The organism is Cobetia sp. SIMBA_158, from assembly GCF_046566945.1.
Lineage (GTDB): Bacteria > Pseudomonadota > Gammaproteobacteria > Pseudomonadales > Halomonadaceae > Cobetia > Cobetia amphilecti.
This window is the reverse complement of record NZ_JAWJYL010000018.1, coordinates 1-57671: the sequence shown is the minus strand read 5'-3', so window position 1 is coordinate 57671 and position 57671 is coordinate 1. Positions and strand designations below refer to the sequence as shown.

Genomic DNA, 57671 nt, shown 5'->3' with positions numbered 1-57671 from the left:
AAAGGCCACGATAGCGTGCCGCCAGCGCCTGGGCCTCACGCGAGCCATCCAGGCTGGTGCCGGTCAGGATCTGCTGGCTGACGCCCGCCGCGCGTGCTCGCAGCAAGGTGCCCTCGATGTCGCGCGCGTAGCTCTCATGCGTCAGGTTGACGCCGATGTCGACCAGCGCAGAGGGGCTGGCGAAACGCAGCTCCGGTGCCAGCAGCGTCAGCGCGGCCGCGATATCGGCCTCGCCGAGTTCAAGGTCGTCACACAAGGCGGCAAGCGTCTCGTCGGACAGCCGCTCGCTATCATAGTAGGGCAGGGAGGCAGGATCGGCATGCGGGGGAAGCGCGGACATCGGACACCCTTGGGATCGCGGGGAGGGAGAAGACACGTGACAGCGCAAGGCTGGGCAACAGCCCGTCGGCCTGGCACTCGATAGCGCTGCATGCCAGGCGGGCCTTGGCAGTGCAGGGCACGTGACGTGATTTCAAGCGGTCGGCCATTCTACCCAAGGCGCCGGCGTCTTTCAGCCCTTGCGGCGTCTTCCATCGCCTGCACGCTGCGCCTCGGGTAGAATGGCAGCATTCTCCGGCGCGCGTCGCTGGCGGCGGCCTGTCCGCCTGACTCCCACTTCCTCCGTGGCCTTCCCGGCCGTGGACCCGTCACGAGTTGCTGCTGCACATGGCATTGTTACGACTGGAAAATCTTCAGCTGGCCTATGGCCATCACGTCTTGCTCAACGGGGCGGACCTTGTCGTCGAGCGCGGCGAGCGTCTGGCGCTCGTCGGCCGCAACGGCACCGGCAAGTCGACCCTGCTCAAGCTGATCACCGGCGAATTCCAGGCCGATGCCGGTGAGCTGTGGAAGGCGCCGGGCCTCAAGATCGGCGTGCTCTCGCAGGACCTGCCGGCCGCCGAAGGACGCACCATCTTCGATATCGTCGCTGAAGGCCTGCCGAAGGCGGGCGCGCTGCTGGCGGAGTACCATCACCTGATCAGCGACCCCGAGCCGGACCTCAAGCGTCTCGAGCATGTGCAGGTCGCGCTGGAAAGCGTCGATGGCTGGCAGTTCCAGCAGCGTATCGATACCGTGCTGACCCGCCTGGGCCTGCCGGAAGACACCATGATGGAAGACCTGTCCGGCGGCTGGCGCCGTCGTGTCGCACTGGCGCGTGCGCTGGTGTCCGACCCGGACCTGCTGCTGCTCGATGAGCCGACCAACCATCTGGATCTCGATACCATCGCCTGGCTGGAAGAGCAGGTCGCGGCCTTCTCCGGCGCCGTGCTGTTCATCACCCACGACAGGGCCTTCCTGAAGCGCCTCGCGACCCAGATTCTGGAGCTGGACCGCGGCCGTCTCGGGCGTTATCCGGGCGATTACGCGGCCTACCAGGCTCAGAAGCAGCACGAGATGGATGTCGAGGCCAAGGAGAACTCCGAGTTCGACAAGAAACTGGCCCAGGAAGAGACCTGGATCCGCCAGGGGGTCAAGGCGCGTCGTACCCGCAATGAAGGCCGTGTGCGTGCGCTGGAGAAGATGCGTGCCGAGCGTGGCCAGCGGCGTGAAGTGCAGGGCCGTGCGCGTATCGCCGTCGACTCCGCCGAGCGCAGCGGCAAGCGGGTGGTGGAGCTGGAGAACGTCAGCTATCGCTACGACGAGGCGCAGGAGCAGTGGGTCATCCGTGACTTGAGCGTCGAGATCCAGCGCGGTGACAAGGTCGGCCTGCTGGGACGCAACGGCGCGGGCAAGACCACGCTGCTGCACATCCTGCTCGGTCAGCTGGAAGCCAGCGAAGGCAAGCGCATCGAAGGCACCAAGCTGCAGATCGCCTACTTCGATCAGCTGCGCAAGGGCCTCGACATGGAAGCCACCGTCTACGACAACGTGGCGCGCGGCAGCGACCGTGTCACGGTCGGCGGGCGTGACATGCACGTGATGAGCTACCTGCAGAACTTCCTGTTCACGCCGGACCGCGCGCGTCAGCCGGTACGTTCGCTGTCAGGGGGCGAGTCCAACCGCCTGCTGCTGGCACGTCTGTTCACCATGCCGGCCAACGTGCTGGTGCTCGATGAGCCGACCAACGACCTGGATGTCGAGACGCTGGAGCTGCTCGAGGAGCTGTTGCTCGACTTCGACGGCACCGTGCTGCTGGTTTCCCACGACCGTGCCTTCATGGACAACGTGGTCACCAACATCCTCGCCTTCGAGGGCGACGGGGTCGTCAAGCCGTATGTCGGGGGCTACAGCGACTGGATACGTCAGGGCGGGCATCTGCCGCCGGCGCCGTGGGAAGTCGAGCGTGAGCGTGAGGAAAAGCACCGTCGTGATGCCCAGGCAGAAGACGAGCGCCGCAAGCGTGAGGCCGCCCAGGCGCAGCAGGCCAACAAGAAGGTCAAGCTGCCCTACAAGTTCCAGCGCGAGCTGGACCTGATTCCGGCGACCATCGAGAAGCTGGAAGCGGAGATCGCGACGCTGGAAGCCGAGATCGCGGCGCCGGAGTTCTACACCGGGGATGCCAAGGCGGTGAAGAACACGCTGGAGAAGCTCAGCCACAAGCAGCAGGTGCTGGAAGAGACGATGGAACGCTGGATGGAGCTTGAGGCCATGCAGGAAGGCTGAAGCCGCAAGGGACGGTCGTGAGCACGTACGGTCATGAACTACGGTCATGAGTGACGATGCTTGATGACCGTGCGGTGCAGAAAGTCCGTCAGCTGAACACACAAGAGGGCTGCCCATGGGCAGCCCTCTTGTCGTCCCTCATAGGTCATCGACGTGAGGTGTCGTCTGGCATGAGGTGTCGGCTAGCCGGCCGCCATCATTCCTCGCTGTCATCCGCGCCGACGCGCACCGCCAGTACGTCACACTGGGCACCGTGCAGGACACCCGTGGAGGTGGAGCCCAGCAGCAGCGCAAAGCCATGTCGACCATGCGAGCCGACCACGATCAGGTCCACGTCGTGTTCGGCCGCGAAGCGATGAATCTCGCTGTCCGGCATGCCGACCACCACGTACTGGTCTTCGGCGGCGATATCATGAGGGGAGGCGATCTCGCCAAGCCGTTCACGGGCGTGGGAATCCAGCTGGTCCTGGATGCTGGTCAGGTCCATCGGGATATCACCGCCATAGGCAAAACCCAGCGGTTCCAGCGTATGGATGATGGAAATCTTGGCGCCGTTGCGCTTGGCGATCGGCAGGGCCCGCTCCAGCACCAGATGGGAATCCTTGGTCAGGTCGACAGCGACCAGTACATGCTTGTATTCGTTGCTCATCCTGAGATCCTCCCGCAGAGGTTGGCCATTCGAGTGGCGTCGTGCACCTGCTTCCATGCTAGGCTTGCCGCCCCCTTGAACACAATGACTTACATCAACGTAATGGCAGTGCGTGATACGCAACACTGCGGGGCTGCTTAGCCTATATTGCGCTTTCACGCCATGTCCTGCTTGATGAAACCCTTGAATAGACAACCGTTGGATAGACGATGACGACTGCGCTGATCATCATTTTTGTCGTGCTGGCGATGCTGTCGCCGCTGACCTGGCTACGCCCCAGCAAACGCGAGACGCGCACTTCACTGGTCCGCAAGGCGGTGATCGCCGATGGCATGCGGGTGGATCTCAAGGCGCCGGCGCTTTCTGACGCGCCCAAGGGCATCGTCGGTTACCGCCGCCCCTGGCCGACCGAGCGCGATGTCACGCCCTTCATTCTGGTGCAGGATGAATGGGCCAGTGATGCCCTGCGTGAAGCGGTGCCGGGCTATCGCTGGCGCGAAGAGAGTCGCCTGGCGGATGACCCTGATGTCGCCGCGGCCTTGCTGCGCTTCACGCGCACGCTGCCGGAGGATGCCCTGATGCTGGAGTCGTCGCTCTCCGGTCTGACGCTGTGGTGGGGCGAGAGTCTGGATGTGGAGAGCTGCCACGACTGGCGGCGCGAATTCGAGGCCTTGCATGCGTTGTTGATCGACAAGGCGCCTATCTCGCACAAGCGTCGACCGCTGGTGGGCACCGAGCCGAAGATGCCGGACGCCTGACACGCGCAGCCTGCCTGCAGAAAAAAGCCCCCATCGAGTCACTCGATGGGGGCTTTTTCATGTCTCGCTTGCGCTCATGTCCTGCTGGCGCGGCTGGCCATTTCCGCTCGGCGTGTAGGCTCAGGCGCTCTCCGGCACCTTCTCGGAGATTTCCAGGCCATTGCGTTCCATGACGCGCAGGCATTCACAGAATTGATCGACCTGCGTTTCGCTCAGGCCCTCGAGCATCTCGATACGAGTCTGCTCGGCGATGGCATCGATCTTCTCGATCAGTGGCAGCGCCTTGCGGGTCAGGAAGATGCGCTTGGTGCGGCGGTCTTCCTCACAGGCGCGGCGCTCGACCAGGCCCTGCTCGGTCAGTTGGTCCAGGGTGCGAACCAGCGACGGGGCTTCGATACCGATGGAGCGAGCCAGATCACATTGGGGCTGACCATCGCCCATGCGCCACAGGTGTACCAGCGTCATCCAGCGAGTCTGGGTCAGCCCTAGTGGGGACAGTCGCTGGTCCAGAATGGCGCGCCACAGGCGCGGCAGGCGGGAAAGCTTGAGTCCGATATCTTCATGCATGGATAGGTCGTCCGCTGAGTGCAAATGTGAAGGGGCTTTTGTCATTGGCGCGCGTCCAGCATCACTCAAACCTGAATGAGACTGATTCCTTGTGCGCGCCGCCTTTCACATCAGCATGCTAGGCAGTCTGGATAATTACAAGCCTGCGAACGAATTTTACGTCCAAGGTCGAGTAACTCAGCGTTCCCGCTTGTGGAGCGACTCATGATGACGACTGTCACAAACCCGGAATCAGGTTGGTGATACGCCAGCCGGGGATGCCGGGCGGCTGGCTGATGGTGCTGTCGGCCAGGGTGGCCTGCTGCGGATCATCGCTGACCACGAAGCGCAGACTGCCGATGCGCTGTCCGTTCATCGTCTCGACATCGATGCGCCACTCGCCCTCGCTGCCCTGCGGGAAGGCGGTCTTGTGCGTCCAGGCGCGGTAGCCTTCGCTGCGCCCGCCATTGATGTTCAGGGCGATGCGATCGACGACTTCGCCGTCATGACGCCAGACGTGATAGACCTTCTCCGACAGGCCGCGCGGCGCGCGGATGGCCGTGAAGGCGTAGAGGCCACGGGCGGAGAGCTGCGCAGGCGTCAGCTGCATCTCGCCACGCGGTGCGCGCGCCGCGGTATCGAAGTTCGGCGACAGGCTGCTGGCATTGATCCACAGCGTGGCGGGCGGAATCCAGGCGCGTGCCCCCCATGCGCCTACCCCGAGCATCACGCTGATGCCGATCATCGCCAGACCGCCGACCACCCCACGCGCGATGCGCAGGTTGGCGACGCTGGGCAGCGCGAACAGGCTCATGGCGGCACAGGCGGCCAGCAGGCTCTCACCCGTGGTCAGTTCCAGCAGCAGGGGCAGGGTGACCAGTACCACCACGAACACGCACAGAGCGTGGAAGCCGAAGTACAGCCAGCGATGGCGCTCGGCCAGCCGGTAGTAGAAGGGATCGAGAATCGACAGCAGGGTCGCGCCGCACAGCAGCAGCGTGAAGCCCGCCTGGCCGCTGGCCCAGTCGGTGGTCGCCAGGAAGAACGGCAAGGTGAAACACAGTGTCTCCTGCTGGATCAGCTGAGCCACGAAGGTCGCCAGCTTGCGGGGCAGGGCATTCTGGCCGCGATGGCGGCGCAGACGGCTCCACAGGCCTTCGGCGATCAGGATCAACCAGGCCAGCATCATGCCCAGCGCCAGCATGCCGCCCAGCCATTGCTGACGATTGACGAGGAAGAAACTGCAGATGCCGGCGGCGAAGCCGATGGGCGGCCATAGCCAGTGCCAGCGCTTGGTGCGTTCGACAAGGCCGGTCAGGCGCAGATACAGGGCGGTGAGAGTGCTGCTCATGAAAGCATGATATCGATGAGGCCTTTGAAAGCCTGCTGGCGCGCGAGGAGGTGTCGCGGCCAGCCTGCGGGTTGGGAAAGCGTTCAGGGTAACGCGGCTGCCTTGTGCGGTGTAGCGTCGATCTTTGCCTACATCGGCTGTCGATGGCGTGCGCCAGTCAGCCCGGGCCAGTATACAGACGCCCCGTGACCCCCGACCTTTCGCTAATGTCCGCAGGCTTGATCTTTGCCCGTCACTGGCCCAAGCTGGCTGTATTCAAACGCTTGTATGAAGCGCTGTGATGAGAGATGACTCTCGCGCGGTGCCTCTGCCAGCGGCGAGTCCGGCGAGGCCGGTTGCCAGCGCCCTCATGGCCAACGCCAAATGGCAGTGACCCTCGAGCGCCCGGCAGCCCCTTCACCTCTTTCTCTTGTGGAGATCCGTGGATGATCTATTCAGGCAAAACGCTAACCGTCGAGGCCAATCAGGACGCCATCGCCCTGTTGACCCTCGATCTTGAAGGCGAATCGGTCAACAAGCTGGCCAGCTACGTACTCAAGGAGCTGGGAGAGGCGGTCGAGGCCATCAAGGCGACGGCCGATCTCAAAGGGCTGGTCATCCGCTCCGCCAAGGAAGCGTTCGTGGTCGGTGCCGATATCACCGAGTTCCATCAGATGTTCGAGAAGGATGAAGCCTTCCTCATCGACATGAACATGAACATCCATGGCATCTTCAATGCCATCGAGGACCTGCCATTCCCCACCGTCACTGCCATCAATGGGCTGGCGCTGGGCGGCGGCTGCGAGATCACCCTGACCACCGATTTCCGGGTCATGGCCGACAGCGCCAGGATCGGCCTGCCGGAAACCAAGCTCGGCATCATCCCGGGCTGGGCGGGCTGTGTACGACTGCCGAAGCTGATCGGGGCGGACAACGCCATCGAGTGGATCTGTGGTGGCACCGAGAACCGTGCCGACAAGGCGCTGGCAGTGGGCGCCGTCGATGCCGTCCTGCCGGTGGCCGAGCTGGATGCGGCGGCACTCGACATTCTGGCGCGTGCCAATGCCGGCGAGCTGGACTATCAGGCGCGTCGTCTCGAGAAGACCTCGCCGCTCAAGCTCAATGCCATCGAGCAGATGATGGCCTTCGAGACCGCCAAGGGCTTCGTGGCCGGCAAGGCCGGTCCGCACTATCCGGCGCCGGTGGAGGCCATCAAGGTCATCCAGAAGGGCGCGGGGGAATCGCGTGAGCGCGCCCAGGCCATCGAGGCCAAGACCTTCGCCAAGATGGCGCTGACCGACGTGGCCTTCAATCTGGTCGGCCTGTTCATGAACGATCAGGTGGTCAAGAAGAAGGCCAAGGGCTACGAGAAGCAGGCCAGTGAGATCAAGCAGGCCGCCGTGCTGGGGGCCGGCATCATGGGCGGCGGCATCGCCTATCAGAGCGCCAGCAAGGGCACGCCGATCCTGATGAAGGACATCAACGGCGAGGCCATCGAACTGGGCCTGAAGGAGGCTCGCAAGCTGTTCGGCAAGGGCGTCGAGCGCGGCAAGCTGACCACCGAGAAGATGGCGCAGGGCCTGTCCAACATCCGCCCGACGCTGTCCTACGGTGACTTCGGCAATGTGGACCTGGTCGTCGAGGCGGTGGTCGAGAATCCCAAGGTCAAGGCCTCGGTGCTGGCCGAGCTCGAGGACAACGTCGCCGAGGACGCCATCCTGACCTCCAACACCTCGACCATCTCCATCACGCGGCTGGCCGAGTCGCTCAAGCGTCCCGAGAACTTCTGCGGCATGCACTTCTTCAACCCGGTGCACCGCATGCCGCTGGTCGAGGTCATCCGTGGCGAGAAGTCCAGCGATGCGGCCATCGCCGCGACCGTCGCCTATGCCCGCCAGATGGGCAAGACGCCGATCGTCGTCAACGACTGCCCGGGCTTTCTGGTCAACCGCGTGCTGTTCCCCTACTTCGGTGGCTTCAGCCTGCTGGTCGAGAAGGGCGCCGACTATCAGCGCGTCGACAAGGTGATGGAGAAGTTCGGCTGGCCGATGGGCCCGGCCTACCTGCTGGATGTGGTCGGCATGGATACCGCGGTGCACGCCAATGCCGTGATGGCGGAAGGCTTCCCGGACCGCATGGCGCGAGACGGCAAGACCGCCATCCAGGTGATGTACGACAACCAGCGCCTCGGCCAGAAGAACGATCTGGGCTTCTACCGCTACGAGGAAGACCGCAAGGGCAAGCCGAAGAAGCTGGCGGATGATGAGGCTCAGGCGCTGGTGGCACAGGTCGTCAGCGAGACGCGCGAGTTCTCCGATGAAGACATCATCGCGCGCATGATGGTGCCGCTGTGCATGGAAACCATCCGCTGCCTGGAAGACGACATCGTCGGCAGCCCGGCCGAGGCCGACATGGCCTTGATCTACGGCATCGGTTTCCCGCCGTTCCGTGGTGGCGCGCTGCGCTATGTCGATGCCATGGGCGTGGCCGAGTTCGTCGCGCTGGCCGACAGCCTGGCCGATGAGCTGGGGCCGCTGTATCGCCCGACCGAGGCGCTGCGCGAGCGCGCCAAGCGTGGCGAAGCCTTCTACTCCTGAGCCTTTGATGGCTGAGCGCCCGAGTGGCCGCCAGCACTATCCGACCAGAATTTTCGGCCCTCGCGACAGCGAGGGCCATGAGGGAGCCAGACAATGAATCTGAATCCGAGAGATGTGGTAATCGTCGATGGCGTGCGTACCGCCATGGCCAAGGCCAAGAATGGCGCCTTCCGACACGTGCGTGCCGAGAATCTGTCCGCCGCGGTGATGCAGGCGCTGTTCGATCGCAATCCCGGCCTGGTGCCGGCCGAGGTCGACGACATCATCTGGGGCTGCGTCAACCAGACCCTGGAGCAGTCCATGAACATCGCGCGCAACGCCGCCATCATGACCGGCATTCCGCGCACCGTGCCGGCGCAGACGGTCAACCGCCTGTGTGGTTCCTCGATGAGCGCCCTGCATATCGCCACCGCCAACATCAAGGCCGGCATGGGCGACTTCTATATCATCGGCGGTGTCGAGCACATGGAGCACGTGCCGATGGCACACGGGGTCGACGTCAACCCGGCGGCCAGCAAGCACGCGGCCAAGGCGGCGATGATGATGGGCCTGACCGCGGAACTGCTCGGCAAGATGCATGGCGTGAGTCGTGAGCAGCAGGATGAGTTCGGCGTGCGCTCTCACCAGCGTGCCCAGGCCGCCGCCGATGAAGGCCGCTTCGATGACGAGATCATCGGCGTCGAGGGCCATGATGCCGAGGGGCGTCGCGTGATGGTGACTCGCGATGAGGTCATCCGTGGCGATGCCAGCATGGAATCCATGGGCAACCTCAAGCCGGTATTTGATCCCAAGGGCGGCAGCGTGACGGCGGGCACCTCTTCCGCGCTGTCGGTGGGTGCCTCGGGCATGGCGGTGATGAGTGCCGAGCGCGCCGAAGCGCTGGGCCTCAAGCCCATCGCTCGTGTGCTGTCCACTGGTGTGGCAGGCTGTGACGCCTCCATCATGGGCTACGGGCCGGTGCCGGCCTCCAAGCAGGCGCTCAAGGCGGCAGGCCTGACTATCGAGGACATCCAGACCGTCGAACTGAATGAGGCCTTCGCGGCGCAGTCGATTCCGGTACTCAAGGACCTTGGCCTGCTGGAGCGTGTCGATACGGCGGTCAACCTCAACGGCGGCGCCATCGCGCTGGGCCACCCGCTGGGTTGCTCCGGTTCGCGTATTTGCACCACGTTGCTCAACGTCATGAAGCAGCAGAACACGCGCCTGGGCCTGGCGACCATGTGCATCGGCATGGGCCAGGGCGTCGCGACCGTGTTCGAGCGCCTCGACTGAACGTCAGCGCCTTCGGTCAGCGTCTTCGATAAGCGATCAGGCCTCGCCTGATACCTCAAGCGGCATGTCTTCGGACATGCCGCTTTTTCGTCGGCAGGCTTTTGTCTGGAAACGCGAAGGGCGGCGCAGTATCGTGGCAGTGGGCGATCGAGCGTCACGTCGCCCCGGGCTTGATGATTGAGGTTACGCGAGGGAGTCGCATCGATGGACTGGAATCATGTCGAGCAGGATCTGCCGCGCGCCACGCCGCCCAGACCCTTGCCACACCCCCTGACCTTCCGGTTGCCGGCGGGCAGTATTGATTGTCACCTTCACCTGTTTGGTGACCCGGTGCGTTACCCATTGGCGGCGGACAGAACCTATGACCCGGCCCCCGTGGGGCTCAATGAAGCACTCGAGATGCATCATGCGCTGGGCGCCAGCCACGGCGTGCTGATACAGCCCAGTGTCTATGGCTATGACAATCGTCTGTTGTGCGACAGCCTGCAGAGCTGTCGTGAGCGTGGGCTGGATTACCGTGGCGTGGCGGTTGTCACCCCCGACATCAGTGATGCCGAGCTAGAGCGGCTCTCCGAGCTTGGAGTCTGTGGTGTTCGCCTCAACCTGATCTTCGCCGGCGGGTTGCGCTGGCGTGATGTGGTGCTGCTGGCGGACCGCCTGGCACGCTTCAAGTGGCACCTGGAATGTCTGATCGATGTCTCGACCTTCCGTGACATGGAAGCGCGCCTCGGCAGCTTGCCGGTGCCGGTGGTGATCGACCACATGGGCCATCTGGCGGCCACGCGTGGCCCTGAATGTCCCGGCTTTGCCGCGCTGTGTCGACTGCTCAAGCAGGGGCGCACCTGGGTCAAGCTGTCGGCGCCTTACCGGCTGACCACGCGCGGACGCTTGCCTTACTCCGATGTCACGGCGCTGGTGCGGGCGCTGGTGGCGGCCAATCCGGAGCGCGTCGTGTGGGGCAGTGACTGGCCGCATCCCTATATCGGCGTCGAGATGCCGGAAGAGGACACCCTGGCCGAGCTGATGCAGCGCTGGTTGCCGGAGCGCGAGATGCGCGAGAAGATCTTCCGCGACAATCCGCGCAAGCTTTATGGCTACAAGGCGTTCGTGAAGTCCAAGGCGGATGCGGCGCACTGAGCGAAGAGTTGCCACGCTTGCAGGGCGCAATTGAGTGACGCGGCATCACTTGTATAAGCCGAAAAGCCGCATAAGGTACATAAGCCGAATGACAAGACGCCCCCATCAGCCTGCTGGTGGGGGCGTCTTGATGATTGGCGAGGGGAGCCGGAGAAAGACAAGAGGGGAGCCGAAGAGAAAGACACGAGAGAAGGCGCGCAGCGTCTAGCGGGTCTGGAAGGCCACGCGCGTGCCATGGGCCAGCAGGCTGGCATTGTCGATCGGCGTCGTGGGCAGGCCGATCATCTCATCCTGTACTTCCGCCCAGGTCTGCACGCCGTGGGTCAGCCCCAGCGGCAACAGCAGGCGACTGATCCACTGGGTGCCGGTGAAACGCAGGGACTGGCCGTTGTCATCGACCAGACGACTGATGCCAGCGGCGTGATGCAGGCGAACCACATGAAGCCCTTGATCCAGCGTCTGCACTTCCACTGTCAGGGTATTGCCCTCGGCGAGCCACAGCCGCAGGGTCTCGACGTCGACGGCTTCGCCAAGCGTGCTGGAGGAGGTCTGCATGTGTTCTCCCGGGTGTCTGAATCACACCACCTTGTAGGCGTGAGGCAGTTCGGCCAGTGGGCCGCGTCCGCCGGCGAGCGTCAGGGCGAGATCGACCATCCCGTCCCAGATGGGCAGCGTCATCCCGCCCTTGATCGCCATGTCGAGTCGCTGCGAGAACAGCAGCAGCTTGTGCAGGCGCTTGTGGGGCAGGCGATTGAGCGCCTGTTGATAGAAGGGGCGACGCTTGTCGAAGATCATCGGCTTCTGCGCCTTGCAGGCATGCTCGAAGCTCTGGCCTTGATCGAGGTGCTGGCGCAGCGAGAGCAGGGTGCGCAGCTCGCGGGTCAGTGCCCACAGGATCACCGGCGGCTCGACGCCTTCTCCCCGCAGCCCGAGCACGATGCGGCCACTGCGCTCGACTTCCCCCTTCAGACACGCATCGGCCAGCGTGAAGACATCATAGCGGGCATTGTCCTCGACGCCCTGGACGATGGCATTGCCATCCAGGCGTGCGCCCGGCGGGTGCAGCAGCGCCAGCTTCTGCAGCTCCTGATCCGCGGCCAGCAGATTGCCCTCGATGCGCTCGGCCAGCAGGCGAGCGGCGTCCTGATTCAGCTCGAGGCCGTGACGACGGGCGCGGTCGCGAATCCAGAAGCCGAGGCGGGAATGGTCCACCGGCCACACCGCGATGAAGACGCCGACCTTCTCCAATGCCTTGAACCACGCCGTCTGCTGCACCTTGCGATCGAGACGCGCTGCGGTGATCAGCAGGATGTCGCCATCCTTCTCGATGCGCTCGGCGTAGGCCTTGAGGACCTTGCTGCCTTCCTGGCCGGCACTCTGGGTGCCCATGCGCAGCTCGATCAGCTTGCGCGAGGCGAACAGTGACATGCTGGCGGCAGATTCGGTCAAACGGCCCCACTGAAAGCCGTTCTCGACATGCAGTACCTCGCGCTCCTCGACACCGGCAGCGCGCGCCGCTCGCCGGATGGCGTCGCAGCTTTCCTGGTGAATCAGCGGCTCATCACCGGCCACGATATAGACGGGAGACAGGCGCTTGTTGAGCTGCTCGTCGAGTTTGTCGGGATAGACCTTCATGAATGTCCTTCGATACTGCGCGGGTCTGGTGGGCAAGTGCGCCTAAAGGCTCGGGCGGCCAGTCACGAGCAGGGTGCTAGCCCCGGCGTGATGGTGGCCCTGAACAGGCACGGCCCCATGATGATCGGTTGCCCGATATCGTGGAGCCGTGCCTGGCGAACGTTGCGATTTCCAATCTCTACCAATCTCTACCAATTGCTGCCAGCTTCCTTCCACTTCTCCCGGCTTCGCCTGTCGTCAATCGTCTGTCGTCAATTGTCTGGCCTTTCAGCACTCATGGATCACGACTCATGACTTACGAACGGGGCGCCTCAGTGCGGGAGCGTGGAGCTCAGAGCTTGATCGCGCGCAGGCGCTCCAGCAACTGACGGCTCAGGTCACGATTGACTTCCCTGGCCGCACGCTCGCGCAGGTCATCGGTGTTGAGCAGGTCGTCATCGTTGGTGTAGTAGAGGCTGCTGGCCTGCAGCTCCTGCTGGTTGGCCAGATAGGCCCCATCGGACTTGCGCTGCAGCGAGTAGGTCAGGCGATAGGTCAGTTCACGCTTGATGCTGCCGGCATCGCCGTAGGTGATCTGCTGCACGTTCTCACGGACCTTGCCCAGATTGAGGGTCAGCGGGGCGCTGTCGCTCAACTGGACGTCGGCACGCTCGAGAGCGTCGCGCAGGGCGTCGTGGGTCTTGGTGATCGGTGCCTGGACGTCCAGCTCGGTGATGGCCATCGGCGCATCGTTCACGCCGCGCAGCTGGAAGCCGCAGCCGCTCAGTGTCAGCGCCAGGCCGACGCCGAGGGCGGCCAGCACACGACGGCGGCCGAGGCCGCGGGATGCACGCTCTGATGTGTCTGCTGAAACACTGGAAGACTTCGCTTGCGTCACCGTGACCTCCTGTCATGAACGAGTGTCATGAATATCTTGCGAGAGCGATGCGTGGGGCCTGTCAGCATCACGCAGCGCACAGAATATGGCCGCCAGAGACCGACATCCTTCCAGGTGTCTGTCTCTGACGGGACCGGCGACTCGGGCCGCCGGTATCTTGCTCGGTCTGGTCGGGTCGCTATCAGTTGGCGACGATATTGACCAGCTTGCCCGGCACCACGATCACCTTGCGCACCGTCTTGCCATCGGTGTGCTTGGTGACATTGGCATCTGCCAGCGCCGCGGCCTCGATGGCGTCGCGATCGGCATCGGCGGCGAAGGACAGGCGCGCACGCAGCTTGCCGTTGACCTGCACGACCAGCTCGATGCTGTCCTTCTTCATCGCCTCGGCATCGGCGGCCGGCCAGCTGGCGTCGATCACGGCTTCGTCGTGGCCCAGTGTCGCCCACAGCGAGTGGCTGGCATGCGGGATGATCGGCGACAGCAGCAGCACGCAGGCCTCGACGGCTTCACGGCTGACGGCCAGGCCCTGCTCGGAGGTGTCCTCGAAGCGGCTGATGGCGTTGACCAGCTCCATCACGGCCGCGATGGCGGTGTTGAAGGTGGTGCGGCGGCCGATGTCATCGCTGCACTTGGCGATGGTCTCGTGTGTCTTGCGACGCAGCGCCTTCTGATCATCGTTCAGGGCGGTCACGTCCAGCGCGCCCGGAGTGCCGGCGGCGACATGCTCGTGGACCAGACGCCAGACGCGCTTGACGAAGCGGTGTGCGCCCTCGACACCGGAATCGGACCATTCCAGTGACTGCTCCGGCGGCGCGGCGAACATCATGAACAGGCGCACGGTGTCGGCACCGAAGCGGTCGATCATCGACTGCGGGTCCACGCCGTTGTTCTTGGACTTGGACATCTTCTCGGTACCGCCGATCTCTACCGGCAGGCCATCGGTCTTGAGGATTGCGCTGATCGCACGCCCCTTGTCGTCCGTCTCGACATCGACGTCCAGTGGATTGAACCAGTCACGGCCACCTTTCTCGTTGATGCGGTAGTAGGTATCCGCGATCACCATGCCCTGGGTCAGCAGCTGCTTGAACGGCTCGTCGCTGTCGACCAGGCCGAAGTCACGCATCAGCTTGTGGAAGAAGCGCGAGTAGAGCAGGTGCAGGATGGCGTGCTCGATGCCGCCGATGTAGTAATCGACCGGCAGCCAGTAGTTGGCGCGCTCGTCCAGCATGGCCTCGGCGTTGTCCGCACAGCAGAAGCGCGCGTAGTACCAGGAGGACTCCATGAAGGTGTCGAAGGTATCGGTCTCGCGCTGCCAGCCATCGCCCAGGTCACTGAAGGACGGCATCTTCTTGATCGGCGAGCCACCAGAGGCGTCGAATTCGACTTCCAGCGGCAGAGCGACCGGCAGTTCGTCGTCGGTCAGCGGGATGGATTCACCGTTCGGGCCATTCTTGACCGGAATCGGCGCGCCCCAGTAGCGCTGACGGGAGACGCCCCAGTCGCGCAGACGGAAGTTGGTCTTGACCTCACCACGGCCTTGCTCGACCAGGCGCGCGGCGATGGCATCGAAGGCGCTCTCGAAGTCGAGGCCATCGAAGTCGCCGGAGTTGATCAGCACGCCGTGCTCGGTGAAGGCGGCTTCGCTGACGTCCGGCGCATTGCCGTCGGCATCGGCGATCACGGCTTCGATCGGCAGGTCGTACTTGGTGGCGAATTCGTGGTCACGCTCGTCGTGGGCCGGCACGGCCATCACGGCACCGGTGCCGTATTCCATCAGCACGAAGTTGGCGACGAAGACCGGCACTTCACGGCCGGTCAGCGGGTGGATGGCCTTGAAGCCGGTATCCATGCCGCGTTTTTCCATGGTCGCCATGTCGGCTTCGCTGGTGCCGCCACGCGCGCACTCGGCGTTGAACTCGGCAAGCTCGGCATTGTGCTCCGCCGCGGCCTTGGCCAGCGGGTGAGCGGCGGCGACGCCGACGTAGGTCACGCCCATCAGGGTGTCCGGACGGGTGGTGAAGACGGTCAGGGATTCCTGCACCTGGCTGGCCTTGGCATCGAGGCCGAAGCTCAGCTCGACACCGCGCGACTTGCCGATCCAGTTGCGCTGCATGGTCTTGACCTGCTCCGGCCACTCGACCTTGTCGAGGTCGGCCAGCAGCTCTTCGGCGTAATCGGTGATGCGCAGGAACCACTGCGGGATTTCCTTGCGCTCGATCAGCGCGCCGGAACGCCAGCCACGGCCGTCGATGACCTGCTCATTGGCGAGCACGGTCTGGTCCGCCGGGTCCCAGTTGACGATGGAACTCTTCTTGTAGACGACACCCTTCTCGACCAGCTTGGCGAAGAACCACTGCTCCCAGCGATAGTATTCCAGGTCGCAGGTGGCGAACTCACGGCTCCAGTCGTAGGCGAAGCCCAGCGCCTTGAGCTGATCGCGCATGTAGGCGATGTTCTCGTGGGTCCACTTGCCCGGCGCGACGTTGTTCTTCATCGCGGCGTTTTCCGCCGGCAGGCCGAAGGCGTCCCAGCCCATCGGCTGCATGACGTTCTTGCCCTGCATGCGCTGGAAGCGCGAGATCACGTCACCGATGGTGTAGTTGCGCACGTGACCCATGTGCAGCTTGCCGCTGGGGTAGGGGAACATCGACAGGCAGTAGAACTTCTCGCGGTTGGCATCTTCCACCGCCTTGAAACACTGATTTTTCTCCCAGTACTGCTGGGCAGCCTGTTCGATCTGATCGGGAGCGTACTGTTGAGAAGTATCCTGTGAATCCATCGGGTCCGTCACTACCTTGGCATTGGCCGCTACCCGTCACCAGGGACAGGCAGGGCGTGAAGAGGTGGGCGGTCACATCGGGATGGGCCGCCGCTGTCTGCGATGGGGTCAAGTCTACCCCAGACGCCAGGACTCAGGTAGGGGAGGTGAGCGCTGTGGCGCCAGGCGAATGCGCTTCATGCTGCCAGTGTCACGCGCTTGATGCGTGTCAGGGAGTGGAAGAGTGTGGCTTGTGTCGCAACGCCAACGCCACCATGCTGAAGGTAGAGCGCCATGCCCTCCCGCAGTACGGGAGAAGGTGAAGACACAAGGAGAGTCCATGAGCCAACCACGTGAACCCCGCGATCCCCATGAGCCGATCAGCGCCACGGATCGTGATACGGCTGCCACGTCCTCGCACGACAGTGGCTTTGAAGATACGCCGATGCCCTCGCGCTCAGCTTCCAGTCAGCCGCAAGGCGAAGGTGAAGGTGAAGGACGTCTCGGCGATGCCTATGGGCGAATCCTGACGCGGCTGGAAGACAGCAGTGGTGAGCTGTCGTGGGATGGCCTCAAGGCCGAGCTGGATGAAGCGGTCAAGTTCGAGGCCGAGGTCGAGGAATTCACGCTGGACGAGCTGGCGCTGCTGCGTGCCTGGGTCGAGCGTGACATGCGCGAATTCCGCCGCCATCTGGCGACCGGTGGAGAAGGGATCGCCAGCTGGCTGGGGATCGATCTCTCGGTGCTGTCGCGCAGTGTCAGTTCCGCGCTGATGTCGATCGCGGATCGCACCGTGGTGGACCGCGCCCACTTCGAGGAAGACCTCGAGGCCGCGCGCGCCGACTACACCAGCGGCGAGGTCATCGCGCCGGGGCTATTGCATTGCGTGCACTGTGAGTCGACCACCACGCTCACGCGCCCCAGCGTGCTGGAACCCTGCCACGCCTGTGGACATCGCTTCTTCTCGCGTGGCGCGCCGCCCGTCACTCGTCAGCCTCCCGCGGCCGATGAGAGTGATCAGGGCTGATGGCGACACCGTCAGACTGGTTCGCCCCGGCGCATGCCACTTGGAGCGCCGGTCAGCGCCACAAGGCGTTGCAACAGCTGATCGATCACTTCAATCAGCGCCCGCGTCCACGTGAGGCGGGCCTCTTCAAGCAGATCTCCTATTACCTGTTTCTGCTCGCGGATTATCGCTCGGCCAGCCAGATTCTGGCCCAGGGGCATGTGGAGTGTCCGGCCGATGAAGAGATCGCGCTCAATCAGGTAGTGTGTCTGTCGCGCGCCAATGATGCCGCCGGCTCGCTGGCGGCCGGTGAGGCGTTGGCCGCGCGGGGCTGTCTCAATCCGGTGCTGTTCGACTCGCTGGCCAGTAGCGCGGCCAGACTCAAGCGCCATGACGAGGCACGCGAGCATGGCAGTCGCGCCCTGGCGCTCAAGGACGAGCAGCATGGGGGCCTGCCGTTGGCGAAGGGCTGGCGGCTGCCCGCTGAATCCCCCTCGGCAGTCGCCGCCGGCAAGACGCGCGTGCTGTCCTTCGGCCTCTGGGGCAAGGGGCCGCGCTACTTGAACGGCATGCTGCATAACCTGCTGTTGGCGCCGGTGCTGTATCCGGGGTGGCGGGTTCGGCTCTATCACGATGACAGCGTGCCCGATGATTTCCTGGCCCTGGCGCGGGAACTGGACGCCGAGCTGATCGAGCGTCCCTCCAGTGACACTCTGAGACAGCGGCTGTGTTGGCGCTTCGCGGTCGCCGATGACCCGACGGTGGGCTACTTCGTGGTTCGCGACTGCGATAGCGTCACCAGCCTGCGCGAAGTGCGCGCGGTGCAGATGTGGCTGACCTCCGGGCGCTTCTTCCATGTCATGCGTGACTGGTGGAGTCATACCGATCTGGTGCTGGCGGGGCTGTGGGGCGGGGTGGCCGGTGTCCTGCCTCCACTCGAGACATTGCTGGCCCAGTGGCAGCCACAGCATGTCGAAACGCCGAATATCGATCAGTGGTTCATGAAGGAATGCGTGTGGCGCTATCTGCGCGAAAGCCTGGTCAGCCACGATCGGTGTTACTCGCTGCAGATCAAGGGCCGTGACAGCCTGAAGTTTCCGGACGACGTGCTGGGAGAAGCGCCTGGCGGCACGGCGCATGTCGGCAGTGACGAGTGGGCGCGCGATCGCGCCTTCCAGCTCCGCCAGCTGGGGCCATGGCTCAAGGAGGCCAGCTGGATGCGTGACAGCGACGACTGAACGTAATCCTGCGATAAGCTCCCGATGAGCGGGTTATATAGACACACGAAGGGCTGCCCATCGGCAGCCCTTCGTGTGTCTTGCCAGTAGTCCTTCGCTGGTCTTGCCGGCAGTGCTGTCGGGTCTAGCGACCCACCAGCCAGCCGATCCATTCATGCAGTGCCCAGCGTGACTGGGTCAGTGCGGAGCTGTTGGGGATCCAGGCATCGATGCCCAGTCCGGAGACCGTGGTGTAGCCCACCGGCGCCGGGATGATGGTGCGGAAGCCCTGGTTCTGGAAATTGCGCATCGCGCGCGGCATGTGCCAGGCGCTGGTCACCAGCACGATCTTGTTGATGTCGTCCTGCTCGAGCATCTCGCGCGTGAAGAGCGCATTCTGCTGGGTGTTCTCGCTGCGATTCTCCAGCCAGCGCGCCGGGTAGTCGAATTCATCGATCAGCGAGCGCTGCATCAGCTCGGCGAGGGTGCCGTCATCGGAGGACGATACCTTGCCACCGGTGAGCAGAATCGGCAGCTCCGCGTTGCGGGCCACGCGGACGCCTTCGTCCAGGCGGCTGAGCGTCTCGCCATTGATGCGATCGCGGCCCTGCAGCTCCGGGGCGTCGTAGTAGCGTCCGCCGGAAAGCACGACCACGGCCTGCGCCTGGATCCACTCTGCCGGCTCACTGGGCTGAATGCGCTCCAGCCCTGACATCAGGCGCGTGGAGACGACCGGCGAGGACAGCAGCCACATGCCCAGGATGGCCACGACCATCATGGCGCGTGCCAGGCCCGGCCAGCGCTTGAGCACGAGCATGGCCAGAAACAGCAGCAGGAGAGGCCCGCCGGGCGGCAATACCAGGTCCTTGATGATGCCGAGTAACTCGGTGATGCCCATTGTGGTCTCGCTTGTGCAGAGGCAGTGCCGGGCATCGGCCCGGCAACGGGTAAGGTTGAGCGTTCAAGCGTCTGAGGCCCTGGGGACTCACACGTTCTGGCCCTCAGGCGTCCTGCGGGCGTTGACGGCGCGACTTGAGGCATTCGTTGATGCCCAGCACAAGGCCCGGCGCCAGCAGCAGCGCGATCAGGATCCACACCGGCAGCAGGCCGTAGTGCATCCAGGGCGTCATGCCCAGTTGCAGGCGGATATCGCCAGTGACGGTGGCCTCCTCGAACTGGGGTGCCTGGGCGATGATCTCACCCTGTGGCGAGATGATCGCCGTGACGCCATTGCTGGTGGCCCGCAGCAGATAGCGGCCATTTTCCAGCGCGCGCAGCTGAGCCATCTGCAGGTGCTGCAGCGGGCCGATGGAGTGACCGAACCAGGTGTCGTTGGAGACGGTCAGCAGCACGGTAGAGCTCAAGGCGCGCTGGCGGACCAGCTCCGGATAGACGATCTCGTAGCAGATCGCCACGCCGATGCGCAGACCGCTGACCATCAGTGGCGGCTGCTGGCTGTCGCCCGACTGCATGCTCGACATCGGCAGATCCAGGAAACCGATGATGCCCCGCAACCAGCTTTCCAGCGGCACATATTCGCCGAAGGGCACCAGGTGCTCCTTGCGATACTGGGCCGACGGGTCATCGATGGGAATCACGCTGTTGTAGAAGCGATTGTCGGCGTCACGCTCGACGATCCCGGTGATCAGACCGGTCTTGGGCGGCAGAGTTGCCTGGATACGCTCGAGGAAGGGCTCGGCCTGGTCGCGCAGCATCGGCAGTGCCGTTTCCGGCCAGACGATCAGGTCGGCATCGTCCTGCACGGCGCGCGTCATCGCGGCGTAGGTATTGGCCGCACGACGCTGCCCTTCGGCACTCCACTTGATCAACTGCGGCAGGTTGCCTTGCAACAGGGCGACACGCGCCGGCTGGCCGCCGGACTGTGTCCAGCCGGTCGGCAGCAGCAGACCCGCGCTCCACAGTACGATCAGCGGCGCGATCGCCCACCAGCGGCGACGCAGCGCCAGATTCCACAGCAGCGCACCGGACAGCGCGATGATCAGCGAGATACCGTAGACGCCAAGCACCGGCACCCAGCTGGCCAGCGGCGAGCCCACGGCACTGTTGCCCAGCAGCAGCCACGGGAAGCCGGTGAAGGCCCAGGTGCGGAACAGCTCGCTGAGCACGAACACCGCGGCGAATGACAGCACATCGAGCTTGCGTGAGCAGAAGCGCTGCCACAGACCCATCCACAGCATCGGGAACAGCGCCATGCAGGCCACGAACAGCATCGTCAGCAGCACCGCCAGCGGCATGCCGGTATAGCCATAATCATGGATCGAGACGTAGACCCAGCTGGCCCCGCTGCCGAACAGGCCGACCCCGAACCACCAGGCGCGCAGGAAGCCACCGCCTTCCATGCGCAGCGCCCCGTAGAGCAGGCCTGCGCCGATCGGGCCCAGCCACCACTGCTCGAAGGGGGCAAAGCTCAGGGTGACCAGTACCCCGGCAATGATCGCCAGTACATTGGCCAGCAACGAGGCGCCCGGGAAGCTCCTCGCGCGGGGGGAATCTGACATGCCGCTCTCCTTGTAAAATGCCAGACACATCGGCGGATGTGTCTGGCATTGTCCTCTATCGGGTCAGCCTGTGATCAGGCCATGAATCACTCGCCGCTGATGTGCGCACGATGCTCGGCCGAGGGCGGCGCGTCACCGGTGGCATCTTCCAGACGGCATACCTGTACCTGACGAATGCGACGATTGTCCGCATTGAGCACCGTGAAACGCCAGCCGGCGAAATCGGTGGATTCCTGACGGCGCGGCATGTGACCGAAGCGCTGAATCATCAGACCGCCGATGGTGTCGAATTCCTCATCGGAGAAGTCGGTATCGAAGTGCTCATTGAAGTCATCGATGGTGGTCAGCGCGCTGACGGCGAATTGGCCATCGCCCAGCTCGCGGATGTCCTCATCCTCATCGGTGTCGTGCTCATCCTCGATATCCCCGACGATCTGTTCGAGGATATCCTCGATGGTGACAAGGCCTGCCGTGCCGCCGTACTCGTCGATGACCACCGCCATGTGATTGCGGGTCTCGCGGAATTCCTTGAGCAGGCTGTTGAGGCGCTTGGATTCGGGGATGAACATCGCCGGACGGATCGCTTCGCGCAGATCGAAGCGCTTGCGCTCGCTGTCATTTTGCAGAATCAGTGGCAGCAGGTCCTTGGCCAGCAGGATGCCGAGCACCTCGTCGAGGTTCTCGTCGATGACGGGATAGCGGGAGTGAGCCGATTCAAGAATCAGCGGCAGGTACTCCTCCGGGCGCTGATCGACCTGAATGGCCTGCACCTGGGAGCGGGGGATCATCACCTCGCGCACCTGCTGGTCGCTGATTTCCAGCGCGCCTTCGATGATGGCGATGGCGTCCTGATCGAGGTTGAGGCGTGGGCCTACCTCAGCCAGAAACTGGAGCAGCTCGCTACGGGAGCTGGGTTCGTCGGTGTCGCTTGAGAAGGCGCCGAACAGCTTATCGAGCCAGGTTTTCGATTGGCTTCCCGATCGGTCTTCGCTCATGCGTTAGTTTCTCTTTTCCTCGGTGGCGATACCCCATCGTCGTGGTGGTATCGGGGCAGCCGAGCGACCCGGGGACAAGCCCCGAGTCACCCGACGGCGGGTGCTGCCGATGCGCAGGAGCGCCGGCATCAGTGATTCTCTTCCCGGTAGGGGTCGGCGATGCCGAGCCCTGCCAGCACATGACGCTCGAGCGCTTCCATGCGTTCGGCTTCATCGTCCTCGATATGGTCATAGCCGAGCAAGTGCAAGGTGCCATGAACCAGCATGTGGGCGAAATGATTTTCCAGCGACTTGCCCTGTTCGCGCGCTTCGCGGGCGACGACATGCACGCTGATGATCAGGTCGCCCAGAAAGCGCTGCTCATCAAGAGCTTGTTCATCAAGAGCCTGCTCAGCCGCGGTCTCGGGAGCCGCAGAGCCGATGGCAGTAGACGCGGTGTCAGAAGTCGAGAAGCCAGAAGACGCGGCGTCAGAGACGTCTGCCTCGTCAGCTTCGCTCATGGCGTCTGACGCCAGCATGACATCGTCGTTGTTGTGACCGTCGAGACCTTCCTCTTCGCCGGCGTCCAGGTCGCTCTCCGGCATGCCCGCAAGCGGCAGGCTGTCGTCATCGCCTTCCTCGGCGAAGCGCGCGGCCAGTTCCGGCGGCAGGGCGAAGTCATCGAGATCCAGCGGCTCATGCGGGAAGGACAGCACGTTGGTCGGGGAGTCCTTGCCGCGATAATCGCGATTGAGGCCCTGACTCTCGGCTTCTTCCACCAGACGCACGGTCAGCTCGTACGGCGCCGCGGCGGCGCTGGCATCGCGCTCCAGCGCGCCATCTTCCGCGGCGGCCAGCAGCGCAGCCGCCACCCAGGCTTCCAGCTGATGGCTGGCCGGCAGCGGCTGGCCATCGAATTCACTCTCGCCGATGGCCAGTTGCAGGTCCACGACGACCGCAGGGGCTTCGCTCACTGGCTACCTCCCGTCGGGGTGCTGGCAGGCGGCACGTTGCTCTGGGCATTCAGCGCCGCCATGCGGGCTTCGCGCTCGGCCTGACGCTGCTCGCGACGCTCGCCTTCCTGCTGCTCTTCCGCGGCTTCGAAGGTGTCGTAGGCCTCGACGATGCGCTGCACCAGCGGGTGACGCACGACGTCCTTGGCCAGGAAGCGCGTGATGCTGATCCCCGGGGTGTCCTTGAGGACCTCCATCACGTGCGCGAGACCTGACTGGGTGCCACGTGGCAGATCGACCTGCGAGACGTCACCGGTGATGACGGCGGTGGAGCCGAAACCGATGCGCGTCAGGAACATCTTCATCTGCTCGCGCGTGGTGTTCTGGGACTCATCGAGAATGATGTAGGCGTTGTTGAGCGTCCGGCCGCGCATGTAGGCCAACGGCGCGATCTCGATGATCTGGCGCTCGATCATCTTGTTGACGTGCTCGAAGCCGAGCATCTCGTACAGGGCGTCATAGAGCGGGCGCAGGTAGGGGTCGATCTTCTGGGCCAGGTCCCCCGGCAGGAAGCCGAGCTTCTCGCCGGCCTCGACCGCCGGACGCACCAGCAGGATGCGTCGCACTTCGTTGTTGTTGAGCGCTTCCACGGCAGCGGCGACGGCAAGGTAGGTCTTGCCGGTACCGGCCGGGCCGATGCCGAAGTTGATGTCGTGATTGCGCATCTCGGTGACATAGCCCTGCTGGTTGAAGCCGCGCGGGCGCACCAGCACCTTGGGCGTGCGGATCACCACATCACCGTAGGTGGCGCCCTGGTCCTCGGCGGCCTCGACCAGTGCCTCGACGCCGGATTCCTGCAGGAACAGATGAACGGTCTCGGCATCGACTTCGCCGGCGCCGGTCTCACGATACAGATGCTCCAGCACGTTGGCGGTCGCCTTCACGGCGGCCGCAGGGCCTGCGATCTGGAAGTCATTGCCGCGGTTGCGCAGGGTGACACCGAGCCGGGATTCGATCAGCTTGAGATGCTCGTCGCGCTGGCCGGTCAGGCTGGCCAGACGCTGCGGGTCTGCCGGCTCAAGCGTCATGTTGAGAATGCGATTGGCTTGCTGTGACTGGTGGCTCAAGGCGTCGAATATCCTGATAGTGATGAGTGACGATGATGCTGGGCGATGAGGGGCAGCCGCCACGGCGCATGACGGCGCCATTTCAGTGTCAATGGTGACGCGTTGCCGAAGTCTCAAGAGAGCTTAATGCGCGATGGCCGTACAGGGCAATTGTCCTGTACGGCCAGCGTGGCTATCTGCTTGATAGTGGGGACTGATGGCGCCTCGTCAATGTCGTGAGCGAGGAGCGATCAATAGCGGTAGGGCGAGCTGAGCTCACCGCGCAGCGAGTTGGGGTAGGCCTCGGTGATCTCGACATCCACCAGGTAGCCGATCAGCTCGGTCGGGTTGGCGGCGCGGAAGTTGACCACCCGGTTGTTCTCGGTGCGCCCAGACAGCAGGCCCGGGTCACGCGGCGAGAAGCCGGAGACCAGGATGCGCTGGGTGGTGCCGACCATCTTGCGACCGATCTGCATCGCCTGCTGGTTGATGCGCTCCTGCAGGATGAGCAGGCGCTCCTTCTTCACCTCTTCCGGAGTGTCATCTTCCAGATTCGCCGCCGGGGTGCCCGGACGTGCGGAGTAGATGAAGCTGAAGGAGTGATCGAAGCCGATCTGGCCGATCAGGTCCATGGTGTCCATGAAGTCCTGATCGGTCTCGCCCGGGAAGCCGACGATGAAGTCGGAGGAGAAGCTGATGTCCGGACGCAGCGCGCGGATACGCTCGAGCTTGTCGATGTAGAGGTCACGCTCGTGGCCGCGCTTCATGGCCGCCAGGATGCGGTTGGAGCCCGACTGCACCGGCAGGTGCAGATGGCTGACCAGCTCCGGGATCTCACCGAAGGCCTCGATCAGCGAGTCCTTGAACTCCAGCGGATGCGAGGTGGTGAAGCGGATGCGGTCGATGCCCTCGACCTGCGCCACGCAGCTGATCAGCTCGGCGAGGTCGATCTCCTCACCCAGCTGGTTGAGACCGGCGTAGGCGTTGACGTTCTGGCCCAGCAGGTTGATCTCGCGCACGCCCTGGTCGGCCAGGTGGATGACTTCATCCATCACCTTCTCGAAGGGACGCGAGACTTCCTCACCGCGGGTGTAGGGCACCACACAGAAGGTGCAGTACTTGGAGCAGCCTTCCATCACCGAGACGAAGGCGCTGGCACCGTCGCTCTTGGGCGCGGGCAGGTTGTCGAACTTCTCGATCTCGGGGAAGGTCACGTCGACCACGGAAATCTGCTTGAGACTGTCGCGGCGGGTGTCGAGCATCTTCGGCACACGGTGCAGAGTCTGCGGGCCGAACACCATGTCCACATGCGGGGCACGCTTGCGCAGGTTGTCGCCTTCCTGGCTGGCCACGCAGCCGCCGACGCCGATCACCAGGTCCGGGTTCTTTTCCTTGAGCTTCTTCCAGCGTCCCAGCTGGTGGAACACCTTCTCCTGCGCCTTCTCGCGGATGGAGCAGGTGTTGAGCAGGATGACGTCTGCTTCGGATTCGTCGCTGGTGACTTCCATCTGATGCGATTCGCCGAGCAGATCCGCCATGCGCGCGGAGTCATACTCGTTCATCTGGCAGCCGTGAGTCTTGATGAAGAGTTTCTTCGCCATTGCCTTGTGTGAACGCTCTGAGCTGCGCGCCCGGGCTTCGTGCGCCTCGCGCCCGGGCACATGGTGGCGGCGGGCAGCGTCAGCGGTCAGGAGAAGCGGGCGCGACTTGTAATGAATGAGCCCCGGCGCCGATGGCTGGCCGGGAATCGAGGGCGCGACGATACTGTGCCAAGCGGCACGCTGATCGGGTCGAGGCCAAAATCGGGACGGCACAGTATAGGAGTCTGCCGGCCATGCGGCCAGCCCTGTCGCATCGCTGTCAGCAATGAGGAGGATGCCTGCCAACCACCGGTTCAGCCTGATGGTGGCTGTGGTATCCTCACGAGAAAGCCCGCGCATGCCCTGACGCTACAACAGGGGCTTGGCATGTTTCATAGTTATCAGGCAGGTGTTGCGCAACGCACATCAGGCTGTCAGTGGCTTGATTTGTTGAGGTTTTCATGCCGATAGCCCGGCTGCCTGAGCTGGTTAAAATTTGATCGATTTGTTGGCGGGGCAGGCATTTCGCCGTGCGCAGACCTGCCCCTTTGAGGTTGTCCCAAGACTTATCCACAGAAAGTGTGGATGTCTGAAGACACTGAAATGACAGTCTCGGATTTTTCTCGCGGCAATTTCGTTACCGTACGTCCAAGCGCGACAGCGATGCCAGGCAGGACGCCTTGCATTGCGCAACCTGGCAGACACCGCATGGGCAGACAGGGCGAGCCTTCCTTCGCCCAAAAGCGGTCGATCATGTTCGGCATGTGGGGACGCAGGATTCAGCGCGCTTGCTCCTCGTGCCCACACGCCTGACACGGTCGGCTTACGCCCTTAGACAGCCATGAAGAACACGATATGACGCGATTCTCCATTACCAGCACCCCTTCATCTTTCGGTCTCCTGTCACCCCGATCGCCGTGTTCGACGCTTGCGCGCTCACTGCGCCGTGTGGTGCTGGGGGCTGGCGTCGCCGGCAGCCTGCTGCTGGGTGCACCGCTGGCCAATGCGGCCACCGACCGCTGGGTCGCCGATGACCTCACCACCTTCGTGCGCAGTGGCCCGACGGATGGCTACCGCATCGTGGGCACGGTGGAAGCCGGCCAGCCGGTCGAGCTGCTCGAGGTCCAGAATGACTACAGCAAGATCCGCACCGCCAGCGGCGACGTGGTGTGGATTCCCTCCGCTGATCTGCAGGACACCCAGAGCGTCAATGCCCGGGTGCCCGAGCTCAGCGCCAGGGTCAAGGAATTGACTGCCAAGCTCGACGGCATCAATGAAGAGTGGGAAAGCCGTGTCGAGGACATGAAGACCGGCCTCGAGACGCGTCAGGCGCGCATCGAAGAGCTTGAGCAGGCCAGCAACAGCCAGTCAGCCGAACTTGCTCAGGCGCGCAGCAAGATGCAGGATATGGAAACCAAGCTCGATACCAAGAAGCAGGACCTGCTGATGCGCTACTTCATGTACGGCGGTGGCGTGGCGGGTGTCGGCCTGCTGGTCGGCCTGATCGTGCCGCACCTGCCGCGTCGCAAGAAGAAGCGTCACGGCTTCCTGTAAGGCATCCCGGTAACCGATAGCAGAGGGAGTGCGCCAGCTCATGTCGGCACAAGACACGACGATGGACGCGACGCCGGCCAGCGACCCCTGGCTGGCGCGATGGCAGGAAGGGCGGATCGGCTTTCATCTGCCCGCCACGCATTCGGCGCTGGAGCGCTGGTGGCCGCGGCTTGAGATCGCGGCGGGCGCCAAGGTGCTGGTGCCGCTGTGTGGCAAGAGTCTCGACATGCGCTGGCTGGCGGCGCAGGGCTATCCGGTGCTGGGCATCGAGCTTGCACGCCAGGCCTGTGAGCAGTTCGTCGCCGAAGGCGCCGGGGATGTCTCGCGCTATCGGCTGGAGCACTTCGAATGCTTCCGCCAGGGCATGGTCGAGCTGTGGTGCGGAGACTTCTTCCACTTCCATATCGACCATGTCGATCATCTGGACGCCTTCTATGATCGCGCCGCGCTGATCGCCTTGCCGTCGGCCACCCGGCAGCGCTACGCCTTCCATCTGGCGCAGCTGCTGCCCCCGGGCGCGCGTGGCCTGTTGATCAGTCTCGAGCGGCAGACGGAGCAGCATCAGGGCCCGCCGTTCCATGTCGCCGAAGACGAGATTCGTCAGCTGTTGAGCGCCAACTTCACGCTTGAGGTGCTGGAGCGTCGCGCCCCGGATGAGCGCGGCCTGCGTGAGACGGTATGGAGTCTGGTGCGCAAGGGGCCGCGTCGCTGACGACTCAGGGGTGACCTTGTCAGTCAGGTCCAGTCCTCATGAAGGTTCAGTCCTCATGAAAAACGCCACCGCCGCCCAATGGGCGGCGGTGGCGTTTTCGTTGGTGGCGAGCTGCTGTCGAACTTGCTGATGGAGCTTGCTGATCGAGCCTACTGGTCGAGCTGGCGGATCAGCGTGGTGTCCTGGAAGGCGCGAGTCAGCGCATCGCCGATCACCTCAGAGACCATCTCGGTGTTCTTCTCCTGACTCGGCTTGAGGGCATAGCCCTGGTCACGCGTCGCGGTGTAGCTGCCGGTATAGCGCTGCTTGCCGGACACGGCGACGGCCTTGATCACGCCATTGAGTGTCGCGGTGTCGGTGATCAGGCCGCCGCGCTTCACGCCATAGGCCAGCTCGGTCAGCGAGATGGTCAGCTCTGCTGCGCCCTGGTTGGCCTGCTCGGCGGACACCGGCACAAAGCCCATGCGGCGCAGGGCGCTGACGGTCTGGGCCTCAAGCTTGGGTGTCAGGTCGCCGGTCGGCACGACCAGATAGCTCGAGGCATTGGTGGCGCCATCGCGAGAACCGATGCGCTCTGACGGACGCTCATCGAGCACGTCCACCACCACCTGTTGCCCGTGGCCGACCACGCCCATCTCGCCGACCTGCGGATTGACGTACAGGCGTTGCGGGCTGGTGCCGCAAGCGCTGAGAAGTGCCGCCGTGGCGATCAGTGCCACGCTCATGCAGGTGGTGCGCAACTTGTGCATCATCATCGGGGTTCCTGGGCCTGAGGCCGGTTGTCATGGGGGTCATCTCGGCCATCCGTTGCCAATATCTCGCCTGCCGCGCGGGATGGCCGGAGCACAATGGCGCGAGTATAGGGCCAGAATGGCGCCTGAGCGTAGTGGAAATTCAGGCTCACGGCTGTCCTCTGCAAGCGACAGTGGTCGAGGTTCATGGCCCGTAGCCCGTAGCCCGTAGCCCATGGTCCATGGCTCATGCGCCGTCGACGCGTCTGCTCAAGGCCAGCAGGCCCAGCAGCGGGCCGGGCAGCAAGGCCAGCAACAGCAGGCTGCCGTGGTCGGCGATCAGCGGCGTGAGCAAGGCGATCGAGACCAGCGACAGGCTGAAGCCGAAGGCATTCATCATCGCCAGGGCGCTGGCCTGCAGCTCGACCGGGGTGCCGCCCGCGGCGAGTGCCGAGAACTGCGGTGAGTCGATCACGGCCAGAAGGCTCCACAGCGCCAGCAGTGCCAGCAGCACGCCATAACCGGCCTCAAGCTGCGTGGCGGCGACGAAGATCAACGTCAGCGTCACCGAACCGGCGAGCCCGAGACGCGCGACCCACAGACTGCCGCGACTGCGCGAGAGCCAGCCCCCGATGACACAGCCGGGCGCGCCGATGGCGATCACCAGGAAGCTATGCCAGGCCAGGCTGGCAGGAGAGAGCGTCACGCCTGTCGCGCTGGCCATCTGGGTCAGCAGCAGAGGTGTCAGCGCCCACAGGGTGTACAGCTCCCACATATGGCCGAAGTAGCCCAGTGCACCGCGCACGAAGCCGGGATATTGCCAGGCCGCCAGTCCCCGAGTGGCGCGGGCCAGAAAGGTGTTGCGGCCGTCTTTCGCCGCTGGTGCTTGGCGGGGCGCCGAGGTGGCTTTCGCCACCGGTGGGGCCAACAAGGCGACCAGACCGGCACCGACGATGGCCAGCAGCGAGGCGGTGCTGATGGCCGCGCCCCACGGCAGCTGCATGCCTTCGCCCTGTTGCAGTGCGGCCAGCGCATGCGGCAGCCCGGTGCCAAGCACCAGCATGCCGACCAGCCAGGCGAGTGCGGCACCGGCACGGTCCGGTGCGGTCTGCACCATCAGCTTCAAGCCGATGGGGTAGATGCCGGCCAGTGCCAGTCCCGTCAGCACGCGCAAGCCTGAGGCGCTCAGCAGCCCCGGCGCGATCAACAGCGCCAGATTGGTCAGCGCGCCCAGCACGCAGGAAGCCATGAACAGATGGCGCGCCGCGAAACGGTCCGCCAGGCCGGCAAGCCCCAGCACCAGGGTGCCGACGATGAAGCCGCCCTGCACCGAGGAGGTCAGCTGGCCGAGTGCCGCGGCGCTATCGCCGGCGAAGCCCCAGCTCGCCAGCATCGGCGTGAGTACTGCATTGGGGGTGAACCACAGGCTGGTGCCGAACAGCTGCGCCAGGGCGATCAAGGCGACCGGATAGCGGTTGGCCCATTGCCGCCAGCCAGAGATGGGTGGCGTGAGTGACTTGGTTGAGGACACGAGGGCACCTTGTAGGGCAGATGGCGTGATGGCACGGCAAGACGCGAACGGGCGACACCGAAGTGTCGCCCGTCACAGATAGCCCGCCCCAACAATGGGGTCAAGGCGTCATTGATGGGGCAGCTCGGCGATGCGATGCAGAGACTGCCCCGTCGCAGCCATCGTCTACAGCCCCATGGCCGAAGAGGTGGAGCGACGCGGGTCGGCACCGCCGTAGAAGGTGCCGTCGTCGATCATGATCGACTGGATGGCGCCCATGGCGTCCTTGGTCACCACCTTGTGGCCCATCGCCTCGAGCAGACGGATGGTGTCCTTGCTGATGCCCGCCTCGATGCGAATCTCGTCCGGCAGCCACTGGTGGTGGATGCGTGGCGCACTGACCGCCGACTGGATGTTCATGCCGTGGTCGATCACGTTCATGATCACCTGCAGGGTAGTGGTGATGATGCGCGAGCCGCCGGGGCTACCGGTGACGAGGAAGTTCTTGCCATCCTTCATCACGATGGTCGGGCTCATGGAAGACAGCATGCGCTTGTTCGGCTCGATCTTGTTGGCGACGCCACCGATCAGGCCATAGGCATTCGGCACGCCCGGCTTGGCGGAGAAGTCATCCATCTCGTTGTTGAGCAGGAAACCTGCGCCATCGACCACGATGCCGGAGCCGTAGCTGAAGTTGATGGTGTAGGTATTGGAGACGGCCAGACCATTGCCATCGGCAATCGAGAAGTGGGTGGTCTGATTGGACTCATACGGCTGCGGCTTGCCGGGCTTGACCTCACTGGAGGGCGTGGCCTTGTCGAGCTCGAACTGGGCGCGCAATTCCTTGGCGTAGTCCTTGGAGATGATGCCCGACAGCGGCACATCGACGAAGTCGGTGTCGCCCAGATACTCGGAGCGGTCGGCGTAGGCGCGGCGCATCGCTTCTGCCATCACGTGGATAGTGGCGGCGGAATTGAAGCCCATCGCCTGGATGTCATCGCCTTCGAGCATGTTGAGAATCTCGACGATGTGCGCGCCGCCGGAGGAGGGCGGGCTCATCGAGAAGATGTCATAGCCACGATAGGTACCGTGGACCGGCTCGCGGATGGCCGGCTCGTAGGCCTTGAGGTCATCCAGCGTCATGATGCCGTCGTGGCGCTCCATCTCGGCGACGATCAGCCGGGCGGTCTCACCCTCGTAGAACTCGCGCGGACCATTGGCGGCGATGCGCTTGAGGGTCGCGGCCAGTTCCGGCTGCTTGAACAGCTCGCCGGCTTGATAGTTGCTGCCATCCGGCTTGTAGAACACCTTGGCGGTGCTGTCCCACTTGGCCAGGCGGTCCTTGGCATCGCTCAAGCCCTTGGCGAAGCGCGTCGGAATCACGAAGCCGTCTTCGGCCAGCTTGATGGCCGGGGCGAGGGCCTGCTCGAGACTCAGGGTGCCGTAGTCTTCCAGCGCCTTGGCCAGGCCAGCGACGGTGCCGGGCACGCCTGCCGCGCGGTGGGTGAAGCGTGACCACTCGGAGACCGCCTCGCCATTCTCGTCCTGGAACATCGTCTCGCTGGCCGCCGCCGGGGCCTTCTCGCGGTAATCGATGGCCACTACTTCGCCGGTCTTCTCATCCGACACCAGCATGAAGCCGCCGCCACCGATGTTGCCGGAGCGCGGCTGGGTCACGGCCAGCGCGAAGCCTGCCACCACGGCGGCGTCGACGGCGTTGCCGCCATCGGCCAGCACATCGCGTGCGACCTGAGAGGCCAGATAGTGGCTGGTCGCGACCATGCCGTGCTGACCTTCCTGGGGGTGGAGGCGCTCGCCTTCCAGAATCGCGGAAGACTCGGCGAAGGCAGCGGGGATCGCCGTCGGCAGCAGGCCGGCCAGCGGCAACAGTGCGGCGGCGGCCAGCGCCTTGAGATGTCTGCGGTTTGCGAGAGAGGTGTCGAACATGAGAGGTGTCGGTTCCTGTTATCGTTATAAGAGATGCGACATGACGCGTGCAGTGCGAGGAACATGCGCAGAAGGCCAGCGAGCTGCTCACTGGGCCGAGAGAACAGCTTAACTATCAGTTGCTAATGCACCAATTTCAACTTTGCACGGCAATATTCTTGTTGGTGTCTGATCTGGAAGGGGATGAGGTCCTGGTGTGAGGGCGGCTTGAGGGAGTGGGTCGCAGTGGAGTGTCTGGCGTGGGCCGCCGGCGGATCGGCAGCGACGGACCGGCAGGCTGGCGGTGCACATTCACACAGCGCCTGTCTTTTGTGAGAGGGTGGCGTAAAATGCCTCTTCCACTTCTCGCTGGCGCCTGATGACATGTCTGAACTACTGCCGAATGACTTCAAGATTGCCCCGTCGATCCTGTCCGCTGACTTCGCCCGCCTGGGGCAGGAGGTCGAGGATGTGCTGGCCTCCGGGGCCGATATCGTCCACTTCGACGTGATGGACAATCATTACGTGCCCAACCTGACCATCGGGCCGATGGTGTGCAAGGCGCTGCGTGATTACGGCATCAGCGCCGAGATCGATGCCCACCTGATGGTCACGCCGGTCGACCGCATGATCGGTGACTTCGCCGAGGCCGGTGCCAGCTACATCACCTTCCATCCGGAAGCCTCCGACCACGTCGATCGCTCGCTGCAGCTGATTCGTGATGCGGGCTGCAAGTCCGGTCTGGTATTCAACCCGGCCACGCCGCTGTCCTACCTCGACTACGTGATGGACAAGGTCGACATGATCCTGTTGATGAGCGTCAACCCGGGCTTCGGCGGCCAGTCGTTCATCCCCGGCACTCTCGACAAGCTGCGTGAAGCGCGTCGTCGCATCGATGCCTCCGGCTACAACATCCGTCTCGAGATCGATGGTGGCGTCAAGGTCGACAACATCGCCGAGATCGCGCGTGCAGGTGCCGACACCTTCGTGGCCGGTTCCGCCATCTTCAATGCGCGCAGTGACAGCGATGCCAACCGCTACGACAGCGTATTGGCGAAGCTGCGTGCCGAGCTTGCCAGCGTGCGCAGCTGATCGCGTGATGGATGACAGCGCGCGAGCTGGCGAGGCAGCCGACGGCTCGGTTCACGCCGCGGTGCTCAGCGAGTGGTCGCTGTATGTGCTCGAGACGGCCCAAGGGCGCCTTTACACCGGTATCAGTACCGATGTGGCGCGCCGCCTGAGCGAGCATGAGGGCGGCAAGCGCGGTGCGCGAGCGCTGCGCGGCAAGGGGCCGCTGACGCTGTGTTATCAACAGGTGGTCGGCGATCGCTCGCGGGCGCTCAAGCTTGAGTATCGCGTCAAGCAGTTGAGTGTGGCGGCCAAGCGCCGCTTGATCGCCGGTGAGCTTGCGCTGGACAGCCTGCTCGACTGACGATCTGCTTGATTGAATGCGTGAAACGAAAACGCCCCCGACGGAATCCGTCGGGGGCGTTTTGTTGACTGGCGACCCTGCCGGGCAGGCAGGCTCAGTCTCAGTGCAGTTTCATCTTCGGACGCAGGTAACGGTTCAGGCCGTCGACCACCACCGTCATGCCGGTCTTGACCACGCCGTGGATCGCCATCTGGTGCATGCGATACAGCGAGGCGTAGAAGAACTTGGCCAGGCGGCCTTCGATGAACAGCGAACGCGCCGAGGCACCGCGCATCAGCGAGCCGACGGCATCGAAGTGCGCCAGCGAGATCAGCGAGCCGTGGTCCTTGAACACGAAGTCCTTGAGCGGCTTGTTGGCCATCGCGGCGCGCAGGTTCTTGACCATCAGGCTGGCCTGCTGGTGAGCGGCCTGGGCGCGCGGCGGGACGCGCTTGTCATCCGGCTGCGGGCAGCTGGCACAGTCACCGAGGGCAAAGATGAACTCATCATCGATGCTCTGCATGGTCTGGTGCACCTTGACCTGATGGTTGCGCTCGGTGGACAGACCCAGCTCGGACAGGAAGGCGGGCGCACGGATACCGGCGGCCCACACGCTCAGGTCGGCTTCGATCAGGGTGCCATCGGCAGTGGTGATGCCGCGTGAGTCGGCGCAGGTCACCCGGGTATCGACGTGGATATCGACGCCCAGCTTGGTCAGCTCCTTGGCGACCGGCTTGCCGATGCGTTCCGGCAGGGCGGGCAGGATGCGCGGTGCGGCCTCGATCAGGTGGACCTTGACCTGACGGTCTTCCAGCGAGGAGAAGCCGTAGCTGTGCAGCATCTTGGAGGCATCGAACAGCTCGGCGGAGAGCTCGACCCCGGTGGCGCCGGCACCGATGATGGCGACGTTGAGCTGCTGGCGCTCACATTCCTCACCGTTGGCGCTGAAGCGCAGGAAGGTGTCGAGCATGTCGCGGCGGAATTTCTCGGCCTGCTGCGGGCTGTCCAGGAAGTGACAATGCTCGGCGACGCCTTCGGTGCCGAAATCATTGGACACGCTGCCCAGTGACAGTACCAGATAGTCATAGCTGAGCTGGCGGGCGGGCAGCAGCACGTTGCCCTTGGCGTCATGGATGGCGGCCAGGGTCAGCTGCTTCTCTTCACGCTCCAGGCTTTCCAGGGTGCCGCGCTGGAACTTGTAGCCGTGGGCCTTGGAATGGCCCTGGTAGGAGACTTCATCGAGACCGGAATCCAGCACGCCGGTGGCCACTTCGTGCAGCAGCGGCTTCCAGATATGCGTGGAATTGCGGTCGATCAGAATGATCTCGGCTTTCTTCTTGCGGCCCAGCTTGTGGCCCAGTTTGGTGACGAGTTCCAGACCGCCGGCGCCTCCGCCAACGACTACGATGCGGGGAATGGCCATTGAGTGCTCCTCAGTGACAAGATTGATGGGAAGGTGTGAAAAGTGTCGGCCGGCTATCGAGTCAGAACATGCAAGGCCCGGAGTCGATAACTGGCGTCGCGATACCGCTATGATAACAAGATAATGAGCGTGCTAAATAGTGCTGCATGCGCGAGATGTCGTTATTTTACGTATATTCGCCATGAGCACGCGAGAACTCGTCGTTGCGCTTTTGGCACCTACACGAATTCTGTCGCTGAAAAGGAGCAAGGATGCACGATCATCCCACATTCACAGGTCCGGTACATCCGTCGCTCAGGGCGATCGAGATGGTCGCCTTCGACCTCGATGGCACCCTGATCGACTCGGTGCCGGACCTCGCCCATGCGATCGACTGCATGCTTGAGCAAGAGGGGCTGACGGCGCTGGGGGAGGCACGGGTACGCGACTTTGTCGGCAATGGGTCGCGGGTACTGGTGGAGCGCGCCCTGGCAGCACATGGCCTGGCGACCGATGACCTGGCGCGGGTCGAGCAGGCGCATCAGAGCTTTTTGGCACATTACGCCGCCGACCCCAGCTCGCGTACGCGACTCTATCCCGGTGTGCGGGAATGCCTGGAGGGGCTGCGCCAGGCCGGTATCCCGCTGGTGCTGATCACCAACAAGCCGGAAGCCTTCATCGAGCCGCTGCTTTCGCACTTCGCGCTGAGCGAGCATTTCGCGCTGGCGCTGGGCGGCGATAGCCTGCCGACGCGCAAGCCGGATCCCGCGCCCCTGCTGTTCGCCGCCGAGCGGCTGGGGGTGGTGCCGCGTCAGGCCTTGATGGTCGGTGACTCGCGTCATGATATCGCGGCAGGCCGCGCCGCCGGTTTCCGCACCCTGGCGGTACCTTACGGCTACAACCATGGCGAGCCGATCTCGCGCAGCCACCCGGACTATCTCGTCGACTCACTCGCCGAGCTGGTCTTGGCTGGCTGAGTGACGCTGATTGATGGGAATTGACAGAGCGAGGCTGGTGTCCAGCTCGGGCGCACAGTGAGGCATGAGATGGCAGAACTTGCCTCCACCAGCGCTGCCGCCAGCGACCCGCGATGATAGACTGAGTCCCAGACAAGCCGGCCCCGTGTCGGCAACGCACCCTCCGTGGAAGGAACTGCAGGTCATGATGACCCCACAACACTTCGCTGAACTGGCCGAAGCCGGTTACAACCGCATTCCCGTCACCCGTGACGTGCTGGCGGATCTCGACACGCCACTGTCTACCTATCTCAAGCTGGCCGACATGCCGTGGACCTTCCTGCTGGAGTCCGTGCAGGGCGGAGAGAAGTGGGGGCGCTACTCCATCATCGGCCTGCCGTGTCGTGAGCGCATCGAGGTGCGTGGCCAGGTGGTCTCGCATCTGATCAATGGCGAGCAGACCGGCATGACCGAGGTCGAGGACCCCCTCGACTGGATCGAGCAGTTCCAGACCCGCTTCCGCGTGCCGGTCATCGACGGTGCGCCGCGCTTCAATGGCGGCCTGGTCGGCTACTTCGGCTATGACACCGTGCGCTATATCGAACCGCGCCTGCGCGGCGTCGAGAAGCCGGACCCGCTGGGCGTGCCGGACATCCTGCTGATGGTCGCCGACGAGCTGGTGATCTTCGACAACCTGTCCGGGCGTCTGACGCTGTTGACCCACGCCGACCCGGCAACGCCCAACGCCTACGAGGCCGCCTGCGAGCGTCTCGAACGCCTCGAGATCCAGCTGCGCAGCGCGACGCTGAACACCGTCAGCCCCGGCACCGGCGGCGAGCCGGTCAAGGAGACCGACTTCACCTCCGGCTTCACCGAGGAAGGCTTCAAGGGCGCAGTGGAGAAGATCAAGGAATACGTGCTGGCCGGCGATGTCATGCAGTGCGTGCCGTCGCAGCGCATGTCGATTCCCTACCGCGCCGCGCCGCTGGATCTCTACCGTGCACTGCGCAGCCTGAATCCCTCGCCGTACATGTTCTTCTTCAATCTGGATGACCACCACGTCATCGGCTCGTCGCCGGAGATTCTCTCGCGTCTCGAGGATGGCGAGGTCGCGGTGCGCCCGATCGCCGGTACCCGCGTGCGCGGCGCCACCGAAGAGGAAGACCTGGCGCTGGAGAAGGACCTGCTGTCAGACCCCAAGGAAGTCGCCGAGCACCTGATGCTGATCGACCTGGGCCGCAACGACGCCGGTCGCATCAGTCAGACCGGCAGCGTCAAGGTGACGGACCAGATGGTGGTGGAGCGCTATTCCCACGTCATGCACATCGTCTCCAACGTCACCGGCAAGCTGAAGGAAGGCCTGGGGCCGATGGACGTGCTGCGGGCCACCTTCCCGGCAGGCACCCTGTCCGGTGCGCCGAAGATTCGCGCCATGGAGATCATCGACGAGGTGGAGCCGGTCAAGCGCGGCATCTATTCCGGCGCGGTGGGTTATCTCTCCTGGCACGGCAACATGGATACCGCCATCGCGATCCGCACCGCGGTGCTCAAGGACAAGGTGCTGCACGTCCAGGCCGGCGCCGGCATCGTGGCCGATTCCGTGCCGCAGTCCGAGTGGGACGAGACCCTCAACAAGGGGCGTGCCCTGTTCCGTGCCGTGGCGATGGCGGAGCGCGGTCTGGACAATCTGGACTGATCGGCGCGCCACGCATTTCGGGAGTGACTCGCCAGTGTTCGCGGGTCACTCCCTGCAACGGCGCATGTGATTGACACTCCTGGCAGCTCAACGCACTATTGACCCATGACGCTACGTAACCCGCACGACCTCAGCCAGCAGTGGTGGCGCTCCTGACAAGGGGGCGGCTTTCGCATGTCTGAAGTTCGAGGACGTACGACCAGAAGAATGCCGCCGACCAGGGCGGCATTTTTGTTGCTGGACGGCGGGAACGACACCACAGGAGAGCGGGCAGGCCGGTTAATCACGGCGCATGATCCGCTCCCGAGAATGGACACTGACCATGCAGACATTCACTTCGCAGGACGCCAGCACGCCACGCGTGCTGATGATCGACAACTTTGACAGCTTCACCTACAACATCGTCCAGTATCTGTGTGAGCTGGGCGCGGAAGTGCTGACCGTGCGCAATGACGCCATCACGCTCGAGCAGATCGAGGCGCTCGGCGCGTCACATCTGGTGCTGGGCCCGGGGCCGTGCACGCCCAACGAGGCCGGCATCACGCTGGAAACCATTCGCCACTTCGCCGGCAAGCTGCCGATTCTGGGCGTGTGCCTCGGTCACCAGGCCATCGGTCAGGTCTACGGCGGCAAGGTGGTACGTGCTCCCCAGGTGATGCACGGCAAGACCTCCGCCGTGCGTCACGACAACAGTGGTGTCTTCGCTGCGCTGGCCGAGCCGCTGGAAGTCACGCGTTATCACTCGCTGGTGGTCGATCGTGAGAGCCTGCCCGAGTGTCTGATCGTCACCAGCTGGACGGATGACGACGATGTAACGCCGCAGTTGATCATGGGCCTGCGCCATCGCGAGTTGGATGTCGAAGGCGTCCAGTTCCACCCTGAGTCGATCCTGACATTGCAGGGTCATGAGCTTCTGGCTAACTTCTTGCGTCGCGGCGAGGCTGCGAAAGCCGCCTGAGCGGGCCTTGGTCGCAAGAGTCACATCCTATTTTTTCATGCGTCAGCCGCCGAGGCTGGCGCCTGCGGAGACACAACATGCAGATGCGTGAGGCGATTGGCGCCGTGATGCGCCGCCAGCACCTGAGCTACGACGACACTCATGCGGTCATGACGGCCATCATGACCGGCGAGGCGACCCAGGCGCAGATCGGGGCCTTGCTGATGGCGCTGTCGATGAAGGGCGAGACCGTCGATGAGCTGGCCGCCGCCGCCCAGGTGATGCGTGAGCTGATGACGCGCGTCACGGTGCGCGCCACCGATGCAGTGGATATCGTCGGCACCGGCGGTGATGGTGCCAACCTGTTCAATGTCTCCACGGCGGCAAGTTTCGTGGTGGCGGCCGCCGGTGGCCATGTGGCCAAGCACGGCAACCGCAGTGTCTCGTCATCGTCCGGCAGTGCCGACCTGCTTGAATCGGCCGGCATCAATCTGGCGCTGGACGCCGAGCAGGTCGCACGCTGCATCGATGATATCGGGGTCGGCTTCATGTTCGCGCCCAATCATCACGCCGCCATGAAGCACGTGATCGGCCCGCGCCGCGAGATGGGCGTGCGTACCATGTTCAACATCCTCGGTCCGCTGACCAATCCGGCCGGCGCCACCCGCCAGGTGCTGGGGGTCTATGACCCGGCGCTGGTGCCGCTGATGGCCGAGGTGCTCAAGCGCCTCGGGGCCGAGCATGTGCTGGTGGTGCACAGCGATGATGGTCTGGACGAGATCTCGCTGGCGGCACCGACGCTGGTCAATGAGCTCAAGGATGGCGAGATCCGCGAATACCGCATCGCGCCGGAAGACTTCGGCATCGCGCGCCAGTCGCTGGAAAGTCTGGCGGTGGAGACCTCGGACGCCAGCCTCAAGCTGGTGCAGCAGGCGCTGCGCGGTGATGAAGGCCCGGCCAGCGACATCGTGGCACTCAATGCCGGCGCGGCCCTTTACGTGGCGGGCATCGCGGACAGTCTCAAGGAGGGTGTCAGCATTGCCGAGGACGTGCAGGCCAGCAAGCTGCCGTTCGAGAAGATGAAGGAATTGGCGGATTTCACCCGTGTCTACGCCCAGGTCAATGATGAAGGAGCGACCCGCTGATGAGCACTGAGCAGACGACTGACAAGGCATTGCCGACCATCCTGGCCAGGATTCTGGCGCGCAAGGAAGAAGAGATCGCCGAGCGCAGCGCCGCGGTGAGCGAGGCGGACCTGCAGACCCTGATCGAGAAACAGAGCGCGCCGCGCGGCTTCATCGAGGCGCTGACGTCGCGCATCGACCGTGGCGAGCCGGCCATCATCGCCGAGGTGAAGAAGGCGTCCCCCTCCAAGGGCGTGATCCGTGAAGACTTCGCACCCGCCGAGATCGCCGTGGCCTACGAGCAGGCCGGCGCCGCCTGCCTGTCGGTGCTCACTGATGCCGACTTCTTCCAGGGGCATGAGGACTTCATGATCGAGGCGCGCGACGCCGTCTCGATTCCGGTGATTCGCAAGGACTTCATCATCCACCCGTATCAGGTGCTGGAGGCGCGTGCCATCGGCGCCGACTGCATCCTGTTGATCGTCGCGGCGCTGGACGATGCGCACCTGAGCGCTCTGTATCGTCAGGCGCGCGAGCTGGGCATGGATGTGCTGGTCGAGGTGCACGACGGCGAAGAGCTCAAGCGTGCACTGGCGCTGGGTATCGAGCTGGTTGGCATCAATAACCGTGACCTGCGTACCTTCGAGACGTCGCTGGAGACGACGCTGGACCTGCTGACCGACATGCCGCAGGGCGTGCGTGTGGTCACCGAATCCGGCATCCATACCCGTGACGACGTGGCGAAGATGCGCGACGCCGGTGTCCATGGCTTCCTGGTAGGGGAGGCCTTCATGCGCTTTGATGATCCGGGCGAGGGTCTGCGGGGATTGTTCTTCGCGGATTGATAGCCGGTAGTTGGCGTTATTCGTTATCCTTTGGATAACAAAAGCCCGCATGGTGATGCCATGCGGGCTTTTTCATGCCTGTCGGCTGACTTCTGTCCAAAGGCGTGAGGTCGTCATCCGGCTGGAGGTCTATGCCCGCCATCAGTCACAGGGTCAGGCGTCTGTCTTGACGCTCTCGACTCCCTTGCGTGCCGTAAGCAGAGCCTCGGCGATTTCCTCGACCCCGGAGCCATGACTGTGGCGCGTCACCCAGCTGGGCTCCCAACCGAGTGCCGCGCGGTGCTGGATGATGTTGGCCACGCCCACGGTGTGGCGGAAGGTGGCGAACATCGGCGCATCATTGGGGGCATCGCCGACGTACATCACCTCCTGCTCCAGCTGCATGCGGTCCAGGCCGAAGGTCTCGGTGAGGACCCGCACCGCCATGCGCGCCTTGTCGAACTCGCCCTGCCACGCATTGATGTGGATGGAGCTGGCACGCGCCTGAATACCGGCGGCCGTGAAGCCGGCGATGATGGCGCGAATCTCGCTCTGGGCCAGCGGGCCGACCGCCTGACAGTGGTCCACCGCGACATCGGCGAAGCGGAAGGGCTGGTCCTGGGCCAGTGCCGCGCGCGGATGGTTGAGCAGCAGCTGGCGGGCGACGGTCATGACGTGGCGCTGGCGAGCGCGCAGGCGCTGCTCGTCTTCCCACCAGGTGGTGAGGATGCGCTGCCCCTGACGGCGGAAGGCAAAGGCACCGTTCTCACCGATCACGCTGGCGACCGGCCAGGCGCGTGCGATGTGATCACACCAGCCCGCACAACCGCCCGTGACGGGGATGACCTTGATGCCGGCGGCATCCAGGCGCTCCAGCGCCGCCAGCGTCGATGCCGCGAGACGCCCTTCATGGGTGAGGGTGTCATCGATATCGGTCAACAGATACCGGATACCCGACAGGGTGCTGGCAGGACAGTGGGCGAAGGCTTGCATGGTGATTCCAGAAATCCTCAGAAGGTAAGCGGGAGCGCGGCTGTCATCAGTCGCGTGTCCCTTCAGTATCGTCGATGGGTGCCGGCTTGCGCGACGCGCCTCGGTTCAAGCAGTGAAGCGCACCGATAGGCTCTGCTGGCTGGCAGCCTCCAGCGCGCTGCGATAATCGGGCTGATGGGGCAGTTCATCGGTGACCAGCAGGTCGATCTCCTCGAGCGGGGCGATACGGCACATGGCGGCGCGCCCCCATTTGCTGGCGTCGGCGACCAGAATCCGGCGCTGGGCGTGATGGACCAGCGCACGGCTGACCGCGGCTTCTTCCGGATCGAAGTCGAGCAGCCCACCGGCATCGAGACCGCCACAGCCGAGGACCGCGATATCGACCTGATGACGCGCGAAGAAGGCCACGGTGGCGCTGCCGACCACGTCGAGATCCTGCGGGCGTAGTTGTCCTTCCGCCAACTGGACGGCGACATCCGGGTGGGTCGAGAGCGCCTGCGCCACCTGCAGATTGTTGGTGATCACGCGCAGGCCGCGCCGGGCAAGCAGGGCTTCGGCGACCGCCACCACGCTGGTGCCGATGCCCAGCGCCAGGGTGGCGTCATCGGGAATCTCGGCGACCACGCTGGCGGCCATGGCCTGCTTGGCAGTGCGCGCCAGCATGATGCGCTGGGAGTGTCCCAGGTTGTAGCCGCCCGGTGGACGCTCGATGCCGCCGTGGCGCCGCCGCGCCAGCCCGCGCTCACACAGCACGCCCAGGTCACGCCGGATGGTCTGGGGCGTGACGTCGAAGGCGTGGGCCAGCGGGTCGACGGCCAGCTGGCCCTCGCGGGCCAGTCGCTCGAGAATCTGTTGCTGGCGCGGCGTCAGTGCATCATTGCTCGCGTGTTCAACGCTGCGACTGTCGCGCTCGATGCCCGGGGTCATGTCTGGGGTAGCCCTTGCGTGGTGGTGTCGTTCGGTAGAGTGGGCTCGCGATCCTCCTCGCTGAAGATGGCCGGGTCATCGCTGATGACGGCATCCACCCCCCAGGCCCAGCGCGGCGCGAAGGCGGCTGCATCGTTGGGCGTGTAGCAGAGCAGCTTGTGGCCACGACTGGTGATGTCACTGGCCGCGGCGCGCGTCAGGGCGCGCCAGTCGGCATGCACGGAACTTGCGTTCAGCTCATCGGCCAGGCTCTGCCAGTCATCGGGGATGTCATCGTAGAGCAGGCCGATATGCACCTGCGGGTCGCGTTGACGTGTCAACCGCAGCGCCTGGGGATCAAACGACGAGATGATCAGGTGTGAGGCGGGCAGATGGGCGGTGGCCATCGGGATGGCGGCATCGACCAGCGCCTGGGCATCGTGGCCAGGGCTGAGCTTGAGCTCCAGATTCAGGCGCATGTCCAGGCGTGCGATCAGCTCCAGCGCCTGCTTGAGCGAGGCCATGCGCTCACCGGCAAAGCACGCATTGAACCAGCTGCCGACATCGAAGGTCTGCACGCTGTCCCAATCCAGATTCTTGAGCTTGCCACGCCCATCCGAGCAGCGATTCACGCCGGCATCGTGCCAGATGACCGGCGTGCCATCGCCCAGCAATTGCACGTCCAGTTCCACCCATTGAAAGCCTGCCTCATGCGCCGCCTGAATGGCGGCCAGGGTGTTTTCTGGCGCATAGGCCGACAGGCCGCGATGTGCGATCGCCAGGGGCAGGGACAGGACGTTGTCAGTTGAATGTGATGCGTCGGCTGAATGTGACGATGAAACCATGGTGAATCCTCACAGAAAGAATGGCATGTCTGCCCGCCACGCAGCTGTGGCGCTGATCGGTCGAGGCGGATCACTGATGCTCAGATGCGAGACGGATCAGGGCAGGTCTCAAGCATTACCATCCAATGATGACGTTATCAGGGCAAGGGGTTCCTTCGGGCCGCGACAGGACGAAAGCGCTCATTCGATGGCCGCTGTCGCCTGCTCGCGGGTTGCCAGCCGCTTGCCGTCGGCGCCGAACAGATGGGCACGCGCCGGAAGGATGGCCAGGCGCAGCGTCTGTTCTTCCGCGACGGCGTGCTCGCCATCCAGTCTCACCACCAGCGGCTCGCTCTGGCCTTGCAGCCGGCAGTACGCCAGGGTGTCCGCGCCCAGCGGTTCGACCAGCTCGATGCGCGCCTCAAGCTCCGCGGCCCCTGCGGGCAGGGCATCGGCTGTTCCCAGTACCTGCAGGTGCTCGGGGCGAATGCCGAGGGTCAGCTCAGCGCCCGTGGTCAGGCCTTCGCCATTCAATGCAAGCTTTGCGCCACAGGGTAGCGACAGGCCGGCCTGTGCCTGGGTGACGCTCAGGAAGTTCATCGCCGGCGAGCCGATGAAGCCGGCGACGAACTGACTGGCAGGTTGATCATAGAGCGCCATCGGCGTGCCGAACTGCTCGACATGGCCGCCATTCATCACCACCAGACGATCCGCCAGGGTCATGGCCTCGGTCTGATCATGGGTCACGTAGACGGAAGTGACCTTGAGGCGCTTCTGCAGGCGACGGATCTCGAGACGCATCTGCACACGCAGCTTGGCGTCCAGATTCGAGAGTGGCTCATCGAACAGGAAGACCTGCGGCTTGCGCACGATGGCGCGTCCCATGGCGACACGCTGACGCTGGCCGCCGGAGAGCTGCTTGGGGCGGCGATCGAGCAGCTCGGTCAGGCCCAGCAGCTCGGCGGCCTCGCTGACGCGCTGCTGGATCTCATCCTTGGGCGTGCGCCGGTTCTTGAGGCCGTAGGCCATGTTGTCGAACACGCTCATGTGCGGGTAGAGCGCGTAGTTCTGGAACACCATCGCGATGTCGCGCTCGGCGGGTTCCAGCTCATTGACGCGCTTGCCGTTGATCTCCAGATCGCCCTCGGAGATGTCCTCCAGGCCTGCCAAAGTGCGCAGCAGGGTCGACTTGCCACAGCCGGACGGGCCGACGATGACGATCAGCTCGCCTTCGCCGAAGGCCAGGTCGATGCCATGCAGGGCCTTGTAGCCATTGGGGTACTGCTTCTTGAGCTGCTTGAGCGCCAGTGTTGCCATGAGTTGTGTATCCAGAGCGGTGGCGTGACGGGCAAGTCTGTCCATCACGGCGTAACGGAATCAGGGGGCTTGGGGCGAGGTGTCGCGGGTCGGAGCGCGAGATCACTTCTCGCTGTCCACCAGGCCCTTGATGAAGTAGCGCTGCATGAACAGGATCACCAGTACCGGCGGGCCCATGGCCAGCAGCGTGGTGGCGGTGACGTCCTGCCACGGCACCAGACCATCACCGGTGGTCAGCATGCGCTTGAGGCTGACGACGATGGTCAGGTAGTCGGCATCGGTGGTGATCAACAGTGGCCACAGATACTGATTCCAGCCATAGATGAACATGATCACGAATAGCGCCGCGATGTTGGTCTTCGACAGCGGCAGCAGGATGTCCTTGAGAAAGCGCCACGGCCCGGCGCCATCGATGCGCGCGGCCTCGACCATTTCCGCCGGAATGGTCAGGTAGAACTGACGCAGCAGGAAGGTCGCGGTGGCGCTGGCGATCAGCGGCAGGATCAGACCGGCATAGCTGTCCAGCATGTTGAGGTCGGCCACCACCTTGAAGGTCGGCAGGATACGCACCTCCACCGGCAGCATCAGGGTGATGAAGATCAGCCAGAAGCACAGCTTGCGGAAGCGGAACTCGAAGAAGACGATCGCGTAGGCGGCCAGCACCGAGATGATGATCTTGCCGATGGCGATGCCCAGTGCCATCAGCATCGAGTTGAACAGCAGGGTCATCACGTCGGCGCCGAGACTGCTGACCGGGTCTGCCAGCAGCTGGCGGTAGTTGTCCAGGCCAGCCTCGCCGATCCAGACGGGGGCGACGTTGGAGTAGAGGTCACCCATCTCGTGGGTACTGGCGCTGAAGGCGATCCAGACCGGCAGGAAGAACAGTGCGCAGCCGACGATCAGCAGGGCATGGCTTGCGATATCAAGCCCGGGGCGGTTGTAGCGCATCAGTACTGCACCTTCTTCTCGACATACTTGAACTGGATCAGCGTCAGCACGCCGACGATGACCATCAACAACACCGACTGGGCAGCACTCGAACCCAGGTCCTGCCCGACGAAACCATCTTCATAGACCTTGTAGACCAGGGTGCGCGTCGAGCCGGCCGGACCGCCCTGGGTGGTGGCATCGATGGTGCCGAAGGTCTCGAAGAAGGCGTAGACCACGTTCATCACCAGCAGGAAGAAGCTGGTCGGCGAGAGCAGCGGGAAGGTGATGGTCCAGAAACGCCGCCAGGGGCCGGCGCGGTCCATCGCGGCCGCTTCCAGCAGGCTCTTGGGTATCGCCTGCAGACCGGCGAGGAAGAACACGAAGTTGTAGCTCATCTGCTTCCAGATCGAGGCCAGCACCACCAGCAACATGGCCTGATCGCCATTGAGCTTGTGATTCCAGTCGATGCCGATGGCGGACAGCAGCTCCGGCAGAATACCCAGCGTCGGGTCGAACAGGAACAGCCATAGCACCCCGGCCACGGCGGGCGCCACGGCGTAGGGCCAGATCAGCAGGGTCTTGTAGGCGTGTGCGCCGCGCAGCACGCGGTCCGCTAGTACGGCCAGCCCCAGCGCCAATGCCATGGCGCCGAAGGCCACCGCAAAGGAGAAATAGGTGGTCGTCCATAGTGTCGTGAGATATTCCGGCTCGCTCAGCACGCCGACGAAGTTGCTCAGCCCGGTAAATTCCCGCGAGAGCCCGAAGGCATCCTCGACATAGAAGGCCTGTTCGATGGCCTGGTAGGCCGGCCAGAAGAAGAACACGGCCACGATCAGCAGCTGAGGCGCCAGCAGTATCCAGGGCGTGATGGGGTGTCGATTGAAATGGGCCATGCAGCAGGGGTCTCGCAAGCAAGGGGGGACTGGGTGGTTCCGTCGGTAGCACGGAGTCGGCAAGCCTCGGCCGCTCCTGCGCCATCAAGCCGTGAGAGAAGGGAAAGGACACCGGATGTCGGATGCGCTTTCCGCTCTCTGGCTGGAGAAAATAGCGGGAGGGCGAGCCCGGCATGGGCCCGCCCCCGGTGTGGCGATGATCAGCCGTTGGCGCGTTCGAACTTCTCGAGCAGCGAATCGCCACGCTTGACGGCGTTGTCGAGACCGTCCTGCACGCTTTCCTTGCCGGAGAAGATCTTCTCCAGCTCTTCATTGATCACGTCACGAATCTGCACCATGTTGCCCAGGCGCAGGCCCTTGGAGTTCTCGGTCGGCGTCGCGGAGGTCATCTGGGTGATGGCGACGTCGGTGCCCGGGTTCTCGGCGTAGAAGCCCTGTTCGCGCGTCAGTTCTGCCGCGGCAGTCGTGATCGGCAGATAGCCGGTGAACTGGTGCCAGTCGGCCTGCACTTCGGGCTTTGAGAGGTACTGGAAGAACTTGGCGACGCCCTGGTATTCCTCATCGCTGTGACCGGACAGCACCCACAGCGAGGCGCCACCGATGATGGAATTCTGCGGCGTCTCGATCACGTCGCTGTCATAAGGCAGCGGCGCCACGCCGAACTCGAAGCCCTTGGCGCTTTCCTTGACGCCGGCATAGCTGGCGGAAGATCCCATCATCATCGCGCACTCGCCGGAGTAGAACTTGGGCGCCGCGTCATCGAAGCGACCGCCGAACGCGAAGCGCTTGTCGGCCTGCCAGTCATCGAGGCGCTGGATGTGGTCGACCACGGCGGTCGTGTTAAATTCAAGGTGGGTATCGGTGCCGGCGAAGCCATTGGCCTGGCTGGCGAAGGGCACGTCGTTGCGCGCCGAGAAGTTTTCCAGCATCACCCAGGACGGCCAGGTGGTGGTCAGGCCACAGCTGGCGGCGCCGGAATCGACGACCTTCTTGAGCGCAGCGCCCATTTCCTGCCAGGTCTGCGGGAGGGAGTCGACGCCCGCCTTGGCCAGCACGTCCTTGTTGTAGTAGGTCACCGGCGTGGAGGAGTTGAACGGCATCGACAGCATCTTGCCGTCGGTGTCGGTGTAATAGCCGGTGACGGCAGACAGGTAGGCGTTCGGATCGAAGGCGGTGCCTTCCTTAGGCGCGAAGTCTGCCATCAGCTGATGCACCGGGACGATCGCGCCCTTGGCGCTCATCATGGTGGCGGTGCCGACCTCGAAGATCTGCACGATGTCCGGACCCTTGCCGGCGCGGAAGGCGGCGATGGCGGAGGTCATGGTCTCGGAGTAGTTGCCCTTGAAGACCGGCTTGACGACGTAGTCGTCCTGGCTTGCATTGAAGTCGGCCGCGATCTCGTCGACCTTCTTGCCGAGCCCGCCCCCCATGGCGTGCCACCATTCCACCTCGGTGGCGGCGAGGGCACTGGCGGAGGCGGAGGCGAAACTGATGGCCAGCGCGAGGCTGGCGAGGCGACGAGTCGCGGTGGCAGTCGTACGGGTGCTTGCATGATGAGTCGGGCGGCGCATGGTCAAACTCCTGAGAGGTTCCCCTGGCCAGCTTCCGCAACAAAGAAGAAGGACGCTGGCCGCTGATGATCGATGGCGACGATCAAGTGAACATTTTCTTGTTCTTTTGATGATCGTCCGAAAAGCGTAGACGACTCTATAGCGCCCGCCTTACAACTTTGTGACAGGAAGATGTTCATTCGAGCGAGGTGGAACTTATGGCTGAACTTATGACTGAACTTGTGACTGAGCAGCGAGTGTGTGGCGCCGCCAGCTCGGCTCAGGCTGGCAAGCGAGGCGCCGGGGGAAACTCAAGGCCGGAATAAGCGGCCGGCGAGCGAGTGTGCTAGTCTTGCGCGCTGAAAATGCCTGTGGCGGAGAACGCGATGAAAGTGGTTGAAGTGAGTGCCGGTGCCCGACGTGATGCCTGTCTGGCGATGCTGTGCGCCGAAGTCCATGGCCGCGAGGGTGGTCTGGATGCGTTGGTGAGTTACGCCGGCGTGCGTGGGGTGTGGTTCGAGAATGAGATGGCGCGCCTGTTCGCGCTGGTCGACGATGCCGAGCGCATCCACTCTGCCGCGCTGCTGGTACTCGACGAGAACGCACGTGGCCTGAATCTGGCGCTGTGGGCGACGCCGACGGTGCATCGCGGTCACGACCACGGCATCGCGCTGGTCTCCCAGCTGTCCGATCACGGCCGCCTGCAGGTGCGCATCACTGACAGCTCACTGGTCAGCGTGCTGCGTCGCGCCGGCATCAACGACTGGCTGGAGACCGAGGCCCAAGGCGATCAGCCGCGCGAGCTGGTCGGCATGAATCCGGCGGCGCGTGTCGGCAACCTGGCGGCCCTCGACGCGCCGCTGCGCCTGGACCGCGAGCGCATCAAGCGCTCCTTCAAGGCGCGCCCGAAGGACTTCGAGACCTACAAGAACGCCTTCGTGCGTGACCTGGAGCACTTCGCGCGTCATATCTGAGGATGAAATGACGCAAGCGAACGGCATGCTCTGCCAAGACAAAGGCCCCGCTCATTGAGCGGGGCCTTTGTGGTTCTGCGATCGCTGATCAGTGATCAGTGATCAGCGATCAATTCCTGCGCCGATCAAGCGGGCGTCGGCCAGTCATCAGGCGGCGTCCTGCTGCGGGTTGGAGGCGGTGCCGTCACTCGCCATCGGCTTGCGCACGAAGGCGTCGAATTCGAAGTGGTCGACGGTCAGCATGTCGAGTACCTCGGCTTCGAAGACGCGCATGAAGTCGCCATCCTCGGCTGACAGGATGCCTGCCTCGACCGCCGCTTCGATACGCGCTTCCGGTGACAGTGCATCGGCCGGAATCTCGCCCTTGTGGTAGGCCTTGGCCAGCGCCTTGTAGATCGGCTCGGCGCGCGGGTAGTCCTTGAGCAGCGCGTTGTAGCGAGCGAGGGCGTTGTCCTGCTGGCCTTCGTCCTGCGCGTCCCAGGTGTTGTCGGTCAGCTTGGCACGCAGTGCAGTGTCGGTGGAGACGGCACGGGCAATCTCGCGCGTCAGGCTGTCCTTGGGCATGGCGAACTGACGACCACGCGGCAGGGCGATCACGCGCAGGGCAGTGCCCAGCGCACGGTTGGGCAGGTTGGCGAACAGCTCATCCAGTGCCTTTTCCGCGCGGTGCAGCAGCCATTGCATGCTGTAGTGGAACAGCGCCTCTTCGTGTTCGCAGGCCTCGGATTCGTGCCACTGCTTGAGCGTCAGTGACGCCAGGTAGAGGTTGGAGAGCACGTCGCCCAGACGCGCCGACAGCATCTCGCGCGCCTTGAGGCTGGAGCCTAGACTTGCCATGGCCGCATCGGCAGACAGCGAGAAGGCGGCGCTGAAGCGGTTGATGTGGCTGGCGTAGGGCGTGGCGACGGCGTCGAAACCAGTGGCCTTGCCGCCGATGCCGAAGCTCTGGGTGAAGGCGCGTGCTGCGTTGCCGAAGATCAGGCCGGCATGGCGGAAGAAGGCCTTGTCGAAGGCGTTCAGGTCATCGGCATCCTTGGCGGCCAGCTCTTCCAGCACATAAGGATGGCAGCGGATCGCGCCCTGACCGAAGATCATCAGGTTGCGGGTCATGATGTTGGCGCCTTCCACCGTGATCGAGACCGGAGTGCCGGCGTAGGCCACCCCGATGTAGTTGCGCGGGCCAAGCGTCACGCCGCGTCCGCCGTGGATGTCCATGCCGTCGGCCAGCAGCGAGCGGGCCATCTCGGTCAGCTGGCTCTTGAGGATGGCGGAGGGCACCGCCGGCTTGTGGCCGTTGTCGATCATGTTGGCGGTGTGCAGCACCGACGCCTGGCTGATGTAGTTCATCGCGGCCATGCGTGCCAGCGGCTCCTGCACGCCTTCCATTTCGGCCACCGGCAGATTGAACTGACGACGGATGCGCGCAAAGCCGGCGCTCCAGCCCAGTGCGTAGCGCGAGATGCCCGCGGAGCCGGACGGCAGGGTGATGCAGCGGCCCACCGACAGACACTCGACCAGCATCTTCCAGCCCTGGCCGGCCATCTGCTCGCCGCCGATCAGGTAGCTGAGCGGAATGAAGACGTCCTTGCCGAAGATCGGGCCATTCATGAACGGCGCGCCGATCGGGTGGTGACGACGGCCGATGTCCATGCCGTCGGTGTCGCGCGGAATCAGGGCGCAGGTGATGCCGATGTCTTCCACGTCGCCCAGCAGGTGCTCGGGGTCGAACATGCGGAAGGCCAGGCCGACCACGGTGGCGACCGGCGCCAGGGTGATCCAACGCTTCTCGAAGTTCAGGCGAATGCCGACGACTTCTTCGCCGTCATGCATGCCGCGACACACGATGCCGGTGTCCGGGATGGAGGTCGCGTCACTGCCGGCACGCGGGCCGGTCAGGCCGAAACACGGAATCTCGCGGCCATCGGCCAGACGCGGCAGGTAATAGCTCTTCTGTTCTTCGCTGCCGTACTTGAGCAGCAGCTCGCCCGGGCCGAGGGAGTTGGGCACGCCGACGGTGACCATCAGTGTCTCGTTGACCGCCAGCTTCTGCAGCACCAGTGATTGCGCCTTGGCCGAGAAGCCCAGGCCGCCATATTCCTTGGGAATGATCATGCCGAAGAACTTCTCGCGCTTGAGAAATTCCCACAGCGCTTCGGACAGATCGGCACGCTCACGCGCGATCTCCCAGCTGTTGGTCATGCCGCAGGCGACAGAGCATTGATCATCGATGAAGGCCTGCTCTTCGCTGGAGATGCCGTCGTTGCGCTGTGCGGTCAGGGTGTCCCACTGCGGCTTGCCGGAAAAGAGCTCGGCGTCCCAGAACACGGTGCCGGCTTCCAGTGCCACCTTCTCGGTGTCCGAGACCTTGGGGGAGACCTTCTTGAACATCGCGAACAGGCGCGGGCTGAGCCACTTGCTGCGCAGGGCCGGCAGGCCACACACCGCGACCAGTGCCGCGCCGATCAGCAGCAGGCAACCCAGTACCGGTGCGTCGACCGCCAGGCCGACGATACCGATGATGGCGAGAACGCCGATGGCCGCGAGGGCCCCGGCTTCGCGTGCCATGACGGCCAACAGACCGGCAACGGCGACAAGGATGAGGATGAGCTGCGTCATGGCAGGATCTCCGGGTGGCGAGGGATGGTGTCTTTGCATGGCGTTTCTACAGCGTAGCAGCCATGCGTTTAGAACAGTTGTTTGAATTCTCTTCAGCGTATCCCATGTTGCCCGACCCTGCAGTACGTCCAAGGTCTAAGGTGTGCGGATTCATTCTTGAAAAGGGCAGTCGCCCGGGGGAGGCGTTCGGCGAGCGCAGACCGGGGTGAGTGAAAGCTGTCTGACAGGCATGAAAAAGGCCCCGCAATGCGGGGCCTTGGTCGATCGATAGCGCTTGCGTGCGTGAGGTCAGACTACCTGTCTCAGGCGTTGACTCGCACGGGCTCTGGCGTTGATCAGTGCTAGGTCAATGACCAGTGCTCAGCCATTGATCGGAGCTCAACCATTTATCGGAGCAGAGTCGATCTTGCGCTTGGCGGGCTTCTTGGCCGGCGTGCCGGGTTCGATCACGAAGTAATCGGCGTCGGACGGCGGCAGCGGCGCGCGGCCACGAATCTTGTCGGCCATCTTCTCGGCCAGCATGATCGTCGGCGCATTCAGGTTGCCGGTCGGGATGACCGGGAACAGCGAGGCATCGACGACGCGCAGGTTGTCGAGGCCATGCACGCGACCGGCACCATCGACCACTGAAGTCTCGTCGCTGCCCATGCGGCAGCTGCCACACGGGTGGTAGGCGGTCTCGGCGTGGTTGCGCACGTACTCGTCGAGCTCGGCGTCGGTCTGTGCCTGGGCACCCGGTGCCAGCTCGCGGCCGCGATAGGGGTCCAGCGCAGGCTGGGCGATGATCTCGCGGGTCAGGCGGATGGCGGCGCGGAACTCTTCCCAGTCACGCTCCTCGGCCATGTAGTTGAAGAAGATCGACGGCGCGGCCTTGGGATCGAGTGAGGTCAGGCGAACGCGGCCCTTGCTCTGGGAGCGCATCGACCCGACGTGCGCCTGGAAGCCGTGGCCCTGCACTGCGCTCTTGCCGTTGTAGCTGATCGCGATCGGCAGGAAGTGATACTGCAGGTTCGGCCAGGCTTCGTTGTCATCGCTGCGAATGAAGCCGGCGGCCTCGAACTGGTTGCTGGCGCCGACACCGGTGCCCTTGAGCATCCATTCCAGACCGATGGGCGGCTGGTTGTACCACTTGAGGGACGGATACAGTGAGATCGGCTGGGTGCACTCGTACTGGATGTAGAGCTCCAGGTGGTCCTGCAGGTTCTCGCCCACGCCCGGCAGGTGGTGGACCATCTTCACGCCCAGCGGCTCGAGATGTTCACGGTTGCCGACGCCAGAGCGCTGCAGGATCTGCGGCGAGGCGATGGCGCCGGCGCACAGCAGCACTTCCTTGCGCGCACGTACGCGGTGGTCCTGGCCCTTGCGCTCGTACTTCACACCGACCGCCGTCTTGCCTTCGAACAGGATGACGTCGGTGGTGGCACGCGTCTCGATGGTCACGTTGGAGCGCTTCTTGGCGGTATCCAGATAGCCGCGCGCGGTGGAGGCGCGACGGCCTTCCTTGGTCACGAAGCGGTCCATCGGGCCGAAGCCTTCCTGCTGGTAGCCGTTGACGTCTTCGGTGGCCGGATAGCCCGCCTCGATGCCTGCCGCGATGAAGGCATGATAGAGCTCGTTGTTGCCCTGCTTGGGCGTGGTGACCGACACCGGGCCGTCGCCGCCATGGTAGTCATTCGGGCCGATATCGCGCGTCTCGCACTTGCGGAAGTAGGGCAGGCACTCACGATAGTTCCAGTCGGCCAGGATGGGGTCCTTGGCCCAGTTGTCGTAATCCAGCGCGTTGCCGCGGATGTAGCACATGCCGTTGATCAACGAGGAGCCGCCCAGACCCTTGCCGCGGCCACATTCCATGCGACGGTTGTTCATGTGCGGCTCGGGATCGGTCTTGAAGTCCCAGTTGTAGCGCTGACCCTGCAGCGGGTACGCCAGCGCGGCGGGCATCTGGGTGCGGAAGTCGAAGCGGTGGTCGCGGCCACCGGCTTCCAGCAACAGCACGCTGACGTCGGCGTCTTCGCTCAGGCGGGTGGCCAGCACGTTGCCGGCGCTGCCGGCGCCGATGATGACGTAGTCGTATTCACGCTCGAATTGGCTCATGGAAGGTCCTCTCGTATCGGGTGCCACATGCGGGCACATGACGCCCCGTTCACGACGGGGAGTGGCCACTGCCGGGCTGCTGGATACGTTTGCTTGTCTGTGGTGAATCGTCGGGGCATCGCATGACAGCAAGCTGCCATCGGGGGCTCAACGACTCATCGGGATTCGGGCACTGCGCGCGGCACTGGTGAGCGACGCGGCGTGCAGCCGGCATGCCGAGTGTTCGACATGCCGGCAGGTGGGGCATCTGGCGCGTTGTCGTACTTGAGGCCCGGTGCTTAGGCCCGGTCTTGAGGGCCGGTACTTCAGCCTCTGGCGCCAGAGGGTGCTGCTGTCATCAGGCCTTGCGGCCAGTGATGGCTCAGAAGGCGGACTCGAACGGGCCCATCTCGATCAGCACGGACTTGGTCTGGGTGTAGTGAGACAGCGTCTCGACACCGTTCTCGCGACCGATACCGGACTGCTTGTAGCCGCCGACCGGCATTTCGGACGGCGACTCGCCCCAGGTGTTGACCCAGCAGATGCCGGCTTCGAGTTGGTGAATCACGCGATGCGCGCGGTTCAGGCTCTCGGTGAACAGGCCAGCCGCCAGGCCATAGGTGGTGTCGTTGGCGCGACGGATGACTTCCTCTTCACTGTCGAAGGACAGGATGGACATCACTGGACCGAAGATCTCTTCCTGCACGATGCGCATGTCATCGCTGCAGTCGGTGTAGACGGTCGGTGCGACCCAGGCGCCCTTGGCGAAGTCGCCTTCGCTCATGCGCTCACCGCCGACCAGCAGACGTGCGCCGTCCTGCTTGGCGATCTCCAGATAGGAGACGACCTTGTCCAGGTGCTCGAAGCTGACCAGCGGGCCGAAGGTGGTGGCGCGGTCCTGCGGGTCGCCGGCCTTGATGCGCGCGACGCGCTCGACGATCTTGGCTTCGAAGGCGTCCTTGACGCTGGCTTCGACGAACACGCGGGTGCCGTTGGTGCACACCTGACCGGAGCTGTAGAAGTTGGCCATCATGGCGCCGTCGGCGGCACGGTCGAGATCGGAGTCGGCGAACACCAGCAGCGGGGACTTGCCGCCCAGCTCCATGGTGACTTCCTTGAGGCTGGAAGAGGCGGACGCGGACATGACCTTCTTGCCGGTACCGGCTTCCCCGGTGAAGGAGATCTTGGCGATATCCGGGTGCTCGGTGAGCATCACGCCGACGCGGGCATCGCCCTGCACGACGTTGAACACGCCGTCCGGCAGGCCGGCTTCGGTGAAGATCTCGGCCAGCTTCAGTGCGCTCAGCGGAGTGACTTCGCTGGGCTTGAAGACCATGGCGTTGCCGGCGGCGAGGGCCGGGGCAGACTTCCAGCAGGCGATCTGGATCGGGTAGTTCCAGGCACCGATGGCGCCGATGACGCCTAGCGGCTCCTTGCGGGTATAGACGAAGGCTTCCTGACGCAGCGGCATCTGGCTGCCTTCGATGGCCGGCGCGAGGCCCGCGTAGTACTCGAGTGCATCGGCACCGGTGACGATGTCGACCGCTTCGGTCTCGGAAAGCGGCTTGCCGGTGTCGAGTGTCTCGAGCAGCGCCAGTTCGTCGTTGCGCTCGCGCAGCAGGTCCACGGCGCGACGCAGGATGCGTGAACGCTCCATGCCGGTCATCGCGGCCCACACCTTCTGACCCTGCAGGGCGCTTTCGACGGCGGTATCGACGTCGGCACCGCTGGCCTGCTGGATCTCGGCGATGACTTCGCCGGTGGCCGGATTGACGGTCTCGAAGGTCTCGCCGGAGGTAGCCTCGACCCGACGGCCACCGATGTAGAGGGTCTGGGTCGGGAAGCTTGCGTTGCCGTTAGCCATGCGTGCGCTCCTTACTGGGTTCAGGGGAAGTGGGGGAGTCTGTCGCGTTCAGGGATGCTGCCATGTGACGTGTCAGCTGGTAGTCGACATATTCGTAGGCGAGGCGGCGTGCGCGCTCGACATCGAGGCCGGTCGGGTCCAGCGTGCCGCGCAACCACAGGCCGTCGATCAAGGCGGCCAGTCCGGCCGCGGCATCACGTGCCTCGTTCAGCGGCATGCAGCGGCGGAACAGGGCACATAGATTGGAGATCAGCCGCCTGTCGTTGACCCGCTGCAGGCGTTCCAGCGGAATGCGGTGCATGCTGGAGGCCCAGAAGGCCAGCCAGGTCTTGGAGACGCTCTGGCTGACCTGGCTGCGGTCAAAGTTGCCATCGATCACCGCGCGCAGATGGCTGCGGACGTCATCGTCGGCCAGTGCGGCGCGACGCTCACTGACAGCGCTGCGCAGGTCAGTGAGAATCTGGCGCATGGTGGCTTCCATCAAGCCATCCTTGCCGCCGAAATAGTGGCTGATGATGCCGGTGGACACACCTGCGTGACGGGCGATGCGGGCCACGGTCGCGTCGGCGAGTCCTGCCTCATCGATGGCTTGCATGGTGGCCTGGATCAACTGGCGGCGGCGGATAGGTTCCATTCCCACTTTGGGCATCAACGGAGTCCTTTTCGTATATCGGGTCGGTGTGACACTTGGTGTGGCCATGGTACTGGATCATCACCGGTTTGCCGCGAGCGCTGCACCATGCTGTCGTGTGCAAAGTTTTTATTGAACGTTCAATTAACAAAAAGTGTAGAGGCTGGTTCCCGATGCGTCAAGTTGAGGCAAAGCGGGGCAGTCAGGAGGCAGTCCGGAGTCAATCAAAGGGGAGGCGCACGAGGAAACAAGGGCCGGTGGTGGCCAGCGACAGGCGGGCGTTCAAGACTGTGGGTTGGCGAGGCCGGTTGGTAAAAGCGCTACAGTGCGGTAGAACATGGAGGGGCAGCATGTCGATCTCAACGTAGGTTGAACGTTGCGCCGATGGTCGAGAGTTGAATGACAACGAACAATAAAACAAGGGGTTAGCATGAAACGATCACCTGGTAAGGTGCTGTTGGCACTGGGCGTCATCGCCGTGCCGGTCATGGCGAATCAGGCCCAGGCCGCCGTGACGGAAGAATGTCGCACGGTACGTTTCGCCGAAGTCGGCTGGACGGACATCACGGCCACCACCGCCCTGACGCGTGCCGTGCTGGAGGGGCTGGGCTATGAGACGACCTCTGACACCATCTCGGTGCCGATCGCCTATGCCGGCATGAAGAATGATGACTTCGATGTCTTCCTGGGCAACTGGATGCCTTCGATGGCCTCCATCAGTGACCCTTACATCGACAAGGGGCAGGTCGATCGCCCGCGCGCCAATCTGGAGGGCGCGAAATACACCCTGGCGGTGCCGCAGTATGTACTGGATGCCGGCGTGACCTCGGTGGCGGACCTTGCCGACAACCTCGAGAAGTTCGATGGTCGCATCTACGGAATAGAGGCGGGCAACGATGGCAACATGATCATTGCCGACATGATTGATGACGACGCCTTCGGCATGGGCGAGTTCGAGATGATCGACTCCTCGGAAGCCGGCATGCTGGCGGAAGTGAAGTCGAAGATTGCCGCCGAGGAGTGGGTCGTGTTCCTCGGCTGGGAACCGCACCCGATGAATACCCGCTTCGAGATGGGCTATCTGGAAGGGGCCGATGATTACTTCGGGCCGAATCTGGGTGGTGCGACGGTGTATACCAATACCCGCGCGGGCTACAGCGAGGCATGCACCAACGTCGGGGCCCTGCTTTCCAATCTCGAGTTCACCCTGGAGATGGAAAACCAGCTGATGGGCGACATCATGGATGGCGGCGAAGACCCGGATGACGCGGCGGCCAGTTGGCTCAAGCAGAACCCGCAGGTGCTGGAGGCCTGGCTCAAGGGGGTCGAGACCGTGGAGGGTCAGCCTGGCCTTGCCGCGGTGAAGACATCGCTGGGGATCTGATCGGCCCGTCGGGCTCGTCTGTTGAGCTTTTGATAAAAAGTGCTTGCAATTCAGCAGCCTGACCTGCAATATACGCCTCGTCGTGTGGCTACATAGCTCAGCTGGTTAGAGCACATCACTCATAATGATGGGGTCCCCTGTTCAAATCAGGGTGTAGCCACCAGTGATTCCAAGGCCTGCATCCGTGCGGGCCTTGTCACATCTGAATGTCGCTTCGTGCGCTTTCGGAGGTGGATCCGGCAGGAGGAATCGAACGAGTTCTGCGGTGGTCTGAATGGCCGAAGGTGGTTGACGCCATTGAGTATTTCCGTATAATTCGTCGCGTGTTCAAGGTTGTTCCTCGATAGCTCAGTTGGTAGAGCAAATGACTGTTAATCATTGGGTCACAGGTTCGAGTCCTGTTCGAGGAGCC

48 protein-coding genes and 2 tRNA genes (1 of these 50 running past the window's edge) are annotated in these 57671 nt (G+C 63.9%); 20 read left to right on the top strand and 30 right to left on the bottom strand.

What is annotated here, in order from left to right; genetic code table 11:
* Positions 1–340: the 5' portion of a TatD family hydrolase gene (locus R2R70_RS18020; protein WP_284892112.1), read on the bottom strand. The gene continues 611 nt to the left of window position 1, outside the view; the window shows 340 of its 951 coding nt (coding positions 1–340); the start codon lies at positions 338–340; its stop codon lies beyond the left edge, outside the window.
* 326 nt (positions 341–666) lie between these two features.
* On the opposite strand from R2R70_RS18020, the gene R2R70_RS18015 reads away from it, so the two are divergent.
* Entirely contained in the window at positions 667–2604 is a 1938-nt protein-coding gene (locus R2R70_RS18015) for an ATP-binding cassette domain-containing protein (RefSeq protein WP_107335478.1), read from the top strand.
* A 196-nt stretch (positions 2605–2800) separates the two neighbouring features.
* Here the strand turns inward: R2R70_RS18015 and R2R70_RS18010 are convergent, their stop codons facing one another.
* Positions 2801–3253 (bottom strand): universal stress protein, encoded by a 453-nt coding sequence (locus R2R70_RS18010; protein ID WP_043335309.1) that lies wholly within the window; start codon positions 3251–3253, stop codon positions 2801–2803.
* Positions 3254–3462: 209 nt separating this feature from the next.
* Here R2R70_RS18010 and R2R70_RS18005 point away from each other — a divergent pair, with 209 nt between their 5' ends.
* Positions 3463–4011: a hypothetical protein gene (locus R2R70_RS18005; RefSeq protein ID WP_054555152.1), complete on the top strand. Its 549-nt coding sequence runs from the start codon at positions 3463–3465 to the stop codon at positions 4009–4011.
* Between the two features lie 120 nt (positions 4012–4131).
* Here the strand turns inward: R2R70_RS18005 and slyA are convergent, their stop codons facing one another.
* Both slyA and R2R70_RS17995 read right to left on the bottom strand, forming a co-directional pair.
* The gene (gene slyA / locus R2R70_RS18000; RefSeq protein WP_284892113.1) at positions 4132–4578 is read right to left on the bottom strand and encodes a transcriptional regulator SlyA; all 447 of its coding nucleotides are present in this window, start codon (positions 4576–4578) and stop codon (positions 4132–4134) included.
* A gap of 217 nt (positions 4579–4795) precedes the next feature.
* The gene (locus tag R2R70_RS17995; protein WP_410978657.1) at positions 4796–5908 is read right to left on the bottom strand and encodes a DUF5924 family protein; all 1113 of its coding nucleotides are present in this window, start codon (positions 5906–5908) and stop codon (positions 4796–4798) included.
* A gap of 425 nt (positions 5909–6333) precedes the next feature.
* On the opposite strand from R2R70_RS17995, the gene fadB reads away from it, so the two are divergent.
* The 3 genes from fadB (at position 6334) to R2R70_RS17980 (ending at position 10893) form a co-directional block, all read left to right on the top strand.
* Positions 6334–8484: a fatty acid oxidation complex subunit alpha FadB gene (gene fadB, locus R2R70_RS17990; protein ID WP_410978656.1), complete on the top strand. Its 2151-nt coding sequence runs from the start codon at positions 6334–6336 to the stop codon at positions 8482–8484.
* A 93-nt stretch (positions 8485–8577) separates the two neighbouring features.
* Positions 8578–9756, top strand: coding sequence for an acetyl-CoA C-acyltransferase FadA (gene fadA, locus R2R70_RS17985; RefSeq protein ID WP_043335293.1), 1179 nt, complete (start codon positions 8578–8580; stop codon positions 9754–9756).
* A 204-nt stretch (positions 9757–9960) separates the two neighbouring features.
* A complete protein-coding gene (locus R2R70_RS17980) occupies positions 9961–10893 on the top strand; it encodes an amidohydrolase family protein (protein ID WP_107335475.1) in 933 nt (310 codons plus the stop codon).
* A 204-nt stretch (positions 10894–11097) separates the two neighbouring features.
* Here R2R70_RS17980 and R2R70_RS17975 read toward each other — a convergent pair whose 3' ends face one another.
* From R2R70_RS17975 to R2R70_RS17955, 5 genes are all read right to left on the bottom strand, one after another.
* A complete protein-coding gene (locus R2R70_RS17975) occupies positions 11098–11448 on the bottom strand; it encodes a DUF6482 family protein (protein WP_043335289.1) in 351 nt (116 codons plus the stop codon).
* A gap of 21 nt (positions 11449–11469) precedes the next feature.
* Entirely contained in the window at positions 11470–12528 is a 1059-nt protein-coding gene (gene holA, locus R2R70_RS17970; RefSeq protein ID WP_043335288.1) for a DNA polymerase III subunit delta, read from the bottom strand.
* A 331-nt stretch (positions 12529–12859) separates the two neighbouring features.
* Complete coding sequence (gene lptE, locus R2R70_RS17965; protein WP_410978655.1) at positions 12860–13405, bottom strand: LPS assembly lipoprotein LptE; 546 nt, start codon at positions 13403–13405, stop codon at positions 12860–12862.
* Between the two features lie 181 nt (positions 13406–13586).
* The gene (gene leuS / locus R2R70_RS17960) at positions 13587–16187 is read right to left on the bottom strand and encodes a leucine--tRNA ligase (protein ID WP_410978654.1); all 2601 of its coding nucleotides are present in this window, start codon (positions 16185–16187) and stop codon (positions 13587–13589) included.
* Positions 16188–16363: 176 nt separating this feature from the next.
* The gene (locus tag R2R70_RS17955) at positions 16364–16495 is read right to left on the bottom strand and encodes a hypothetical protein (protein ID WP_410978653.1); all 132 of its coding nucleotides are present in this window, start codon (positions 16493–16495) and stop codon (positions 16364–16366) included.
* 11 nt (positions 16496–16506) lie between these two features.
* Here R2R70_RS17955 and R2R70_RS17950 point away from each other — a divergent pair, with 11 nt between their 5' ends.
* A complete protein-coding gene (locus tag R2R70_RS17950; RefSeq protein WP_339927043.1) occupies positions 16507–17193 on the top strand; it encodes a zinc ribbon-containing protein in 687 nt (228 codons plus the stop codon).
* Complete coding sequence (locus R2R70_RS17945) at positions 17193–18410, top strand: tetratricopeptide repeat protein (RefSeq protein ID WP_410978652.1); 1218 nt, start codon at positions 17193–17195, stop codon at positions 18408–18410. The genes R2R70_RS17950 and R2R70_RS17945 overlap by 1 nt, the downstream gene beginning before the upstream one ends.
* A 124-nt stretch (positions 18411–18534) precedes the next feature.
* Here the strand turns inward: R2R70_RS17945 and R2R70_RS17940 are convergent, their stop codons facing one another.
* From R2R70_RS17940 to miaB, 6 genes are all read right to left on the bottom strand, one after another.
* The gene (locus R2R70_RS17940; protein WP_043335281.1) at positions 18535–19287 is read right to left on the bottom strand and encodes a YdcF family protein; all 753 of its coding nucleotides are present in this window, start codon (positions 19285–19287) and stop codon (positions 18535–18537) included.
* A 103-nt stretch (positions 19288–19390) separates the two neighbouring features.
* On the bottom strand, positions 19391–20908 hold the full coding sequence (lnt, locus tag R2R70_RS17935) for an apolipoprotein N-acyltransferase (protein ID WP_410978651.1): 1518 nt from the start codon (positions 20906–20908) through the stop codon (positions 19391–19393).
* 86 nt (positions 20909–20994) lie between these two features.
* Entirely contained in the window at positions 20995–21903 is a 909-nt protein-coding gene (locus R2R70_RS17930; protein ID WP_052384764.1) for an HlyC/CorC family transporter, read from the bottom strand.
* Positions 21904–22031: 128 nt separating this feature from the next.
* The gene (gene ybeY, locus R2R70_RS17925) at positions 22032–22739 is read right to left on the bottom strand and encodes an rRNA maturation RNase YbeY (RefSeq protein ID WP_410978660.1); all 708 of its coding nucleotides are present in this window, start codon (positions 22737–22739) and stop codon (positions 22032–22034) included.
* Between the two features lie 113 nt (positions 22740–22852).
* Positions 22853–23962: a PhoH family protein gene (locus tag R2R70_RS17920; protein ID WP_052384763.1), complete on the bottom strand. Its 1110-nt coding sequence runs from the start codon at positions 23960–23962 to the stop codon at positions 22853–22855.
* 230 nt (positions 23963–24192) lie between these two features.
* Positions 24193–25542, bottom strand: coding sequence for a tRNA (N6-isopentenyl adenosine(37)-C2)-methylthiotransferase MiaB (miaB, locus tag R2R70_RS17915; RefSeq protein WP_192838307.1), 1350 nt, complete (start codon positions 25540–25542; stop codon positions 24193–24195).
* A gap of 834 nt (positions 25543–26376) precedes the next feature.
* On the opposite strand from miaB, the gene R2R70_RS17910 reads away from it, so the two are divergent.
* Complete coding sequence (locus tag R2R70_RS17910) at positions 26377–27075, top strand: TIGR04211 family SH3 domain-containing protein (protein ID WP_166019114.1); 699 nt, start codon at positions 26377–26379, stop codon at positions 27073–27075.
* A 40-nt stretch (positions 27076–27115) separates the two neighbouring features.
* The gene (gene tmpT / locus R2R70_RS17905; protein WP_225347570.1) at positions 27116–27787 is read left to right on the top strand and encodes a thiopurine S-methyltransferase; all 672 of its coding nucleotides are present in this window, start codon (positions 27116–27118) and stop codon (positions 27785–27787) included.
* A gap of 149 nt (positions 27788–27936) precedes the next feature.
* Here tmpT and R2R70_RS17900 read toward each other — a convergent pair whose 3' ends face one another.
* The 3 genes from R2R70_RS17900 to ggt all read right to left on the bottom strand — a co-directional run bounded on the left by R2R70_RS17900 (position 27937) and on the right by ggt (position 31975).
* Positions 27937–28542, bottom strand: a complete 606-nt coding sequence (locus R2R70_RS17900) for a YajG family lipoprotein (protein ID WP_052384762.1) — start codon at positions 28540–28542, stop codon at positions 27937–27939.
* A 223-nt stretch (positions 28543–28765) separates the two neighbouring features.
* A complete protein-coding gene (locus tag R2R70_RS17895) occupies positions 28766–30049 on the bottom strand; it encodes an MFS transporter (protein WP_410978650.1) in 1284 nt (427 codons plus the stop codon).
* A gap of 165 nt (positions 30050–30214) precedes the next feature.
* Positions 30215–31975, bottom strand: a complete 1761-nt coding sequence (gene ggt / locus R2R70_RS17890; protein ID WP_410978649.1) for a gamma-glutamyltransferase — start codon at positions 31973–31975, stop codon at positions 30215–30217.
* A 363-nt stretch (positions 31976–32338) separates the two neighbouring features.
* Here ggt and rpe point away from each other — a divergent pair, with 363 nt between their 5' ends.
* Together rpe and R2R70_RS17880 are read left to right on the top strand one after the other, a co-directional pair.
* On the top strand, positions 32339–33046 hold the full coding sequence (gene rpe, locus R2R70_RS17885; RefSeq protein WP_043335268.1) for a ribulose-phosphate 3-epimerase: 708 nt from the start codon (positions 32339–32341) through the stop codon (positions 33044–33046).
* Positions 33047–33053: 7 nt separating this feature from the next.
* Positions 33054–33386, top strand: coding sequence for a GIY-YIG nuclease family protein (locus tag R2R70_RS17880; protein WP_410978648.1), 333 nt, complete (start codon positions 33054–33056; stop codon positions 33384–33386).
* Between the two features lie 100 nt (positions 33387–33486).
* Here R2R70_RS17880 and R2R70_RS17875 read toward each other — a convergent pair whose 3' ends face one another.
* On the bottom strand, positions 33487–34788 hold the full coding sequence (locus R2R70_RS17875; RefSeq protein ID WP_043335266.1) for an NAD(P)/FAD-dependent oxidoreductase: 1302 nt from the start codon (positions 34786–34788) through the stop codon (positions 33487–33489).
* A 251-nt stretch (positions 34789–35039) separates the two neighbouring features.
* Between R2R70_RS17875 and R2R70_RS17870 the strand changes: the two genes are divergently transcribed.
* The 5 genes from R2R70_RS17870 to trpC all read left to right on the top strand — a co-directional run bounded on the left by R2R70_RS17870 (position 35040) and on the right by trpC (position 40325).
* Positions 35040–35744, top strand: a complete 705-nt coding sequence (locus tag R2R70_RS17870; protein WP_410978647.1) for a phosphoglycolate phosphatase — start codon at positions 35040–35042, stop codon at positions 35742–35744.
* A 187-nt stretch (positions 35745–35931) separates the two neighbouring features.
* On the top strand, positions 35932–37419 hold the full coding sequence (gene trpE, locus R2R70_RS17865; protein WP_043335326.1) for an anthranilate synthase component I: 1488 nt from the start codon (positions 35932–35934) through the stop codon (positions 37417–37419).
* 322 nt (positions 37420–37741) lie between these two features.
* Positions 37742–38377 carry an anthranilate synthase component II gene (locus R2R70_RS17860; RefSeq protein WP_410978646.1) on the top strand — a complete coding sequence of 212 codons (636 nt, stop codon included), beginning with the start codon at positions 37742–37744 and terminating at the stop codon, positions 38375–38377.
* A 77-nt stretch (positions 38378–38454) separates the two neighbouring features.
* A complete protein-coding gene (gene trpD / locus R2R70_RS17855) occupies positions 38455–39501 on the top strand; it encodes an anthranilate phosphoribosyltransferase (RefSeq protein WP_043335260.1) in 1047 nt (348 codons plus the stop codon).
* Complete coding sequence (gene trpC, locus R2R70_RS17850) at positions 39501–40325, top strand: indole-3-glycerol phosphate synthase TrpC (RefSeq protein ID WP_410978645.1); 825 nt, start codon at positions 39501–39503, stop codon at positions 40323–40325. The genes trpD and trpC overlap by 1 nt, the downstream gene beginning before the upstream one ends.
* Positions 40326–40478: 153 nt before the next feature.
* On the opposite strand, the gene R2R70_RS17845 is transcribed toward trpC, so the two are convergent.
* From R2R70_RS17845 to ugpB, 7 genes are all read right to left on the bottom strand, one after another.
* The gene (locus R2R70_RS17845; protein ID WP_410978644.1) at positions 40479–41297 is read right to left on the bottom strand and encodes an HAD-IIB family hydrolase; all 819 of its coding nucleotides are present in this window, start codon (positions 41295–41297) and stop codon (positions 40479–40481) included.
* Positions 41298–41402: 105 nt separating this feature from the next.
* Positions 41403–42224: a DeoR/GlpR family DNA-binding transcription regulator gene (locus R2R70_RS17840; RefSeq protein WP_410978643.1), complete on the bottom strand. Its 822-nt coding sequence runs from the start codon at positions 42222–42224 to the stop codon at positions 41403–41405.
* A complete protein-coding gene (locus tag R2R70_RS17835) occupies positions 42221–43048 on the bottom strand; it encodes a glycerophosphoryl diester phosphodiesterase (protein WP_410978642.1) in 828 nt (275 codons plus the stop codon). The genes R2R70_RS17840 and R2R70_RS17835 overlap by 4 nt, the downstream gene beginning before the upstream one ends.
* Before the next feature lie 180 nt (positions 43049–43228).
* Positions 43229–44344, bottom strand: coding sequence for a sn-glycerol-3-phosphate import ATP-binding protein UgpC (locus R2R70_RS17830; protein ID WP_410978641.1), 1116 nt, complete (start codon positions 44342–44344; stop codon positions 43229–43231).
* A 102-nt stretch (positions 44345–44446) separates the two neighbouring features.
* Positions 44447–45292, bottom strand: a complete 846-nt coding sequence (ugpE, locus tag R2R70_RS17825) for a sn-glycerol-3-phosphate ABC transporter permease UgpE (protein WP_410978640.1) — start codon at positions 45290–45292, stop codon at positions 44447–44449.
* Positions 45292–46167 carry a sn-glycerol-3-phosphate ABC transporter permease UgpA gene (gene ugpA / locus R2R70_RS17820; protein WP_107335458.1) on the bottom strand — a complete coding sequence of 292 codons (876 nt, stop codon included), beginning with the start codon at positions 46165–46167 and terminating at the stop codon, positions 45292–45294. The genes ugpE and ugpA overlap by 1 nt, the downstream gene beginning before the upstream one ends.
* Before the next feature lie 200 nt (positions 46168–46367).
* A complete protein-coding gene (gene ugpB, locus R2R70_RS17815; protein WP_410978639.1) occupies positions 46368–47738 on the bottom strand; it encodes a sn-glycerol-3-phosphate ABC transporter substrate-binding protein UgpB in 1371 nt (456 codons plus the stop codon).
* Positions 47739–48103: 365 nt separating this feature from the next.
* Between ugpB and R2R70_RS17810 the strand changes: the two genes are divergently transcribed.
* Entirely contained in the window at positions 48104–48691 is a 588-nt protein-coding gene (locus R2R70_RS17810; RefSeq protein ID WP_410978638.1) for a hypothetical protein, read from the top strand.
* A gap of 147 nt (positions 48692–48838) precedes the next feature.
* Here the strand turns inward: R2R70_RS17810 and R2R70_RS17805 are convergent, their stop codons facing one another.
* The 4 genes from R2R70_RS17805 to betI form a co-directional block, all read right to left on the bottom strand.
* On the bottom strand, positions 48839–51307 hold the full coding sequence (locus R2R70_RS17805; RefSeq protein ID WP_410978637.1) for an acyl-CoA dehydrogenase: 2469 nt from the start codon (positions 51305–51307) through the stop codon (positions 48839–48841).
* A 378-nt stretch (positions 51308–51685) separates the two neighbouring features.
* On the bottom strand, positions 51686–53401 hold the full coding sequence (gene betA / locus R2R70_RS17800) for a choline dehydrogenase (protein WP_192838318.1): 1716 nt from the start codon (positions 53399–53401) through the stop codon (positions 51686–51688).
* Positions 53402–53762: 361 nt separating this feature from the next.
* Positions 53763–55244 carry a betaine-aldehyde dehydrogenase gene (gene betB, locus R2R70_RS17795; RefSeq protein WP_043335915.1) on the bottom strand — a complete coding sequence of 494 codons (1482 nt, stop codon included), beginning with the start codon at positions 55242–55244 and terminating at the stop codon, positions 53763–53765.
* A complete protein-coding gene (gene betI, locus R2R70_RS17790; RefSeq protein ID WP_043335913.1) occupies positions 55237–55893 on the bottom strand; it encodes a transcriptional regulator BetI in 657 nt (218 codons plus the stop codon). The genes betB and betI overlap by 8 nt, the downstream gene beginning before the upstream one ends.
* A gap of 412 nt (positions 55894–56305) precedes the next feature.
* On the opposite strand from betI, the gene R2R70_RS17785 reads away from it, so the two are divergent.
* From R2R70_RS17785 to R2R70_RS17775, 3 genes are all read left to right on the top strand, one after another.
* Positions 56306–57259 (top strand): choline ABC transporter substrate-binding protein, encoded by a 954-nt coding sequence (locus tag R2R70_RS17785; protein ID WP_165873889.1) that lies wholly within the window; start codon positions 56306–56308, stop codon positions 57257–57259.
* A gap of 86 nt (positions 57260–57345) precedes the next feature.
* A tRNA-Met gene (locus tag R2R70_RS17780) sits at positions 57346–57422 on the top strand.
* Positions 57423–57596: 174 nt separating this feature from the next.
* Positions 57597–57669, top strand: a tRNA-Asn gene (locus R2R70_RS17775).
* The last annotated feature ends 2 nt before the right edge of the window (positions 57670–57671 follow it).

Excerpts from the sequence above, each read along its gene's own strand:
- R2R70_RS17950 (WP_339927043.1), top strand. The coding sequence starts at position 16,507 with ATGAGCCAACCACGTGAACCCCGCGATCCCCATGAGCCGATCAGCGCC.
- R2R70_RS17840 (WP_410978643.1), bottom strand. The coding sequence starts at position 42,224 with ATGACCCCGGGCATCGAGCGCGACAGTCGCAGCGTTGAACACGCGAGC.
- R2R70_RS17845 (WP_410978644.1), bottom strand. The coding sequence starts at position 41,297 with ATGCAAGCCTTCGCCCACTGTCCTGCCAGCACCCTGTCGGGTATCCGG.
- trpC (WP_410978645.1), top strand. The coding sequence starts at position 39,501 with ATGAGCACTGAGCAGACGACTGACAAGGCATTGCCGACCATCCTGGCC.
- betB (WP_043335915.1), bottom strand. The coding sequence starts at position 55,244 with ATGGCTAACGGCAACGCAAGCTTCCCGACCCAGACCCTCTACATCGGT.
- tmpT (WP_225347570.1), top strand. The coding sequence starts at position 27,116 with ATGTCGGCACAAGACACGACGATGGACGCGACGCCGGCCAGCGACCCC.
- R2R70_RS17860 (WP_410978646.1), top strand. The coding sequence starts at position 37,742 with ATGCAGACATTCACTTCGCAGGACGCCAGCACGCCACGCGTGCTGATG.
- ugpE (WP_410978640.1), bottom strand. The coding sequence starts at position 45,292 with ATGCGCTACAACCGCCCCGGGCTTGATATCGCAAGCCATGCCCTGCTG.
- R2R70_RS18005 (WP_054555152.1), top strand. The coding sequence starts at position 3,463 with ATGACGACTGCGCTGATCATCATTTTTGTCGTGCTGGCGATGCTGTCG.
- R2R70_RS17930 (WP_052384764.1), bottom strand. The coding sequence starts at position 21,903 with ATGAGCGAAGACCGATCGGGAAGCCAATCGAAAACCTGGCTCGATAAG.
- ggt (WP_410978649.1), bottom strand. The coding sequence starts at position 31,975 with ATGTTCGACACCTCTCTCGCAAACCGCAGACATCTCAAGGCGCTGGCC.
- R2R70_RS17975 (WP_043335289.1), bottom strand. The coding sequence starts at position 11,448 with ATGCAGACCTCCTCCAGCACGCTTGGCGAAGCCGTCGACGTCGAGACC.
- trpD (WP_043335260.1), top strand. The coding sequence starts at position 38,455 with ATGCAGATGCGTGAGGCGATTGGCGCCGTGATGCGCCGCCAGCACCTG.
- trpE (WP_043335326.1), top strand. The coding sequence starts at position 35,932 with ATGACCCCACAACACTTCGCTGAACTGGCCGAAGCCGGTTACAACCGC.
- R2R70_RS17870 (WP_410978647.1), top strand. The coding sequence starts at position 35,040 with ATGCACGATCATCCCACATTCACAGGTCCGGTACATCCGTCGCTCAGG.
- miaB (WP_192838307.1), bottom strand. The coding sequence starts at position 25,542 with ATGGCGAAGAAACTCTTCATCAAGACTCACGGCTGCCAGATGAACGAG.
- R2R70_RS17940 (WP_043335281.1), bottom strand. The coding sequence starts at position 19,287 with ATGGGCATCACCGAGTTACTCGGCATCATCAAGGACCTGGTATTGCCG.
- ugpA (WP_107335458.1), bottom strand. The coding sequence starts at position 46,167 with ATGGCCCATTTCAATCGACACCCCATCACGCCCTGGATACTGCTGGCG.
- lnt (WP_410978651.1), bottom strand. The coding sequence starts at position 20,908 with ATGTCAGATTCCCCCCGCGCGAGGAGCTTCCCGGGCGCCTCGTTGCTG.
- R2R70_RS17910 (WP_166019114.1), top strand. The coding sequence starts at position 26,377 with ATGACGCGATTCTCCATTACCAGCACCCCTTCATCTTTCGGTCTCCTG.
- R2R70_RS17900 (WP_052384762.1), bottom strand. The coding sequence starts at position 28,542 with ATGATGATGCACAAGTTGCGCACCACCTGCATGAGCGTGGCACTGATC.
- R2R70_RS17805 (WP_410978637.1), bottom strand. The coding sequence starts at position 51,307 with ATGACGCAGCTCATCCTCATCCTTGTCGCCGTTGCCGGTCTGTTGGCC.
- R2R70_RS18015 (WP_107335478.1), top strand. The coding sequence starts at position 667 with ATGGCATTGTTACGACTGGAAAATCTTCAGCTGGCCTATGGCCATCAC.
- holA (WP_043335288.1), bottom strand. The coding sequence starts at position 12,528 with ATGAAGGTCTATCCCGACAAACTCGACGAGCAGCTCAACAAGCGCCTG.
- fadB (WP_410978656.1), top strand. The coding sequence starts at position 6,334 with ATGATCTATTCAGGCAAAACGCTAACCGTCGAGGCCAATCAGGACGCC.
- R2R70_RS17995 (WP_410978657.1), bottom strand. The coding sequence starts at position 5,908 with ATGAGCAGCACTCTCACCGCCCTGTATCTGCGCCTGACCGGCCTTGTC.
- R2R70_RS17980 (WP_107335475.1), top strand. The coding sequence starts at position 9,961 with ATGGACTGGAATCATGTCGAGCAGGATCTGCCGCGCGCCACGCCGCCC.
- betA (WP_192838318.1), bottom strand. The coding sequence starts at position 53,401 with ATGAGCCAATTCGAGCGTGAATACGACTACGTCATCATCGGCGCCGGC.
- R2R70_RS17945 (WP_410978652.1), top strand. The coding sequence starts at position 17,193 with ATGGCGACACCGTCAGACTGGTTCGCCCCGGCGCATGCCACTTGGAGC.
- R2R70_RS17810 (WP_410978638.1), top strand. The coding sequence starts at position 48,104 with ATGAAAGTGGTTGAAGTGAGTGCCGGTGCCCGACGTGATGCCTGTCTG.
- leuS (WP_410978654.1), bottom strand. The coding sequence starts at position 16,187 with ATGGATTCACAGGATACTTCTCAACAGTACGCTCCCGATCAGATCGAA.
- R2R70_RS17875 (WP_043335266.1), bottom strand. The coding sequence starts at position 34,788 with ATGGCCATTCCCCGCATCGTAGTCGTTGGCGGAGGCGCCGGCGGTCTG.
- R2R70_RS18010 (WP_043335309.1), bottom strand. The coding sequence starts at position 3,253 with ATGAGCAACGAATACAAGCATGTACTGGTCGCTGTCGACCTGACCAAG.
- slyA (WP_284892113.1), bottom strand. The coding sequence starts at position 4,578 with ATGCATGAAGATATCGGACTCAAGCTTTCCCGCCTGCCGCGCCTGTGG.
- R2R70_RS17785 (WP_165873889.1), top strand. The coding sequence starts at position 56,306 with ATGAAACGATCACCTGGTAAGGTGCTGTTGGCACTGGGCGTCATCGCC.
- rpe (WP_043335268.1), top strand. The coding sequence starts at position 32,339 with ATGTCTGAACTACTGCCGAATGACTTCAAGATTGCCCCGTCGATCCTG.
- fadA (WP_043335293.1), top strand. The coding sequence starts at position 8,578 with ATGAATCTGAATCCGAGAGATGTGGTAATCGTCGATGGCGTGCGTACC.
- R2R70_RS17880 (WP_410978648.1), top strand. The coding sequence starts at position 33,054 with ATGGATGACAGCGCGCGAGCTGGCGAGGCAGCCGACGGCTCGGTTCAC.
- R2R70_RS17830 (WP_410978641.1), bottom strand. The coding sequence starts at position 44,344 with ATGGCAACACTGGCGCTCAAGCAGCTCAAGAAGCAGTACCCCAATGGC.
- R2R70_RS17835 (WP_410978642.1), bottom strand. The coding sequence starts at position 43,048 with ATGGTTTCATCGTCACATTCAGCCGACGCATCACATTCAACTGACAAC.
- betI (WP_043335913.1), bottom strand. The coding sequence starts at position 55,893 with ATGCCCAAAGTGGGAATGGAACCTATCCGCCGCCGCCAGTTGATCCAG.
- ugpB (WP_410978639.1), bottom strand. The coding sequence starts at position 47,738 with ATGCGCCGCCCGACTCATCATGCAAGCACCCGTACGACTGCCACCGCG.